Raw genomic sequence first — 55,929 nt, forward strand, 5'->3', positions numbered from 1 at the left:
AGGTCCCGACGACCAGGCCCTCCGCCGCCGTCCTCCGGGCCGTCGCGACGACACCGTTCCACGCCTGCTCGACAGCACGCTCATCCATGTCACCCATACGGGGATCCTAAGAGTCACGTGACCCATGTCTCCCCGAAGGGATGAATCGGTCGCGGTCAAGATCCCCCGCGTCGGGCGGCACGGGGCCCCGCACCGGCGGCGACGGTCCGGCCCACCCCTCGCGCACACAAGCGGAACCGGTGCACACGGTTGGGGTCACCGTGCCGCCCTGCCCAGTTCATCTTCCGTTCACCCTGGTTGCTTACGTTCCACGTGCCAATGACGTCGAACGATTGCCTGGGTAAATGGAACACATCACGCTGCTGCTCGCGATTGTGATCGTGACAGCTCTCGTGTTCGATTTCACGAACGGTTTCCACGACACCGCCAACGCGATGGCCACCACCATCTCGACCGGCGCTCTCAAGCCCAAGACAGCGGTGGCCATGTCCGCCGTTCTCAACCTCGTCGGCGCGTTCCTGTCGGTGGAGGTCGCCAAGACGATCTCCGGCGGGATCATCAACGAGAACGGCCTCAGAACCGAGGTCATCTTCGCGGCGCTCGTCGGCGCGATCCTGTGGAATCTGCTGACCTGGCTGGTCGGCCTGCCCTCCAGTTCCTCCCACGCACTCTTCGGCGGCCTCATCGGCGCCGCGGTCATGTCGGCCGGCTGGTCCTCGATCAACGGCGGCACCGTCGTCACGAAGGTCCTGCTGCCCGCGATCGCCGCCCCGGTCGTGGCCGGTCTCGCCGCGCTGCTGGCCACGAAGCTGACGTACCGCCTCAACCGGAAGATCACCGACGAGGCGCAGCTGAAGTCGACCGCCAAGGGGTACCGCGCCGGCCAGATCGCCTCGGCCGGTCTCGTCTCGCTCGCCCACGGCACCAACGACGCGCAGAAGACCATGGGCATCATCACCCTGGCCCTGGTCACCGGTGGCGTCCTGTCCCCCGGCTCCAACCCGCCGGTCTGGGTCATCGCCTCCGCGGGTATCGCCATCGCGATGGGCACCTACCTCGGCGGCTGGCGCATCATCCGCACCATGGGCAGCGGCCTCACCGACCTGCGTCCGCCGCAGGGCTTCGCGGCCCAGACCAGTGCGGCCACGGTCATCCTGGCCTCCTCGCACCTCGGCTTCTCCCTCTCCACCACGCAGTCCTGCTCCGGTGCCGTCATGGGCGCGGGTCTCGGACGCAAGGGAGGCGTGGTCCGCTGGTCCACCGCCACCCGGATGTTCGTCGCCTGGGGCCTGACCCTGCCGGCCGCCGGTCTGATGGGCGCGGGCGCCGAGTTCCTGACCAAGCAGGGGCCCTGGGGCGTCGGGGCGGTCGCCGTCCTCCTCGTCGCGGGCTCCGGAGCCATCTGGCTGCTGTCGCGCCGCAAGCCGGTCGACCACACCAACGTGAACGCGGAGGCCGAGCCCGCGGGCGTCGTCACCACCGCCATCTCCGCGGTCAGCCCGCCGCCCGCCGGTGCCCTCGTACCGGAGCTCAAGACCACCATCTCGGCCCCGGCCACGACGGCCGGAACCCCGGCCGACCCGGCCACGGTGTAAGGACGGATCCGCATGAACATCGACTGGGCAGCTCTCGCGTCCGTCTTCGGCGTCAGCCTCGTGGTCACCGTCGCGCTGGTCGGCCTCTTCACCCTCGGTATCACGGGCATGGCCCGGCAGACGTCGACCGCACAGGGCGGCGGCGGTGCCAACGGCCTGGTGCGCACCGGCGCGTACGCCTGCTTCGGGCTGTGCGCGGCGGCGGTCGCGTACGGGATCTATCTGATCGTCGCCTGACCGCTCCCCCGCGGACTTCCGCCCGGGCCGGACACACCACGTGTGTCCGGCCCGGTGTGCGTCTGAGCACATTGAAGCCTCGCAGGTCAACGGCAGGTTGACGGGCATTCACGGGGCATGGTGGACTGCCGGAGCCATTTAGGCCGACCGGCACACATGTGCCTGCCGGCCTTACGGCGACAGGAGAGGAAGCCGGTGCGAATCCGGCGCGGTCCCGCCACTGTCACCGGGGAGCAGCCTCCACACGGAAGTCACGGCCCGCCACCGCGGGCTGGAAGGCCGGAGGAACTGCGGATCCGGAAGCCAGGAGACTCTCGTCGCCGGTCACGTCGAACCAGGGCGCGGACCCTGAGTGAGGACATACGCCATGCCTGGCTGCCCTGCGTCGGTCGCTTCACCACCTGTCACGAAGGTCCTCCGAGGCGCGACGGCCGGCTGAGCGGTGCGAGCCGACCGCATCTTCGCGTACGGAGCCGCCGCCGGCCTGATCGGCGACCTGCTGTTCGGTGATCCCCGGCGTGGCCACCCCGTCGCCGCCTTCGGGCGTGCGGCGGCGGGCGCCGAGCGCCGCCTGTGGCGTGACCACCGCGGCTGGGGCGCCCTGCACACGCTCGTCTGCGCCGGGGGCGCCACGGGCGCCGCCGCCCTGGCGGCGCGTGCCGTCCGGAACCGTCCCGCCGCCGCCGTGGCGCTGACCGCCGCCGCCACCTGGTCCGTCGTCGGGGGCACCTCACTGGGCCGCGAGGCGCGTGCCGTCGGCGGGGCGCTGGCCGCCGGGGACATCGAGCTCGCCCGGGAGCGGCTGCCGCATCTGTGCGGCCGTGATCCGCAGGCACTGGACGGGCAGCAGATCGCCCGCGCCGTGGTGGAGTCCGTCGCCGAGAACACCTCGGACGCCGTCGTGGGGGCCCTCGTGTGGGGCGCGCTCGGCGGGGTGCCCGGGCTGGTCGCCTTCCGGGCGGTCAACACGCTCGACGCCATGGTCGGGCACAAGTCGCCCCGCTACCGGCGCTACGGCTGGGCGTCGGCCCGGCTCGACGACATCGCCGGCTGGCCCGGGGCCCGGCTCACCGCCGTGCTCGCCGTGGCCGCCGGGGGCCGCCCGCGCGAGGCGGTCCGGGCGTGGCGGGCGGACGCGGGCAGGCACCCCAGCCCCAACGCGGGCCCCGTGGAGGCCTCGTTCGCGGGGGCGCTCGGCGTACGCCTCGGCGGCACGCTCGCGTACGGCGGGCGGGTCGAGCACCGGCCGGTGCTCAACGGCGGGGCCGGCCGGGACGTGCGGGTCACGGACATCGAACGCGCGGTGCGGCTGTCGCGCCGGGTGAGTGTGCTGGCCCTCGTCGTGTGTGCGGCGGGGCGGTCGGCCATGGGACGGAGAGTCGGATGAGCGGCGGGCTGCTGGTCGCGGGGACCACTTCGGACGCGGGCAAGAGCGTCGTCACGGCGGGGATCTGCCGGTGGCTGGTGCGCCGGGGGGTGAAGGTCGCGCCGTTCAAGGCGCAGAACATGTCGCTGAACTCGTTCGTCACCCGGGAGGGGGCGGAGATCGGCCGCGCCCAGGCGATGCAGGCGCAGGCCGCCCGGGTGGAGCCGTCCGCGCTGATGAACCCGGTGCTGCTCAAGCCCGGCGGCGACCGGTCGAGCCAGGTCGTCCTGATGGGGAAGCCGGTGGGCGAGATGAGCGCCCGCGGCTACCACGGCGGTCGCCAGGAGGCGCTGCTGGGGACGGTCGTGGACTGTCTGGAGCAGCTGCGGGGCACGTATGACGCCGTGATCTGCGAGGGGGCGGGCAGTCCTGCCGAGATCAATCTGCGGCGCACGGACATCGTGAACATGGGCATCGCCCGGGCGGCGCGCTTTCCCGTGCTGGTGGTCGGCGACATCGACCGGGGCGGTGTGTTCGCCTCGTTCTTCGGCACGACGGCGCTGCTGAGCCCCGAGGACCAGTCGCTGGTCGCGGGATACCTCGTCAACAAGTTCCGCGGTGACGTGTCGCTGCTGGAACCCGGTCTCGACATGCTGCTCGGGCTCACGGGGCGGCGGACGTACGGGGTGCTGCCGTACGCCCACGGGCTGGGCATCGACGAGGAGGACGGGCTGCGGGTCTCGATGCGCGGCACCGTACGCGAGTCGGTCGTGGCGCCGCCGCACGGCGAGGACGTGCTGCGGGTCGCGGTGTGCGCCGTGCCGCTGATGTCGAACTTCACCGATGTGGACGCGCTGGCGGCCGAGCCGGGTGTGGTGGTGCGGTTCGTGGACCGGGCGGAGGAGCTCGTCGACGCGGACCTCGTGATCGTGCCCGGGACGCGGGGCACCGTGAAGGCGCTGGCGTGGCTGCGCGAGCGGGGGCTGGCCGACGCGCTGGCCCGGCGTGCCGCGGAGGGCCGCCCGGTGCTGGGCATCTGCGGAGGGTTCCAGGTGCTGGGCGAGCGGATCGAGGACGACGTGGAGTCGCGGGCCGGACTGGTCGAGGGACTCGGGCTGCTGCCCGTACGCGTCCGTTTCGGCCGGGAGAAGGTCCTGGGGCGGCCCGTCGGGTCGGCGCTCGGGGAGCCGGTGGAGGGTTACGAGATCCACCACGGGGTCGCCGAGGTGAGCGGCGGCGAGCCGTTCCTCGACGGGTGCCGGGTGGGCTCGGTCTGGGGGACGCACTGGCACGGTTCGCTGGAGAGCGACGCGTTCCGGCGGGCGTTCCTGGGCGAGGTCGCGCGGGCCTCGGGGCGGCGGTTCACCGCGGCGCCGGACACGAGCTTCGGGGCGTTGCGGGAGGAACAGCTGGACCGGCTGGGGGACCTGATCGAGGAACACGCGGACACGGACGCGTTGTGGCGGCTGATCGAGACCGGCCCGCCGCAGGGGCTGCCGTTCATCCCGCCGGGTGCGCCGCCCGCGCCCGGTCATGCAGGTGTGGTTGCGACAGAGGAGGCCCTATGAGTACGCCGTATCCCTTCACCGCCATCGTCGGACAGGACGACCTGCGGCTGGGTCTTCTGCTCAACGCGGTCAGTCCCGCCGTCGGCGGGGTCCTGGTCCGCGGCGAGAAGGGCACCGCCAAGTCCACCGCCGTACGCGCGCTCGCCGCGCTCATGCCCGAGGTCGAGGTCGTGGCGGGGTGCCGCTTCTCGTGCGCCCCGGGCGCGCCCGATCCGGCGTGTCCGGACGGTCCCCACGAGACGGGTACGGGCGTGTCGCGTCCGGCGCGGACCGTGGAGCTTCCGGTCGGCGCGTCGGAGGACCGGCTGGTCGGCGCCCTCGACATCGAACGGGCTCTCTCGGAGGGCGTGAAGGCCTTCGAGCCGGGGCTCCTCGCCGAGGCCCATCGCGGGATCCTGTACGTCGACGAGGTCAATCTCCTCCATGACCACCTGGTGGACCTGCTGCTCGACGCGGCGGCCATGGGTGCCTCGTACGTGGAGCGGGAGGGTGTCTCCGTGCGTCACGCGGCGCGCTTCCTGCTGGTGGGGACGATGAACCCGGAGGAGGGCGAGCTCCGGCCGCAGCTGCTGGACCGCTTCGGGCTGACCGTCGAGGTGGCGGCCTCGCGTGACACGGACCTGCGCGTCGAGGTCGTACGCCGCAGGCTCGCCCACGACGACGATCCGGCCGCCTTCGCCGCGCGGTGGGCCGACGAGGAGGCCGCGTTGCGCGAGCGGATCGTCGCCGCGCGCGCCCTGCTTCCCCGTGTGGTGCTCGGCGACGGCGTGTTGCGGCAGATCGCGGCGACGTGCGCGGCGTTCGAGGTCGACGGGATGCGCGCCGACATCGTCATGGCGCGCACCGCGACTGCGCTGGCCGCGTGGGCGGGGCGCGAGGAGGTCGTCGCCGAGGACGTACGGCAGGCCGCGCTCCTGGCGCTCCCCCACCGGCGCCGGCGCAACCCGTTCGACGCGCCCGGACTGGACGAGGACAAGCTGGACGAGGCCCTCCAGGACGCGGCGGACGGCGACGGCGGGGGCGACGAAGATCCGGACCCCGACGGGCCCGGCGGCGGGGTGCCCCCGCAGGGCGGCGGCCCCGACGACGGCGGTACGGACGCGGGTGGTCCCGACGACGGCGGTACCGACGCGCCCGGCCCTGAGCGGACCGGGAGCGGCGACGCGCCCGCGCCCGGCGGCGGTGCCGGGGAGCAGCAGCCCGTTCGGGCCGGCGAGCCGTTCCGTACGAAGATGCTCAGCGTGCCCGGACTGGGCGAGGGCGCGGCCGGGCGGCGGTCCCGGGCGCGTACCGAGCACGGCAGGACCACCGGATCCCGGCGCCCCGAGGGTGCGCTGACGAAGCTTCACCTGGCGGCGACCGTGCAGGCGGCGGCTCCGCACCAGCGGGCGCGCGGGCGTTCGGGGCGGGGTCTCGTCGTGCGGCGGGACGATCTGCGGCAGGCGACGCGGGAGGGACGCGAGGGCAATCTCGTGCTGTTCGTCGTGGACGCCTCCGGGTCGATGGCTGCCCGGCAGCGGATGAGCGCCGTGAAGGGGGCGGTGATGTCGCTGCTGCTGGACGCCTATCAGCGCCGGGACAAGGTCGGCCTGGTCACTTTCCGAGGCAAGGACGCCGAGGTGGCGCTGCCGCCCACCTCGTCGGTGGACGCGGCCGCCGCGCGGCTGGAGACGCTGCCGACCGGCGGGCGCACCCCGCTGGCCGCCGGGCTGCTCAAGGCGCACGACGTGCTGCGGGTGGAGCGGCTGCGTGATCCGTCCCGGCGGGCGCTCCTCGTCGTGGTGACGGACGGCCGGGCGACCGGAGGCGTCGACCCGGTGGCGCTGGCGGCGCGGGCCGGACGGCTGCACGCCTCGGAGGGCACCGCGTCGGTCGTCGTGGACTGCGAGTCGGGGATCGTACGCCTCGGGCTCGCCGCACAGCTCGCACGGGATCTGGGGGGCAGCGCGGTCACGCTCGACGAGCTGCGCGCCGACTCGATCGCCGGGCTGGTCAAGGACATCACTGCTGCCGGGAGGGCCGCTTAATGCCACAGGGACAGCCGGTATCGGTACCGGACGACGGACTGACGACACGTCAGCGGCGTAACCGTCCGCTGTTGTTCGTCCACACGGGCATCGGCAAGGGCAAGTCGACGGCGGCCTTCGGGCTGGCGCTGCGCGCCTGGAACCAGGGCTGGCCGATCGGGGTGTTCCAGTTCGTCAAGTCGGCGAAGTGGAAGGTCGGCGAGGAGAACGCGCTGAAGGTGCTGGGCGCGAGCGGCGAGGGCGGCACCGTCGACTGGCACAAGATGGGCGAGGGCTGGTCGTGGGTCCAGCGCGACAACCAGCTCGACAACGAGGAGAAGGCCCGCGAGGGGTGGGAGCAGGTCAAGCGTGACCTGGCGGCGGAGACGTACAAGCTGTACGTGCTCGACGAGTTCGCCTATCCGATGCACTGGGGCTGGATCGACACCGACGAGGTCGTCGAGGTGATGCGGGACCGTCCGGGCACCCAGCACGTGGTGATCACGGGCCGGAACGCGCCGCAGAAGCTGATCGATGCCGCCGACCTGGTGACCGACATGTCGAAGGTCAAGCACCCGATGGACGCCGGCCAGAAGGGCCAGAGAGGCATCGAGTGGTGAGTGTTCCTCGACTGGTCGTCGCCGCCCCCGCTTCGGGCAGCGGCAAGACCACGGTCGCCACGGGCCTGATGGCGGCCTTCGCGGGTCGTGGCCTCGCGGTCTCCCCGCACAAGGTGGGGCCGGACTACATCGACCCGGGTTACCACGCGCTGGCCACCGGCCGCCCGGGGCGCAATCTCGACGCGTACATGTGCGGACCCGGTCTGATCGCCCCGCTGTTCACGCACGGGGCGAGCGGCTGCGACCTGGCCGTCGTCGAAGGGGTCATGGGGCTGTACGACGGGGCCTCGGGGCAGGGTGAACTCGCCTCGACCGCCCAGGTGTCCAAGCTGCTGCGGGCTCCCGTCGTGCTGGTCGTCGACGCGTCCTCGCAGTCGCGGTCGGTCGCGGCCCTCGTGCACGGTTTCGCCTCCTGGGACCCGGAGGTGCGGATCGGCGGGGTGATCCTGAACAAGGTGGCCTCCGACCGCCATGAGGCGCTGCTCCGGGAGGCGCTCGACGAGTCCGGGCTGCCTGTGCTCGGGGTGCTGCGGCGGGCGCCGCAGGTGGCGACCCCGTCGCGTCATCTGGGCCTGGTCCCGGTGGCCGAGCGGCAGAACGACGCCCTCGAAGCCGTACGGGCGATGGGTGACCGCGTGCGCGAGGGGTGCGACCTGGACGCCCTGATGGCACTGGCGCGCTCGGCGCCGGCCCTGCCCGACGAGGCGTGGGAGCCGCAGGCGTACCCCCGGGAGGGGGCCCGGCCGGTGGTGGCCGTGGCGGGCGGCGCGGCGTTCACCTTCGCCTACGCGGAGCACGCCGAGCTGCTGACGGCGGCGGGCGCCGAGGTGGCCGTCTTCGACCCGCTGCACGACGAGAAGCTGCCCACGGGCACGGCGGGGCTGGTCATCGGCGGTGGCTTCCCCGAGGTGTACGGACCGGAGCTGTCCGCGAACGAGCCGCTGCGCCGGGCGGTCACGGATCTGGCTCTCTCCGGTGCTCCCGTGGCGGCGGAGTGCGCGGGGCTGCTCTATCTGGCCCGTGAGCTGGACGGGCGGCCCATGTGCGGGGTGCTGGACGCGTCGGCCCGGATGTCCGAGCGGCTGACGCTCGGCTACCGGCAGGCGGTGGCGGTGTCCGACAGCGTGCTGGCCGTGGCCGGGACCCGGCTGCGCGGGCACGAGTTCCACCGGACGGTGCTGGAGCCCGGGGCGGGCGCGACGCCCGCCTGGGGTCTGCATCAGCCGGAGCGCCGGGTGGAGGGCTTCGTGCAGCAGGGCGTGCACGCGAGTTATCTGCACACGCACTGGGCTGCGGAGCCCGGGGTGGCCCGGCGTTTCGTGGAGCGGTGCCGGGGGTGACGCCGCTCCGCGCGCGTGGGCCGGTCCCGGGGCGGGCGTCACTCGGCGATGCCGACCACCAGCCAGATGAAGCCCACTCCCGCGACCGTGCACAGCAGCGTGGAGCGGGCCGGGTGGTCGTGGTGCGCCTCGGGGAGGATCTCGGCAGCGGCGAGGTAGAGGAGCGCCCCGCCGAAGAAGCCGAGATAACAGCCGAGCAGTTCCTCCGGAAGGGTGAACAGCAGCGTGGTCGCGGCGCCGACGATCGGGGCCAGCGCGTCCGCGTACAGCATCAGGAGCGCCTTGCGGCGGGCGTTTCCGTAGAGGCTGGTGATCGTGTACGTGTTGAATCCGTCGGCGAAGTCGTGGGTGATGACGGCGAGCGCGACGGCGGCCCCCATCCCGCCGCCGATCTGGAACGCGGCGCCGAGCGCGATGCCGTCCATCAGGCTGTGGCCCACCATCGCGGCCGCCGCCGTCAGCCCGACCTGCGGCACCCTCTCCTCGCCCGCCCCGTGTGCCGCCTGGCGTACGGCCAGCGAGCGCTCGACGAGATGGGCCGTCAGGAAGCCGCCCACGAACAGCAGCAGGGCGGCGGGGACGCCGAACACCACACCGCCCGCGGCCTCCACGGCCTCGGGCAGCAGATCGAGACCGACGACGCCCAGCATCAGTCCGCCGGCGAAGCCGAGCACGAGGTGCCGGCGGTCGCTGACGCGCTGCGCGACCCAGCCGCCCGCCAGGGTCATCAGGAACGCGCCGAGCGCGACGAATACCGCCATGGGCCCTTGCTAGCGGATTGACCCCGCCTCCCGCACCTCAGGCGGCCCTTACCCGTGCCCCCCAGCCCTGCCCCCGGAAGGACCTTCTGCCATGACCCGAGCCGAGCTCGTCGTCGGCGTCGGCGCGCGCCGCGGCGTCCAGGCCGAGGAGGTGCTCGGGCTGATCCGGAGGACGCTCCAGGAGGCCGGACTCGCGGCCGGCGACGTGATCGAGCTGGCCACCCTCGACACCCGGGCGGGCGACCCGGGGATCGCAGGCGCGGCGGAGCGCCTTGGGGTGCCCGTGCGGCCGTACACGGCCGGAGCACTGGCGGAGGTCCCCGTGCCCAACCCTTCGGCGGCGCCCCGTGCGGCTGTGGCCACCGGGTCGGTCGCGGAGTCCGCGGCACTCGCGGACGGCGGTGAACTGCTGGTCCCCAAGCGGAAGTCGGCGTCGGTGACCTGCGCGGTGGCCCGACGGAGCCGCCCGGCCGACACCTCGGCATCGACGAATCGCTCCGAGCCGTTCAACATTGCTGGCATGCTGCCCCCCACTGAGCACATCGAGAGCGCCGGGCCCGATCTGCGGCACCACGGCGACGCGGAAGTACGCGGCCTGGATCTGACCGACCTCGCCGTCAACGTACGGACCGGCACACCCCCGGACTGGCTGCGTCAGCGGATAGCCGCGTCGCTGGTGTCGCTGGCCGCCTATCCGGACGGGGGGCCGGCGCGGGCGGCGGTCGCGGAGCGGCACGGGCTGCCCGAGGAGAGGGTTCTGCTCACGGCGGGCGCCGCCGAGGCGTTCGTGCTGATCGCCCGGGCGCTGCCCGCCCGGCGGCCGGTCGTCGTGCATCCGCAGTTCACGGAGCCCGAGGCGGCCCTGCGCGCGGCGGGCCACGAGGTCGGGCGGGTGCTGCTGCGCCCGGAGGACGGCTTCCGGCTGGATCCGGCGGCGGTGCCGGAGGACGCGGACCTGGTGGTCGTCGGCAACCCGACCAACCCGACGTCCGTGCTGCATCCCGCGGAGGTGCTGGAGCGGCTGGCGCGGCCCGGGCGGACACTGGTGGTCGACGAGGCGTTCATGGACGCCGTACCGGGTGAGCGTGAGGCGCTGTGCGGGCGTACCGACGTACCGGGGCTGGTGGTGCTGCGGAGCCTGACGAAGACCTGGGGGCTGGCGGGGCTGCGGATCGGCTATGTGCTTGCCGAACCGGAGACGGTCGCCCTGCTGCAGGAGGCGCAGCCGTTGTGGCCGGTGTCCTCCCCCGCGCTGGCGGCGGCCGAGGCCTGCATGGAGCCGCGTGCCCTGGTCGAGGCGGCGGACGCGGCGGACCGGATCGCGGTGGACCGGGCGCATCTGCTGGCCGGTCTCGCGGAGTTCAGCGAGGTGCGGGTGGTGGAGCCTGCCGCCGGCCCGTTCGTGCTGCTGCGGCTGGAGCGGGCGGGCGAGGTGCGGGATCTGCTGCGCTCGCGCGGATTCGCGGCGCGGCGGGGGGACACGTTTCCCGGGCTGGGCGGTGAGTACCTGCGGCTCGCCGTACGCGACCGTGTGACGACCAACAGGTTCCTCCAGGCACTCGACCTGGCGCTTCAGGGGCTTCCCCGGAGAACCGTCGGCTGACGGTTCTCCGGGGCGAGTGGGAGCGGTGCTCCGCTGTGCGGGCACCGCTCCCACCGGCAGGTGGTCAGCCCCGGGCGCGCTTACGGGCGAGGACCGTGGCGCCCGCTCCGACCGCCAGCAGGACGGCGGCTCCACCCGCGATGTACGGGGTCGAGGAGCTGGATCCGGTCTCGGCGAGGTCTCCGGAGCCGGTGGCGGCCTGGACCGGGTCGGATCCGGTCTGGGGCTTCACGTCGACGGGCTCTTCCTTGCCGCCGGTGCCGCCCGTGCCGTCCGTGTCACTGGAACCGCTGTCACCGGAGCCGCTGTCGCCGGAACCGCTGTCGCCGCCCGTCGATCCGCCGTTACCGGAGGAACCCCCGTCGTCCGGACCGCCGCCCTCGGGCGTCTCGCACGTCGCCTCGGCCAGCGTGATCTCGCCCTCCACCTCGGCGACGTTCAGCTTGAGCGGGTTCACGGAGACCCGCAGCTGGAGCGCCGTCGCGGCCGCCGTCCGCTTGGTCGTCACCGTCTTCGACAGGTCGAGCGTCACCTCGCCGACGCCCGGCACCTCGACCTTCGTCGTGCCTCCCGACGTGAGCGTGGTCTTCTTGCCGAGCACCGTCACATGCCCCAGCACGTTCGACTCCGCGACCGGCTCGTGGCCCACCTCGCACACGGCCTTGGACGTGACCTTCTGGATCTCGATCAGCGAGAGAGCCCGCAGTCCCGGCACATGCACCCGCGCCGCGGCGAGGTTGCTGTACCCCTCCGCCTTGTGCGCGTCCACCGTGGCGTTCGCCGTGGCGACGTCGGCCTTGAGCATGTGGAAGGAGCGGCCCTTGTCGACGCCGTCGAGTTCGACGGCGAGCGCGGTCTTCTCCGCGCTCGCCGGCGCGTGGACCTCGTTGAGCGAGGTCGTGAGCGGCACCTGGACCGACTTGTTCAGGAGCGAGACGTCGAGCCCGGCGCGGAGCACGGCCGCGCTCGCCTTTCCGTGGCCTCCGCCCGGAGTGGCCGGGGCCGTCGCGGTGGCTGCGTGCGCGGGGACGGCGACGAGCAGTGCGACGGGAGCTGCGGCGACCGCCAGGGCAGCCGAACGGAAGGTGTTGCTGTTCAAGGTGGTGGAACCCCCACAAGAGACATGGAGCCACCGGAGCCGTCAATGGGGGACATCGCGGGCACCGGGGGCCTCGACTCCGTGAATCTTTACGCACAGAGGGTGAACTGGCGGATACCTGGCGCCAGTTCACTCCAAAGAGGGGTTTCCGTGTGCACATTCGAATCCAACGGCACAGGAGTTCCTCGGAATCTCCCGTTTCACACCTTCGGGGCGCGCTCGGCTGATGTCCCGGGCGGCACACCGAGTGGGTTCAACGAGAGCCGGGGCCCGGGGTCACCGCCGGTCAACACGGCGCCCCTTGGGGGCCGCCCGGCGGGTCAGCCCATCACCCGCCCGTTGAGCACGACCGCGCGCGGGGAGGCCAGCACCCGTACGTCCGCCCTCGGGTCCTCGTCGTACATCACCAGGTCCGCCGGGGCCCCCTCTTCCAGCACCGGCCGGCCGAGCCACCGCCGCGCGCCCCAGGCCGTGGCGGAGAGCGCGTCGAGGGGCGGGATGCCGGCCTTCACCAGTTCGGCCACCTCGTCCGCGATCAGGCCGTGGGCCAGCGACCCTCCCGCGTCCGTGCCCGTGAAGACCGGGATCCCCGCGTCGTACGCCGCGCGCACGGTGTCGTACCGGTCCGCGTGAAGCCGCCGCATATGGGCGGACCAGCGGGGGAACCGGGCCTCGCCCCCTGCCGCCAGGCCGGGGAAGGTGGCGATGTTGACCAGGGTCGGCACGATCGCCACGCCACGCTCCGCGAAGAGCGGAATCGTGTCCTCGGTCAGCCCCGTCGCGTGCTCGATGCAGTCGATCCCGGCCTCCACCAGGTCCCGCAGCGCGTCCTCGGCGAAGCAGTGCGCGGTGACCCGGGCGCCGAGCCGGTGCGCCTCGGCGATCGCGGCCTCGACCTCGCCGCGCGGCCAGCAGGCGGTCAGGTCCCCGGCGTCCCGGTCGATCCAGTCGCCCACGAGCTTCACCCAGCCGTCACCCCGCCGCGCCTCCTGGGCGACGTAGGCGACGAGGTCGCCGGGCTCGATCTCATGGGCGAAGTTGCGGATGTAACGACGCGTCCTGGCGATGTGCCGCCCCGCTCTGATGATCTTCGGCAGATCCTCGCGGTCGTCCACCCACCGGGTGTCGGAGGGTGATCCCGCGTCGCGGATGAGCAGCGTGCCGGCCTCCCGGTCGGTCAGTGCCTGCTTCTCGCTGGTCGCCGCGTCGACCGGCCCCTGGTGCCCGAGCCCCACATGGCAGTGCGCGTCCACGAGGCCGGGCAGGACCCATCCGGTGAGCGTCGCGGCGTCGTCGGCGCCCGGCGGCCTCTCGTAGGTGATCCGCCCGTCGACCGCCCAGAGCCCGTCCCTCACCTCGTCGGGTCCGACGAGCACCCGCCCCTTGATCCGCAGCACCGGCGCCACCTCGTGATCACTCATGACAGCACTGTACGAGGCCGTCCGGCCGGGGAGCAGGGGGGCGCTTAGTACCCTCGACGCAGGCGCTGAGAGCGCACCGGCCGACCCGAAGAGAGCACCACCGTGACACACCCGTTCCTCGACCTCGCCCCGCTCACCGCCGCGCGCTTCGCAGCGATCGAGCGGCGGGTGGCCGCCCTCCTCGGCACCGGGCAGGACGTCGTCATCATGCAGGGCGAGGCGCTGCTGCCCCTCGAAGGCTGCATCCGGGGCGGCGCCCGTCCCGGTTCGACCGCGCTGAACATCGTCACGGGACCGTACGGCCAGACCTTCGGCGACTGGCTGCGCGACTGCGGCGCCGAGGTCGTCGACCTGGCGGTGCCGTTCCACACGGCGGTCACCGCCGAGCAGGTCGAGCGCGCGCTGGCCGAGCATCCCGCGATCGACTTCGTCTCGCTCGTGCACGCGGAGGCGGCGACCGGCAACACCAACCCGGTCGCGGAGATCGGCGAGGTCGTGCGGGCGCACGGCGCCCTGTTCATGGTGGACGCCGTCGCGTCGGTGGGCGCGGAGCCGCTGCTGGTCGACGCCTGGGGCGTGGACCTGTGCGTCATCGGCGCGCAGAAGGCCATGGGCGGCCCGGCGGGGGTGTCCGCGGTGTCGGTGAGCGCGCGGGCGTGGGAGCGGATGGCCGCCAACCCGCAGGCCCCGCGGCAATCGTACCTCTCACTGCTGGACTGGAAGGCCCGCTGGATCGACGGCGGCCGCAAGGCGCTGCCGCACGCGCCCGCGCAGCTGGAGATGCTGGCGCTCGACGCGTGTCTGGAGCGGATCGAGGCGGACGGCGCGGACACGGTCATGGCGCGGCACGCCTCGGCGGCAGCGGCGACCCGGGCGGGCGCCACGGCGCTCGGCGGCGGGCTGGAGCCGTACGTCCATGACGCGCGTGACGCGGCTCCGGTCGCGACGACACTGCGCGTGCCGGCGGATCTCGACGCCTCGGCACTGGTCGGCCGGGCGCTCGCCGCCGACTCCTCGCTGCCGCTGATCGCGGGCGGTGGGGCTCTGTCCAAGGAGATGATCCGGGTCAATCACTACGGTGTGCACGCGACGCGGGACACGGTGCTGTCCTCGCTGGCCGCCTTGGGCGCCGCGCTCGGCGAGGCGGGCCGGAAGACCGATATCGAGGCTTCCCGCGAAGCCGTCGCGGAAACCTGGCAGAACGACTGAATTAATTGAAGCCTGCAAGTTCGGCAATTCAATCGACGTAAAAGGGGAGCTGCTTTATCGGGAGCAGCTCCCCGCATTCTTCTTCCCCCGTTCCCCGAGGCTAAACGCCACAGTTTTCACTCGATCGGCCTACGCAATGCGAACGGATCTCAGGAGAGTTACAACGATGTGACCGACCCCACACCGAGTCCGTTATGGCCGTTAAATTCCGGACAAGACTAGCGAAATCGCCCCCCGGTCGGACCCAGCCCGCGCCCGCGTGATAGCACAACGAGGCCGCTGACCCAACCCCCTGCGACGATGCAATTTTGATTTTTGCTGGGTAAATTCAATTCGCATGACCGCCGCACCAGCAGATTTTGCAAGTGCCCGAAGCGAATTCCTCAGAATCGACACCCCGCGAGTGGAGGACGGAGCCGCGATCTGGCGCATTGCCCGCGACTCCGAGGTACTGGACCTCAACTCCTCGTACAGTTACCTGCTGTGGTGTCGTGACTTCGCGGCGACCTCCGTGGTCGCCCGCGACGAGAACGGCGACCCGATCGCCTTCGTGACCGGATACATCCGCCCCGACCGCCCCGAGACGCTCGTCGTCTGGCAGGTGGCCGTCGACCAGGCCCACCGCGGCAAGGGACTGGCGGCCACGCTGCTGGACGCGCTGACCTCCCGTGTCGCCTCCGACCAGGGCCTGGCCTCGGTCGAGACGACCGTCACCCCGGACAACACCGCCTCCGACCGGCTGTTCACGTCCTTCGCGCAGCGGCACGACGTGCCACTGGAGCGCGAGGTGCTCTTCGAGGGGGCGCTGTTCCCCGAGGGGTCGCACCTGCCGGAGGTGCTCTACCGCATCGGTCCGTTCTAGAGCCTCTCAGCGCCCCTCCGCGCCCCGCCCGGGCGCGGATTCCCCGGGCTTGCCTGACCCGCCGCCCGTCACACCCCCCTCGAGCAGGAGATCCGCTGTGACCATCACCCCGCCCGCACTGAGCGTCTTCGAGACCCTGGAATCGGAAGTACGGAGCTACTGCCGCGGTTGGCCCGCAGTCTTCGACCGCGCGCAGGGCGCCCGGCTCACCGACGAGGACGGACACTCGTACCTCGACTTCTTCGCCGGTGCCGGTTCACTGAACTACGGCCACAACAACCCGGTGCTGAAACGCGCGCTGATCGACTACATCGAGCGCGACGGCATCACCCACGGCCTGGACATGGCCACGACGGCCAAGCGGGCGTTCCTCGAGACCTTCGAGAACGTGATCCTGCGCCCGCGTGACCTGCCCTACAAGGTGATGTTCCCCGGCCCGACCGGCACCAACGCCGTCGAGGCGGCGCTGAAGCTCGCCCGCAAGGTCAAGGGCCGCGAGTCCGTCGTCTCGTTCACCAACGCCTTCCACGGCATGTCGCTCGGTTCGCTCGCCGTGACCGGCAACGCCTTCAAGCGCGCCGGAGCCGGCATCCCGCTGGTGCACGGCACCCCGATGCCGTTCGACAACTACTTCGACGGCACCGTTCCCGACTTCATCTGGTTCGAGCGGCTCCTGGAGGACCAGGGTTCCGGGCTGAACAAGCCCGCCGCCGTGATCGTGGAGACCGTCCAGGGTGAGGGCGGCATCAACGTCGCCCGCGCCGAGTGGCTCCGCGCCCTCCAGGAGCTCTGCCACCGCCAGGACATGCTCCTGATCGTCGACGACATCCAGATGGGCTGTGGCCGTACCGGCGGCTTCTTCTCCTTCGAGGAGGCCGGCATCGTCCCGGACATCGTCACGCTGTCGAAGTCCATCAGCGGCTACGGCATGCCGATGTCGCTCTGCCTCTTCAAGGGCGAGCTGGACATCTGGGAGCCGGGTGAGCACAACGGCACCTTCCGTGGCAACAACCCGGCCTTCGTCACCGCCGCCGCCACGCTCGACGCCTACTGGGCCGACGGCCAGATGGAGAAGCAGACCCTGGCCCGCGGCGAGCAGGTCGAGCAGACGATGCTGGCGATCTGCGGCGAGGAGCCGACCGCGCAGTTCCGTGGCCGCGGCCTCGTCTGGGGCCTGGAGTTCACCGACCCCGCGCGCGCCTCCGCCGTCTGCGCACGTGCCTTCGAGCTGGGGCTGCTGCTGGAGACCTCCGGCCCGCAGTCCGAGGTCGTCAAGCTGCTGCCGCCGCTGACCATCACCCCCGAAGAGCTGGACGAGGGCCTGCGCACGCTGGCCCGGTCCGTCCGCGAGACCGCCTGAGCAGGGGTACGCACCCGCGCAGGCACCACAGAGCAGGACAGAAGAGAAAGGCACCACCCCACCGTGATCGTCCGATCTTTCAGTGACATCGAGAACACCGACCGGCACATCAAGTCCGCTTCAGGTACCTGGGAGAGCAAGCGCATCGTGCTCGCCAAGGAGAAGGTGGGCTTCTCGCTCCACGAGACCGTGCTGTACGCGGGCACGGAGACGTCGATGTGGTACGCGAACCACATCGAGGCCGTTCTGTGCACCGAGGGCGAGGCCGAGCTCACCAACGACGAGACCGGCGAGAAGCACTGGATCTCCCCCGGGACGATGTACCTGCTGAACGGGCACGAGCACCACACCCTGCGGCCGAAGACCGACTTCCGCTGCGTGTGCGTCTTCAACCCCCCCGTCACCGGACGGGAGGACCATGACGAGAACGGTGTATACCCGCTGCTGACAGAGGAGGGCTGAACCATGACCACCGATGTACGCGCCGACCTGTACCCCTCGCGCGGCGCCGCCGAGATGACCACTCCCCGCCAGGACCCGGTCATCTGGTCCGCGCCGGGCGCGCCGGGACCGATCGCCGCGAAGGACCTCCAGTCCTTCGAGCACGACGGCTTTCTCGCCATCGACCAGCTCATCTCGCCCGACGAGGTGGCCGGCTACCACGCGGAGCTGGACCGGCTGATCGCCGACCCGCGGGTCCGCGCCGACGAGCGCTCGATCATCGAGCCGAAGTCGCAGAGCGTGCGGTCCGTCTTCGAGGTCCACAAGCTCAGCGAGGTCTTCGCGAACCTGGTCCGCGACGAGCGTGTGGTGGGCCGGGCCCGCCAGATCCTGGGCTCCGACGTGTACGTCCACCAGTCGAGGATCAACGTCAAGCCGGGCTTCGGCGCCTCGGGCTTCTACTGGCACTCGGACTTCGAGACCTGGCACGCCGAGGACGGTCTGCCGAACATGCGGACCGTGTCGGTCTCGATCGCGCTGACCGAGAACTACGACACCAACGGCGGGCTGATGATCATGCCCGGCTCGCACAAGTCGTTCGTCGGCTGCGCGGGCGAGACGCCGAAGGACAACTACAAGAAGTCCCTGCAGATGCAGGACGCCGGCATCCCGTCCGACGAAGTGCTGACCAAGATGGCCGACCGCCACGGCATCAAGCTCTTCACCGGCAAGGCGGGCTCGGCGACCTGGTTCGACTGCAACGCGATGCACGGCTCCGGGGACAACATCACCCCCTACGCGCGCAGCAACGTCTTCATCGTCTTCAACAGCGTGGAGAACACGGCGCAGGAGCCCTACGCGGCTCCGATCCGCCGGCCCGAGTTCATCGGGGCGCGTGACTTCACCCCGGTGAAGTAGGCACGTACGACGGTCGGAAGGGGCGGGACGCATCACGCGTCCCGCCCCTTCGGCGTGCCCGGGCCCGTGGCTCCCCGCTGGCTTCCGCCAGGGAGCTCTGTGTCCATACGGTTGTCACCGCCCCGGGTGCGCCTCGGACGCCGGGCCCGTGGAACGCGACACCGGTGGTCTTCGGGTTCACAGCCTGTCTGTCAGCGGCTGACCGACCGTGGGCGGGCACGGAACCGCCGGGCGGGCCTGGTGCATCTCTCCTGGCGACGAGGGACGAGAAGGGGGGCGAGGCCGTGGCGGGGAGTGCCGTGGACACCGGCCGTGGCAGGCGGCCGAGGGGCGGCCTCTGGGCACCTGGCCTGGTGAACCTCGCTCTCGGCGTACCGGCGATGGTCCCGCTCGACCTCGCGTGGTGGCTGCTGACCGAGTACCTGCCGATGAGCTGCCGGAGCATGAAGGACGTGGGCCGCCCCGGGCATGCCGACTGCGAGTACACCACTCTTGATTACGCGGGCCCTGCGATGTTCATGCTGTCGGTGACCGGGCTGCTCATGCTGGTTCTGATCCTGACGGTGGACGTGGTCGTGCCACTGCGGCGTGGTGACCGTCTCGGCAGGTGGCTCGGCTCGGCCGCACTGATCCTGGCACCGTTCACGGTGTGCGCGGCGCTGGACTAGGCAGTCCCGCCCGGCGCCACGAGAAGACCCGGCCATCCACCTGGCCGAACTGGTTCGCGACGCCGTGTTCCGCCTCCAGATGGATACGGAGCCTGACGCGCTCATCCGTCGCCCTGGACGGGTCGGCCTCCTTGTCGGCCAGCTTCTCCGCGCACACGAGACGGTCGCAGCCAGGACACCCGGGCACGGGCTCCGGAGCCTTCAGAGGGAACGAGACGAACAGGTCGTCATTTCGGCAGCTCACAGAAATCGCCCTTCGCTCCGGGCATTGCATCGCGCGTTCTCCGCGCGGAGCCGCTCTATGGGCGTCGCGAGCCGTACGTACGCCGGATCCGCCTCCCATTCGGCGCCGCCCTGGGCCGGGCGCAGTGACCAGTAGGGGCCGGCGACTCCTCGGAACTCCCCCACACGGTCATCGCGGGTGGTGTCCACGACGAGGGCGCCGGGGGGCGGGGGTTGTGGGGGTTCCTGCTCGCTTACGGGAACGTATGTCCCAGCCATCGCGACTCCACTCCGTAGTCATTCCACTACCAAGGCGGCTCAGCGTGGCCTAGAGTCGATATCCGTTCAACCTGTTGGATACGAACGGAAAGAAGGCAACAGGTCAGTGAACCGCAAGGAGTTGGTCCCCGAGAGCAGCCCAGAAGCCGCATTCGGAGCACGTGTCCGCAGCTCACGGGAATCCCATGGTTGGAAGCAGGAAGATCTTGCCGCGCGAACGGGCTACTCCGGCACGCATATTTCGGCCGTGGAAACTGGACGCAAGGTTCCAACTCTTCGCTTCTCGCGCAGTCTCGACCTCGCCTTCGGCACTGGTGGCAGTGCTGACACGTTCGAGCGTCAGTGGCGCGAGATCCGGCACGGCTCGCTGTTGGAGGGCTTCCCTCAGTACGTGGGACATGAGGGGCGAGCAGCAGAGATCCGGCTGTACGAGATCGGGATCATTCCCGGGCTGCTTCAGACACCGGAGTACGCCCGGTGTCTCGCGGACAGCGCTGTGCGACGAGGAGCCATCACGTCGGAGCAAGCAACCGAGCGGGTCACATTTCTGGCAGAACGGCAGGCGGCACTGGTCCGGCCCCGCCCACCCATGATGTTGGTGGTCATGGACGAGAGCTGCATCCGCAGGCGGGTCGGCGGACACAAGGTCATGGACGCCCAACTCGACCGGTTGCTGGAGTTCGCCGAGCTGCCGAACATCGTGCTTCAGGTGGCGCCGTACGACATAGGGGAGCGTCGCCCGTTCAACCTCCCGATGAACCTGTTGACCTTGTCGGACCTGTCCGTGATCGCGTACGCGGAATCCCAGATTCGCGGACATCTGGAACGTGATGTGCCCTCCGTACTCCCTCTCTTGACGGCCTACCATCAACTACAGGCCGAAGCGCTGTCCCAGACGGCATCGGTGGCCATGATCAAAGAGGTACGAAAGGGCACACAATGACGACCGAGACCCCCCGTTGGATCAAGTCCTCCTACAGCGACAACGGCGGCAACTGCGTCGAGGTCGCCGCCAACCTCGCCGCCCCCCACGGCGTCGTCCCCGTCCGCGACTCCAAGAACCCGGCCGGCCCCGTCCTGGCCCTGCCCGCCGCCTCCTTCGCCTCCTTCGTGGTCGGCGTCAAGGCAGGGGCGTTCGGCACCGCCTGAGCGGCGAGCAGCCACAGGGCCATTGCTAGGCTGCCACTGCCGATCATGGTCGTGATCGTGTGCACGGTGGAGAGGTGGGGGGCCCTATGCGAACGATCCACAGGACGACTGCGGTGACACTGACGGCCGTGCTGGCCGGGGTCGCGCTCGCAGGGTGCGGGGGTGGTGACGACGGCCCCGCGCAGAAGTCGGCGGCGGAACTGCTCGACGAGGCCAACACCCGGATGAGCGAGCTGAGTTCCCTCAGCATCGAGATCACCAACACGGTCGGTGACGACCATGTGACGTGGCGGATGACCACCGATCTGAAGAACCGGTGCCAGGTGAAGAACACCTTCTCCAGGAGCGGCACCCTGGAGCAGATCCGGATCGGCGAGACGGACTACGTCCGCCCGGACAAGGCGTACCTGGAGACGTGGAGCGGCACCGATCTCGGCACCGCCCGGCCGGGCAAATGGGCGAAGGTACCCGTCGCCGAGTCGAAGCCGGGCGGCGGGCTGTCCCAGTGCACCCGGCCGTTCGAGTCCTTCGGTACGGCGACGAAGGGTGAGGCCACCCGCATCGGCGGCCGGGAGGCGCTCGGGCTGAACGTGACCGATCCCTCGGACAAAGAAGGCACGTACACCTTCTATGTCGCCACCGAGGGCGAGCCGCATCTGCTGAAGGCCGTGTACAAGAGCGGGAAGCAGGTCACCACCACGTCGTTCGGTGACTTCGACAAGCCGCTGGACATCCGGCCGCCCGCGTCGGCCGAGGTGCTGGACATGAGTGACGCCACCGGCTAGTGCTCACCGGTCAGGCTTGAGGTTCCTGCGGCTTGACCTCGACCTCGCGCAGGCTCTGGTCCGTGCGCTCGGTGCGCGCCTCGGTGCGGTGCCCCCGGGCGATGTAGTCGCGCACGACCGCTTCGACGGCGTCCTGAGGTGTACCGACCCCTGCCAGGACCATCACTTCCACCAGACGAGGCCGACTCGGTCCAGGACGGGAAGCTGCCCGGCTACCACCGGATTCGGATGCAGGGCACGGCCTACAGGGGGCTCTCGGCACCGAGCGCGGACTGGAAGTAAGGGTCGTTGGGAGAATACGGACGGCTAAATCGGTCAAATCGACCGGCTTTCCGTCCTCAACTTCCCAATGACCTGAGGCGGGTCAATTCGCTGGACCTCGGCAGGGGTCAGCGGCGACAGTGACGGCCATGACTTCGCTCGTACAGCACATCACCATCGACTGCGCCGACGCCTACAAGCTGGCCGGATTCTGGGCCGAGGTACTCAGCTCGCCCGTCTCCGACGACGACTCGCCCGGTGATCCCGAGGCGCTCGTGGAGGCGCCGGGGGCGGCGCTGCTCTTCGTCACGGTGCCGGAGCCCAAGGGCGTCAAGAACCGGGTCCATCTCGACGTCCGGCCCGAGGACCGCACCCGTGACGAGGAGGTCGAGCGGCTGCTTGCTCTCGGCGCCACCCTGGTCGCCGACCACCGCAAGCCGAACGGGCGGGGCTGGGCGACCCTGGCGGATCCGGAGGGCAACGAGTTCTGCGTGGAGTGCGGTGCGGCCGAGCGTGCGGCACTGAGCGGGACGCGGATGCCCGTCACCGCCGACGACGTGACGCTCGCGGTGCGGCTCGCGGTCGACACCCTCGCGGAGTCCCCGGCGGACGACTGGCGCGTCCCGGCGGGGACGTTGGCGTGGGACTGCTGGGAGACCGTGGAGCATCTGAGCGACGACCTCTTCGCGTACGCCGTCCAGCTCGGCCCGCGCACGCCCTCGCTGGAGAGCGAGGTTCCCTACCGCTGGGCCCCGGACCGCGAGGGCGGCCCCTGGAACTCGATCTTCGCGAATCCGGAGGCGGGGACCGCCGGCCTGCTCCAGACGCTGGAGGCCAGTGGCGCCCTCCTGACCGCGATGGTGCGCACGGCGTCTCCAAGTCTCCGTTCCTACCACTCGCACGGCGTCTCCGACCCGGAGGGCTTCGCCGCGATGGGCGTCGTGGAGACCCTGGTGCACACCCACGACGTCGCCGCGGGGCTGTCGCTCTCCTGGGCCCCGCCCCGGGACCTCTGCGACCGGGTGCTGGCGCGGCTCTTCCCCGACGCCCCGGACGACGACGACCGGTGGACCGTGCTGCTGTGGTCCACCGGCCGTGCGGATCTGCCGGGCCGCGACCGCGTCACCTCGTGGAAGTGGCACGGTGCGCCGCTGTAGCCGTCAGCGGTGGGAGTACCATTTCGCCGCCGGGAGCAGCCTGCCGTCGTAGTCGAACACCGCCTGGTTCTCCCAGGCGTTGCCCGACGCCGGGTCGGCCGGGTCCCAGCCGCTGCCGGTGACGGCGGTCCACGCCGGCTCCCAGTAGACGGCGCCGAGTCCCCGGCCGTTCGGGACGGCCTCGACGACGTTCATGACGTCCCGGAGGTTCGCCGCCTGGCCGGCCGGGGTCGCCGGGTAGCCGGTGACCAGCTGGTCGGCGGTGGCGACGTTGTTCTCCAGGCCGTCGTCGTCGGCGAGCGTATGGGCGTAGGCGGTCTCGGCGACCAGCACCGGCTTCCCGTAGCGGGAGGCGGCGTCGTCCAGGTTGGTCTGGAGTTCGGCCGGCGAGCCGTGCCAGTAGGCGTAGTACGAGAGGGCGATGACGTCGAACGGCACCTTCTGCGCCACGGCGTTGTCGAACCACCGGCGGGTGCCCGCGTTGTCGCCGCCCTTGGCGAGGTGCAGCGCCACCTTCGTGGTGGCGGAGACCGCCTTCGCGGCGTCCGCCCCGGAGGTGAGGAGGCCGGCGAGCTGGGACCAGTTGTCGGTGGAGCCCTCCGGCCAGAGCATGCCGCCGTTGATCTCGTTGCCGATCTGCACCATGTCGGCCGTGGTGCCCTGGGCCTTGAGCGCGTTCAGCACGTCGTAGGTGTGGTGGTAGACGTCGGTGCGCAGCTGGCTGTAGCCGTGTCCGACCCAGGCGGCGGGCTTGTTCTGTTTGCCGGGGTCGGCCCAGGCGTCGGAGTAGTGGAAGTCGATGAGCGTCTTCATGCCGAGGGCCTTGGCACGCTTGGCCATGGCGAGCACGTGGGCCTTGTCGTTGTAGCCGTCGGCCGGGTTCACCCAGACCTTGAGGCGTACATAGTTCATCCCGGAGCTCTTGAGGATGCTCATGGCGTCCCCGGCCCTGCCGTTCGCGTCGCTGTACGTCGCGCCGTGCGCCTCGTTCTTCGGGAGGGTGGAGAGGTCACCGCCCCGGACGCTCAGTCCGGTGGATCCGGGGGTGAAGGTGATGTCGTCGAAGTTGGCCCACTCCCCCGCATGGGCGTCGGAGTTGAGGCTGATCGTGCAGGCCCCGCCGGTGACCTTGACGGAGGTGACCAGCCGGACCCAGTCGCCGTTCGCGGTCGGCGGCAGGTCGGTGCGCTGCTCGGTGGCGCCGCAGTTGCGCAGGGCGATGTAGGCGGAGTTCTGGCCGCCGCCGGAGCGGACCCAGGCGCTCAGGGTGTACGTGCCGTCGGTGAGGCCGCTCAGGTACTGGTAGGTCTCGACCTTGTACGCCGAGGCCGACCAGTGGCTGAGCCGGGTGCTGCCGCCGTGGCCGCCCGCCTCGGTGAACGAGGCGGCATTGTGTCCGCCGGCCGAGTACGTCGACCAGCCCGTCGCACCCGATTCGAAGCCGGTGTTGACGGGGGCGGTGGCCGCGTGGGCGGCCTGGGCGGGGAGCGCGGCGAACACGAGACCGGAGAGTGCGGCCACCGTCCCGGCCGCTTTCGCGCGGGTGTGCGTCGTTCCGTACATCGTCGATGTCCCTTCGACAGTTGTGCGGGGTAACGGGGGTGTGACAGGGGGGTGCGCCTCAGCCGTCGAGGCGTACGACGCGGACCGCGCCCGCCGGAACGGCGAGTTTGTCCACGGCGGGCTCGCCGGTGAGGAGTTCGGTGCCGGGGGCGTCCAGCGCCACGCCGGCGTCGGAGTCGGAGTGGTTGATCACGAAGAGGTAGCTGCCGGTGTCGCCGGTGCGGCGCACGACCTCGACGTCGTACGGCAGGTTCGTGCGCGGTTCGATGCCGGCGTCGGCGGCGGCACGGGCCAGGACGGTGTCCAGGCCGGCGCCGGAGAGCCGGGTGGAGAGGTACCAGGCGGTGCCCTCACCGAGCCGGTTGCGGGTGACGGCGGGCCGGCCGGCCGGGATGCCGTCGGCGTACGACCAGACGGTCTCGGCGCCGCGCGGGATCACCACGTCCGACCAGACGTCGCCGGTCAGCTCCGGGCCTTCGGGGGCTCCCTCGGGGGTGATGAGGCGGACGGTGCCGCCCTCGCCGAGCGGGGAGAACTCCTCGACGGTCAGGCCGAGGACGTCCCGGAGCGCGCCCGGGTACGGGCCGGGGTGCACCGCGTCGTCGGTGTCGACGATGCCGGAGAAGTACGAGACGACGAGGGTGCCGCCGTTCTCGACGTACCGGCGCAGGTTGCGGCCGGTCTCCTCGGTGGCGAGGTAGAGGGCGGGGACGACGACCAGGGGGTACGCGGACAGGTCGGCACCGGGGTGGGCGAAGTCGACCGTGAGGTGCTGGTCGTAGAGCGAGGCGTAGAAGGTGTCGGCGCGCTCGCGGGCGTCGTGCTCCTCGCTCGGGCGCCACTCCAGGCGCTGCGCCCACCAGGACTCCCAGTCCCAGAGCATCGCCACGTCGGCGACGGTCCGGGTCGACCGGACGCCCTCCAGCAGGCCGAGTCCGGCGCCGAGCGCGCTCACCTCGCGCCAGATCCGTGAGTCGGTGCCGGCGTGCGGGACCATCGCGGAGTGGAACTTCTCGGCGCCGCGCCGGGACTGCCGCCACTGGAAGAACATCGCGCCCTCGGATCCCCGGGCGACGTGGGCGAGGCTGTTGCGGGCCATCTCGCCGGGGCGCTTGGCGGGGTTGCGGGGCTGCCAGTTGACGCCGCTGGTGGAGTGCTCCAGGAGCAGCCAGGGCGCGCCGCCCGCGACCGAGCGGGTGAGGTCGGCGGCCATGGCGAGGTTGACGTGGGTGCGGCGGCCGTCGGTGATCAGGTAGTGGTCGTTGGTGACGAGGTCGACCTCGCGGCCCCAGGCCCAGTAGTCGATGGAGTCGCACTGGCTGAGTGCGGTCATGAAGTTGGTGGTGACCGGGATGCCGGGGGCGAGGCGGTGCAGGATGTCGCGTTCGGCGGTGAAGTTCTCCCGCATGGTGGCGTCGGCGAAGCGGGCGTAGTCCAGCTGCTGGGCCGGGTTGCCGACGGTCGGGGTGGTGCGGGGCGGGTCGATGTCGTCGAGGCTGCGGTAGCGCTGGCCCCAGAAGGCGGTGCCCCAGGCCTCGTTGACCGCCTCGACGGAGCCGTGCCGGGCGGTGAGCCAGCGGCGGAAGTGGGCGGCGCAGTTGTCGCAGTAGCAGGCGCTGACGGGGACGCCGTACTCGTTGTGGACGTGCCACATCGCGAGGGCCGGGTGGTTCGCGTAGCGGCGGGCGAGCTGCTCGGTGATGTTCGCAGCCGCCGCGCGGTAGGGGGCCGAGCTGTGGCAGATCGCGCCGCGCGATCCGAAGGCGAGGCGCACCCCGTCGCGGCTGAGCGGGAGAGCCTCGGGGTGGGCGCGGTAGAACCAGGCGGGCGGTGCGACGGTGGGGGTGCCGAGGTCGGCGCGGACGCCGTTGACGTGCAGCAGGTCCAGGAGACGGTCGAGCCAGCCGAAGTCGTAGGTGCCCGGTTCGGGCTCCAGCAGCGCCCAGGAGAAGATCCCGACGCTGACCATGGTCACGCCGGCTTCCCGCATCAGGCGTACGTCCTCGTGCCAGACCTCCTCGGGCCACTGCTCGGGGTTGTAGTCGCCGCCGAAGGCCAGCTTGTGCAGACCGACCGGGTACGGCGTGGGTTCTGAGTGCGGCATGGACAGCTCCTGGCTCTTTTGGACAACTTCTGGGAACGTGCACACACACTCTCGGCGGCGCAGGGCCAACATAACCGCACAGCAACAACCATTGACAAGTGTCGGTTTCGTTTCTCTACTGTGAACGCTCACAGCGCCGTTCCGGCCGGTCCGCCAAGGGCCTTTCGTTTGGATCAGGCCGGATCAGGGAGCGGGGTCCGGTGCGTGCAGCTGCAAGGCGGAGGAGGGAGTCGACGCGGAGCGTTGGCGACCGACGACAACGCGGCAGATGCGCGTGCCAGACCCCGCGAGCCCGGCATGATCCAAACGAAAGGCCCTCAGTGCCTGTTCATCTCGTCAGGGGAGAAACCATGAAATACCGCACCGTCGCGGTGTCCACAGCCGCCGCACTCACCGCCACCGCCCTGCTCTCCGGGTGCGGCTCGGACGGCGGCGACGAGCCGGCCTCCTCCGGGCCCGCCTCGCTGACCTACTGGGCGTGGGCGCCCGGCATGGACAAGGTCGCGGACATCTGGAACAAGGGCCCGGGCAAGGAGGCCGGCATCACCGTCACGGTGAAGAAGCAGGCGTCCGGAGACGACCTGGTCACCAAGATCATCACGGCGGCGAAGGCCCACAAGGCCCCCGACCTGGTCCAGGCCGAGTACCAGGCACTTCCCACCCTGGTCTCCAACGACGTCCTCGCCGACATATCCGAGGAGGCGGGCGACGCGAAGGACGAGTTCGCCGACGGTATCTGGCAGCAGACGACACTCGGCTCGGAGGCCCTGTACGCCCTGCCGCAGGACTCCGGCCCGCTGATGTTCTACTACCGCAAGGACCTCTTCGAGCAGTACGGCCTGACCGTGCCCACCACCTGGGACGAGTTCGCCGAGACCGCCCGCGCGCTGAAGAAGAAGGCGCCGGACAAGGACCTCACCACCTTCTCGTCCAACGACTCGGGCCTCTTCGCCGGCCTCGCCCAGCAGGCGGGCGCGAAGTGGTGGACGACGGGCGGCGACAAGTGGAAGGTCGCCATCGACGACCCGGCCACCCAGAAGGTCGCCGACTTCTGGGGCGGCCTGGTCGAGGAGGGAGCCATCGACAACCAGCCGATGTACACCCCGGCCTGGAACAAGGCGCTCAACACCGGCAAGCAGGTCGCCTGGGTCAGCGCCGTCTGGGCGCCGGGCACCCTGACCACGGCCGCGCCCGAGACGAAGGGCAAGTGGGCCATGGCCCCGCTCCCCCAGTGGAAGGCGGGCGAGAACGTCACCGGCAGCTGGGGCGGCTCCTCCACGGCGGTCACCAACGACTCGAAGGACAAGAAGGCCGCCGCGGCCTTCGCGAAGTGGCTGAACACGGACCCGACGGCACTCGCCGCACTGGTGAAGGAGGGCGGGATCTACCCCGCCGCCACGGCCGCCCAGACCGGCGGCGCGCTCTCGAAGGCGCCGGACTACTTCTCCGGCCAGCCCGGCTTCTACACCGAGGCCGCCGAGATCGCCCAGGGCACCGCCCCGGCCGCCTGGGGCCCGAACGTCAACGTCGCGTACAGCGCCTTCAAGGACAACTTCGCCGCGGCGGCCAAGAACAGGTCGGACTTCGGCACCGCGCTGACCGCCATGCAGGACGCCACCGTCGCGGACCTGAAGAAGCAGGGCTTCGGAGTCTCGGAGTGACTCGCACACCCCGCGGGAAGGTGTACGGGGTCAAGGGCGCCCCGTACGCCTTCCTGGTCCCCGCCACCCTCCTGTTCCTGCTCTTCTTCGCCCTCCCCATCGGCTACGCCGTGTACCTCAGCTTCCGCCGGACCGAGGTCAAGGGGCTCGGCCTCGGCAAGGGCGCGCGGGAGGAGATCTGGGCCGGGCTCTCGAACTACACCGACGCGCTCTCCGACTCAGAGCTGCTGCACGGGGCGCTGCGCATCCTCGGCTACGGCGCGATCGTCGTACCGGTGATGCTCGGTCTCGCCCTGCTCTTCGCCCTGCTGCTGGACACCGACGGGCTCCGGCTGCGCGGCTTCACCCGGCTGGCGATCTTCCTGCCGTACGCGATCCCGGGTGTCATCGCCGCGCTGATGTGGGGCTTCCTCTATCTGCCCGACGTGAGCCCCTTCCTGTACATGCTCGACGCGGTGGGGCTCCCGCAGCCCGATCTGCTGGACGGCGGGCCGCTGTACCTCTCGCTGGCCAACATCGCGGTGTGGGGCGGCACCGGCTTCAACATGATCGTGATCTACACCTCGCTGCGGGCGATCCCCGCAGAGATCTTCGAGGCCGCACGGCTCGACGGCTGCTCGCAGCTCCAGATCGCGCTGCGGATCAAGATCCCCATGGTGGCGCCCTCGCTGATCCTGACCTTCTTCTTCTCGATCATCGCGACGCTCCAGGTCTTCAGCGAGCCCACCACGCTGAAGCCGCTCACCAACTCGCTGTCCACCACCTGGAGTCCGCTGATGAAGGTCTATCAGGACGCCTTCGTCAACAACGACATCCACGCGGCGGCGGCCCAGGCGGTCATCATCGCCCTCGCCACCCTCGCCCTGTCCTTCGGCTTCCTCAGGGCGGCCAACTCCCGTACGAAGCAGGGAGACTCCCGATGAGCAACCCGTCCCTCGCCGTCCCCGGCCGCCGGCGTCCCCCGCTCGTCCCCACGGCCGCGCTGCTCCTCGGCGCCGTGTACTGCCTGCTGCCCGTCGTCTGGGTCCTGGTCGCCTCGACGAAGTCCGGCGGCGAGCTGTTCTCCACCTTCACCTTCCTGCCCGGCTCCGGGTTCGCCGATAACGTCGCCGACCTCACGGAGTACCGCGACGGGGTCTACTGGAAGTGGATGGCCAACTCGGCCTTCTACGCCGGGGTGGGCGCTCTGCTGTCCACAGCGGTGTCCGCGGTCTCCGGGTACGCCCTGGCGGTGTACCGCTTCCGCGGCAGGGAGACGGTCTTCAACATCCTGCTCGCCGGGGTGCTGATGCCCCCGGTGATCCTGGCCGTGCCGCAGTACCTGCTGCTGGCCGAGGCCGACATGACCGACTCGTACCTCTCGGTCCTGCTGCCGCTGATCCTCTCCCCGTACGGCGTCTACCTCGCCCGGATCTACGCGGCCGCCGCCGTGCCGGCCGATGTCATCGAGGCCGGGCGCATGGACGGCGGAGGCGAGTGGCGCATCTTCCGGACCATCGCGCTGCCGATGATGCTGCCGGGGCTGGTGACGGTGTTCCTGTTCCAGTTCGTGGCGGTCTGGAACAACTTCCTGCTGCCCTACATCATGCTCGGCGACGACGAGAAGTTCCCGGTGACCCTGGGGTTGTACACGCTGCTCCAGCAGGGCGCCAACACCCCGGCGCTCTACACGCTGGTCATCACGGGCGCGCTGCTGGCGATCATCCCGCTGATCGCCCTGTTCCTGGTGATCCAGCGGTTCTGGAGCCTGGACCTGCTCTCCGGCGCCGTAAAGTCCTGACTGCTCCTCAACAGGGCGACCTTTGATGAAAGATCATGCAACATGAGCCGCACAGAACAGAACGGCGCGGGACGCCGCAGGCCGCCGACGATCCACGACGTCGCCCGGGAGGCCGGTGTCTCCCGGGGCACGGTCTCCCGGGTGCTCAACGGCGGTCACAACGTCAGCCCGGCCGCGCTCGACGCGGTTCAGTCCGCCATCCGGCGGACCGGCTACACCGTGAACCGGCACGCCCGGTCCCTGATCACCGGACGCTCCGACTCGGTGGCGTTCCTGCTGACCGAGCCCCAGGAGCGCTTCTTCGAGGACCCGAACTTCAACGTGCTGCTGCGCGGCTGCACGACCGCGCTCGCCGCGCACGACATCCCGCTGCTCCTGATGATCGCGGGTACGGAGGCGGAGCGGCGCCGCAACATGCGCTACATCGCCGGGCACGTGGACGGGGTCCTTCTGGTCTCCAGCCACTCCGGAGACCCGGTCGCCGCGCAGCTGCACGAGGCCGGGGTGCCGCTGGTGGCCTGCGGGAAGCCGCTCGGACAGGGGTCGCGGGTCAGCTACGTGGCCGCGGACGACCGGCACGGCGCCCGGGACATGGTGCGCTTCCTGTACGAGTCGGGGCGCCGCCGGATCGCCACGGTCACCGGGCCCCTGGACACCCCGGGCGGTGTGGACCGGCTGGCGGGGTACCGGGAGACGCTCGTGGAGTGCGGGCTGCCGGTCGACGAGGCACTGATCGTGCCGGGCGACTACAGCCGGGCGGGCGGAGAAGCGGCGGCCGCGCTGCTGCTGGAGCAGGCGTCCGACGTGGACGCGGTGTTCGTCGCGTCGGACCTGATGGCGCAGGGGGTGCTGAGCACGCTGGAGCGGGCCGGCCGGCGTGTGCCGCAGGACATCGCGGTCGGCGGGTTCGACGACTCGCCCGCGGCGCTCGCGGCGCGCCCGGAGCTGACGACGGTCCGCCAGCCGTGGGACCGGATCAGCGCCGAGATGGTGCGGGTGCTGCTGGCACAGATCGGCGGGGAGGACCCGGCCGCGGTCATCCTCCCCACCGAACTGGTGCGCCGGGACTCGGCGTAGGGGCTCTCCGGCTCAGGCGCCGAGCGCCGGGTAGTCGGTGTAGCCCTTCGCGTCGCCGCCGAAGAAGGTCGACGGGTCCGGGGTGTTGAAGGGGCCGCCGGCCTTCAGCCGGGCCGGCAGGTCCGGGTTGGCGAGGAACAGGGCACCGTAGGAGATGATGTCCGCGATTCCGTCGTCGACGACCGTGTGGTGCTCGGGGCCGGTCGGCCCGTCGGAGAACACGTTGAGGACGAGGGTCCCGGTGAACTGCTTGCGCAGCGCGAGCGTCAGTTCACGGCCGTCCGCCTGCTCCAGCACGTGCAGGTACGCCAGTCCGAGCGGCTCCAGCTCCGCGACGAGCGCGGTGTAGACGGCGTCCGGCTCGGGCTCCTCGATGCCGTTGTAGGGGTTTCCCGGCGAGACGCGGATCGCGGTCCGCTCGGCGCCGATCTCGGCGACGACCGCCTTGACCACCTCGACGGCGAAGCGGATGCGGGCCGCGTCGGAGCCGCCCCACTCGTCGGTGCGCAGGTTGGTGTTGGGGGCCAGGAACTGCTGGATCAGGTATCCGTTGGCTCCGTGCAGCTCGACGCCGTCGAAGCCGGCCTCGATCGCGTTGCGGGAGGCCGTGACGAAGTCGCCGATGGTCGCGCGGATCTCCGCGTCGGTGAGCTCGTGCGGCTCGACGAAGTCCTTGGGGCCCGCCTGGGTGTAGACCTGGCCGGGTGCGGCGACCGGGGAGGGTGCCACCGGGATCAGCCCGTCCGGCAGCAGGACGGGGTGGCCTATCCGGCCGGCGTGCATGATCTGGGCGAAGATCCGGCCGCCCGCCGCGTGGACGGAGTCGGTGACCTTGCGCCAGGAGGTGACCTGCTCGGCGCTGTGCAGGCCCGGGGTGGAGGGGTATCCCTGGCCCACCACGGAGGGCTGGATGCCCTCGGTGATGATCAGTCCGGCCGAGGCGCGCTGGGTGTAGTAGTCGACGGTGAGGTCGGTGGCGGTACCCCCGTCCCCGGCCCTGCTGCGGGTCATCGGCGCGAGGGCGATGCGGTTGGCCAGCTGGGTGCCGGAGAGGTCGACGGGGTCGAAAACGGTGGTCATGTAAGCCTCCGAGACATTTACATGGTCGGCCAAGTAACTGGGCGCCCGGCCACTGTAACCCAATAATTGGCCGACCAAGGTAAAGTTCATGAGGACGTCATGAACCCCGGCACCGACCGGGCCGCACCACCGCCCCGAGGAGCCCCGATGAAGGACGACAGCACCGCCCCCGCCGATGCCGGCTGCGTCGGCGGGCTGCCGAGCGCGGCCCTCGGCGGACCCGTCAGCCATGCCGTGTCACGGGTCGCCCGGCTGCACAGGATCACGGCGGGCCGCATGCTCAAGGGGCTCGGGATCTATCCGGGCCAGGAGTTCCTGATGATGCACCTGTGGGACACCGGGGCGGTCCGCCAGTCCGAGCTGATCAAGGCCATGGACCTCGACCCGTCCACCGTCACCAAGATGCTCCAGCGCCTCGAGCAGGCCGGGCACGTGCGCCGCCGCCCCGACCCGGACGACCGGCGGGCCGTCCTGGTCGAGGCGACCGACGAGAGCTGCGCCCTGCACGACGAGGTGCGCAGCGCCTGGACGGGCCTGGAGGAGCACACCCTCGCGGGGCTGGGCACGGCCGAGCGCACGGAGCTGACCCGGCTGCTCGCCAAGGTGGAGGAGAACCTCTGCACCGGGACCGGGGACTGCCCCGCGTCGTAGCCGAGGACTGTCCCGGGACTGCCCTCAGGCGGCCAGAACGGCCAGGGCGCGGTCGACGTCGGCCTCGGTGTTGTAGAGATGGAAGGCCGCCCTCAGATTCCCCGCGCGCGCCGAGACCATCACCCCCGCCGCGGCCAGGTCGGGCTCACGGGCGCCCAGGCCGGGCACCGCGACGACGGCCGAGGTGCCGGGCACCGCCTCGTGGCCGATCGACGCGAGGCCCTCCCGGAAGCGGGCGGCGAGCCCGGTGGCATGCGCGTACACGGGCTCCACCCCGACCTCGGCCAGCAGGTCCAGCGACTGCTCGGCCCCGTGGTACGCGAGGAACGCGACCGGTTCGTCGAAGCGCCGGGCGTCGGCGGCGAGCTTCTCGACCGGCCCGTAGGTGCTGTTCCAGCGGTCCTCGGCCGCGACCCAGCCCGCGTAGAGCGCCGGCAGGGTCGGCTGCGCCTCCTCGGTCACGGTCAGGAACGACGTGCCCCGGGGAGACATCAGGAACTTGTATCCGCCGGTGACCGTGTAGTCGTACGCTCCGGCGTCCAGGGGCAGCCAGCCGGCCGACTGGCTGGCGTCGAGCATCGTGCGGGCCCCGTGCGCGGCCGCGGCCGCGCGGACCGCGTCCAGGTCGGCGACCCGGCCGTCGGAGGACTGGACCGCAGAGAAGGCGACGACCGCGGTGCCGGGCCGCACCGCGCCGGCCAGTTCGTCCAGGGGGACGTAACGCATCTTCAGATCACCGCGTACGGCGAAGGGGCTGACGACGGAGCTGAACTCCCCCGTCGGCGCGAGGACTTCGGCCCCCGCCGGGAGCGAGGCCGCGACGAGTCCCACATGCGCGGCGACGGAGCCGCCGACGGCCACCCGCGCGGGCGCGACACCGGCGAGCCGGGCGAACCCGGCGCGGGCGGCGTCCACGGATTCGAAGCTGCCCACGCCGCCCCGGACGCCCACCGCGCTGTCGGCCGCCAGCGCCTTGACGGCCTCGACGGCGCGACGGGGCAGCAGGCCGCAGGTGGAGGTGTTGAGATAGGTGGTCTCGGATGCGAATTCGGTGGCCCTGGCCCGGTCGATCGCAGAAGTCTCCATGCGGGACAGCCTGACGGCCGCTCAACCCCACGTCAATCACGCGAGTTCGGGCGGCGCGCCAAAGAAGTCCTTATACGTGCTGGTCGGACGGTGCGGCGCTGGGCACTTCGCAGGCACCGTCCGCGTCGCAGGCGGCGGCGTCCCCGCCGACCTGGGTGAGGCCGGTGACCTGACGGTCCTTCCACGCCTGCTCCAGGGCCTGGACGAAGACCTCCGCGGGCTGGCCGCCGGAGATGCCGTAGCGGCGGTCGAACACGAAGAACGGCACGGCGTTGGCGCCGAGCTCGGCCGCCTCCCGCTCATCGGCGCGTACGTCGTCGGCGTACGCCTCGGGGTCGGCCAGCACCGTACGCGCCTCGTCGGCGTCGAGCCCCGCCTCGACGGCGAGGTCGGCGAGCACCGCGTCGTCGAAGACCGAGCGCTCCTCGGCGAAGTTCGCCCGGTAGACGAGGGTCAGCAGCTCGTCCTGGCGTCCGCGGGCCTTGGCGAGGTGGAGCAGCCGGTGGATGTCGAAGGTGTTGCCGTGGTCACGCCCCTCGGTGCGGTAGCCCAGCCCCTCGGCCTGCGCGTTCGCCGCGACGTTGCCCTCCATGGCCCGGGCCTCCTCGGGGCTGCGCCCGTACTTCTGGGCCAGCATGTCGATCACCAGCTCGGTGTCGCCCTTGGCCCTCCCCGGGTCGAGTTCGAAGGAGCGGTGGACCACCTCGACCTCGTCCCGGTGGTCGAACCCGGCCAGCCCCTTCTCGAAGCGTGCCTTTCCGACGTAGCACCACGGGCAGGCGATGTCGCTCCATATCTCGACGCGCATGACTCTTCCGCTCTCCAGTTCTGCAGTACCGGTACGGAGGGGGCCTCCGCCGCCGGTTCAACATGCGGACGGGGCGGCTGATTCCCGGAAGGGAGCCGCGCCCGGCGCGCGGCCCCCGTCCTGCGGGGATGCCTCAGTGGTCCGCGCAGCACGGAGTGGGGTCGGGCACCTCGAACGGGACCAGGGTGCCGCCCACCGCGGGCATCGCGGCGAGGACCAGCTCACCGTCCCGCCACTGCGGCCGGACGAAGTCCCGGGTGACCAGTGGGGTCGCGGGGTCCGGCCGGTCCGCCGTACCGAGGACCTGGACCCGCTCGATCGCCGAACGGCTCACCAGCTCGGCGACCGTGAGGGTGCCCGTCAGGGTGGCGGCGCCGGGATACAGCACCGCGCGGCCCGACCGGTCCCAGACGCCGTCCGTCACCCGGTGCCCCTGGCCCGCGAGCCGCGCCCGGGCGGCCTCGATGACGGCCTCCGACCCGGCGGCCAGGGACAGCGCCACACGCGGCCGGCCGCCGTCACCGTCCCGCACCAGGTGGGTGCAGCCGAACGCGTCCTGGGGGAGGCCGAGCCCGGCGGCGAGGTCCCGGAGCAGGTCGTCGGCCTCGTGCAGACCGGTCAGGGAGGTGTCGATGCCGAGGGCGTACGGCGGCGGGGTCACGACGGCAGGACCCAGACCGGGTTGGAGTAGAACCACAGGTCACGCCACGGGTCGGCGTCACCGACGACGTCGATGGCGGGTCCGGCCGGGTCGACGGCGGCACCCATCGCGCCGACGGCGGAACGGTTGCCGTCGGTGCCGCGCAGGCGGAGGTAGACGGGATGGTCGACGCGGCCCAGGTCGTAGGTGAGGCGGACCGTGCCGGTGGACTTGTTCACGTCGTACGACTTCACGACCCTGGCGCTCGGAGCGGTGAAGGTGTCCTTGTCCTTCACCTCGCCGGTGACATCGCCCTGGATGACGTCGACGCGGGCCAGGGTGGGCTGGAATCCGGCCCAGTTGGGGCCGCCCGCCGGTGTCACGTCCACGGTGAGGGTGGCACGGGTGCCCTTCTTGACCTGGAGGGCACCGCCCAGGGTCGCCCAGCGGCTGCCGCCGGACACCCGGACGTCGAGTCCGCTCAGCAGCTGACCGTGGTCGACCCAGACGCGGCCGGCGCGGATGCCGTCCATGACGGCGGCGTAGGAGAAGCCGTCGGCGCCGACGTGGGTGCGGCTGTAGTAGCCGGGCCAGTAGTCGTTCTCCGTGATGTCGATCTGTCCGCCGTAGACCGGGTCGTCGTAGCGGCCATTGGCGTTGAAGTCGCCGCCACCGCGGACGGCGGTGTCACCGTAGACCTGGTGCGAGTCGGAGTTGGCCGTGATCCACCACGGCTTGCCCTCGGCGAGCAGGCTGTCCCAGAGGCCGCCGACGGTGGCGGTCATCCAGTCGAAGCCGCCCCAGGTCCGGTAGCTCTCCAGCGGGTAGCCGGGGAAGGAGTCGCTGCCGGGGCTGTTGTTGTAGATGCCACGCGCGCCGCCGGGGCCGAGCGGCTTGGGCAGGCCGCCCGCCTGGTGGCCGGGGGCACCCTCGAAGCCGACCGCGATGCGGTGACTGTCGGGGGTGGCGTCCCGCCAGGCGCGGATCTCGTGCGGGGAGTCGATGCCCTTGCGCGCCGGGTGGTTGGCGAGCATCAGGGCGTCCTTCACCTTGCGGCGCTCGACCTGCTCGGAGAGGAAGGTCAGGCCGGCGACGGCGAGCGCCTCGTTGGCGGGCGTCGAACCGGTGGCGGCCTTGACCGCGCCGTCGTAGCCGGTCTCGAACTGCTTGAGGACGGAGACCTCGTTCCTGCCCGGGTGCACGAAGACGGTGCCGTGCTCGGCGGCCGGGATGTTCCACTCCAGGCCCTGGAAGACGAGGGTGTCCTCGTACGCGGAACGGGCCGCCCGGATGTCGGGATTGACTTTCTCCACACCGATCCTGGCGTGCGTGCCGCTGCCGTGGTCGGTGATGACCAGCCAGTCCATGCCGTGCCGCGCGCCCTGGCGGACCTGGTCGGCGACGCGGTACTTGCCGTCGCTGCTGTACCGCGTGTGGATGTGGTGGTCACCCGCCAGCCACAGGAAGCCCTTGCCGCCGCGGGAGCCCGGGCGGGTGCCGGCGTAGGCGGGGACGGTCGCCGCACCCGCCAGCACGCTGCTCGCGGCCACACCGGCGCCGAGCAGACCGGCCCGGCGAAGGAGGCTGCGGCGGGACTGCTGGTCGGGGCTGAGCGCCTCGTCCGGGACGGAGGTGTCGAACGCCGCGGGCAGGGGCGCAGCCTCGTGCTGGTGGTCGTGGTCGTGAGCATGGTCGTGCTCATGGTGATGGCCGTGCCCGTGTCCCATGACGCTCCTCGTGACTGGTGGCCGCGCGTGTGTCGCGTGGGCCGCATGAGGAGACTTGCTGTAGAAGATGAACCTTGAACGACATTCGGGTGGGCGTCGGCGGTATCCGGCGCGGCCACTCACCTCCCCCGCATCGCCCCGCCCTGCGCACGCCCCGGAGAGTCAGACCACCACCACCTCCTCGGTGACCATGACCGCCACCGAGTCCATATCGATGAACCTGCTCTCGTCCGGATTCACCAATTCCTTGTAATTGCCGGACGCGAAGAAGGCATCGTGGTCCCCCCAGCTTTCGAACCAGATCTCGGTGAGTCCGTCGTAGGCGGGGCTCGGATACCCGGCAGCGGGCACCGGGTGGGAGACGGTGTACTTCTTCACGTACCGCCGCGCCTCCGGAATGGAGGTGAACAGCGGGGCATGACGCTCCCGGTGATACTCGACGAATTCCTCGGAGCTCATTCCTTCAATACGGTTGATCATGAAGGCGAACTTGATCACGGGATTCTCCTTCTGTGCTCGCGGATACGCGATGCCGACGGACCGGCGCCTGAAGGCGGGCCGCCGACCATGGGGTTAACCTAAACGCTCACATCGATGTCAAGGGCAAGTCGCTGGGACCGGATGCACGGGAGGGGTTCGGATGCGGATCGGCGAACTGTCCGCCAGGACAGGAGCGAGCCGTCGCTCACTGCGCTACTACGAGCAGCAGGGCTTGCTGGTCAGCACGAGGTCCCCCAGCGGCCAGCGGTACTACGACGAGGACCACGTCCAGCGGGTGGCCCTGGTCCAGGTGTTCCTGGCCGCCGGAATGTCCAGCAGGGCTATCGCTCAGATGGTCCCCTGCATGACGGAGCCCACCCCGGACAAGGCACGAACAGCCTTGACCGCGATGAATCAGGAACGAACGCGCCTTTCCTCCACGATCGACAGCTTGACCACCGCCAGAGAGGCTCTCGACCAACTGATCGACGTGAACCGGGAGTTCCTGGCAGCCGGAGCGGACTCCTGAGCAAGTAGGACGATTTCCGTCCGGAGACCCCGAAGAGCAGGCCGAGCCGGCGCAGTGACGGCCTGCGTGAGGCCAGCCTCTATTCCTACGACGTAGCAGAAGCCGCAGCCGTCGCCGGTACTACTCGATGAGGGGGTGACGCAGCAGGCCCGCTGATCAAGCTACATCCGAAAGCATGAACGGAGGATCTGCTTCCGTTTCTATTCCTACCTGGGTCGTTGAGCACATGAGTGGCGTCCGCACCGGGTTCTCCTTGGGCGACTCGCCGTGCACGTCATGCCGAACCACAGGAAGGAGAACCCGCATGCATCTGACGCCACATGAGCAGGAACGGCTCATGATCCGTGTCGCGGCGGATCTGGCCGAACGACGACTCAGGCGCCAGCCTGATCTCGCACTGAACTACCCGGAAGTCATGGCGCTGTTGGCGGCCTATGTGCTGGAGGAGGCCCGCCACGACACGAAGACGGTCGCCGAGCTCATGGACACCAAGCTGAGCGATGTGGCGAAGACGCTCAAGATCCCCAGCAAGACCGCCGGCGTCGACTTGACGGACTTCGAGGTCATGGACGGCGTGAGGGAGATGATCCGCGACGTACAGGTCGAGGCGACGTTCAAGGACGGCACGAAGCTGGTGACCATCCCGGACCCGCTCGGCAAGGCGGACCCTGACGCGGAGGTCTACCCGGGCAAGTACGAACTTCTCGCGGACGACGGTCAGCACGCGGTGACGTTCAACCCGGACGATCACGACGACTCCCTGAGGGAGGGGCCGCTGTGGGCGAAGAACACGGCGAAGCGGCCTATCCAGGTCGGCTCCCACTTCCACCTGGGCGACGTCAACGCGTGCCTCAAGTTCTTCAAGGACGAAAAGTGCTCCATCCCGGCCGACGGTGACGTGAAGGGGAAGCGGCTGCACATTGCGGCCGGTACGTCGGAGCGGATCGAGCCCGAGCACGTACGCAGAGTGTGGGTGGTGCCCATCAAGGGAGCCCAGTTGGTCAAGGGCCTTCGAGTCAAGGATTCGAGTGAGTGGACGGTGGCCCCATGAGTGGTAGCTCCGGTCAGGCACGTGGTGTTGTGCAGTCGACGCCGCGCGAGCTCAGCTTCACCGTGCGCCCTCCGGTACCGCTGTGGCGGCAGGACTACGCCACGCTGTACGGCCCGACGAAGGGCGACCGGGTCAGGCTCGCCGACACGAATCTCATCGTCGAGATCGAGGAGGACTGGTGCGGGGGGCCGGGCCGTAGCGGCAACGAGATGCTCTTCGGCGGCGGCAAGGTCATCCGGGAGTCGATGGGCCAGTCGCATTTCCCCAGGAGCGACAGAGCACACAATCCGGTGGACACAGTGATCACCGGTGCGCTGATCATCGACTACTGGGGTGTGGTGAAGGCCGACGTCGGCCTTCGAGACGGCGAGATCCAGGCGATCGGGCAGGCGTACAACCCGGAAACGATGACACCGAAGCCCTACACGGCCGAGGAGAACCGGGGCGGGCGCGCCTCGCACTTCGTGGTGGGGCCGGAGACCGAGGTGATCTCCGGGAACGGGCGGATCCTGACCGCGGGGGGCATCGACACCCATGTGCACTTCATCGGCCCCGGCCAGATCCACGAGGCACTCGCGTCAGGAGTGACCACGCTCATCGGTGGCGGTACCGGCCCCGCGGAAGGCAGCCGGGCCACCACTGTGACGCCTGGCGAGTGGCACCTTCAGCGGACGTTCGAGGCCCTGGACGCCTACCCGGTCAACATCGGCCTGTTCGGCAAGGGCGGCACGATCTCCTACGATTCGCTGAAGGACCAGATCCTTGCCGGTGCCATCGGCCTCAAGGTCCACGAGGACTGGGGGGCCACCCCCGCGGCCATCGACAAGGCGCTGGAGATCTGTGACACCTACCACGCCCAAGTGGCCCTGCACGCCGACTCGATGAACGAGTCCGGGTTCGTCGAGGACACCTTCGACGCCACCAAGAATCCCAAGACCGGCAAGCCCCGGGGCATTCACGTCTTCCACGTCGAAGGCGCCGGCGGGGGCCACGCACCGGACATCATGAAACTGGTGGGCAAGGGCTACGAAAGCGTCCTGCCCGCGTCGACCAACCCGACCCGCCCCCTCACGGTCAACACCGTCGCCGAGCACATGTACATGATGGTCATCTGCCATCACCTCAACCTCGAGGTCCCCGCGGACAAGGCGTACGCCGACTCGCGTATCCGGCCCTCCACCATGGCGGCCGAGGACTGGCTGCACGACACCGGCGCCATCTCGATGATGTCCTCCGACTCGCAGGCCATGGGGCGTATCGGCGAGATGATCATGCGGACCTGGCAGACCGCCCACGTCATGAAGAAGCGCCGCGACCACCTGCCGGAGGACACCGACAGGCACGACAATTTCCGCATCAGGCGCTACATCGCCAAGTACACGATCAACCCGGCCATCGCCCATGGCATCGACCATCATGTCGGCTCCGTCGAGGTCCACTCGCCTGACGAGCTCAAGACCGCGGCCCCCCATGAGCGCAAGATCGCGGACCTGGTGCTGTGGGAGCCGAAGTTCTTCGGTGTCAAGCCGCACATGATCATCAAGGGCGGGCAGATCGCCTACGCGCAGGTCGGTGACGCCAACGCGTCGATCCCGACACCGCAGCCGTACTTGCCCCGCCCGGTGTGGGGGGCATGCGGCCGGGCTCCGGGAGGTAACTCCTTCAACTTCGTGGTGCCCGAGGCGGTCGGCATCAAGGCGAAGTACAACCTGACCAAGGGGGTGAAAAAGACCAAATCCACTCGCGGCGTGACCAAGCAGAGCATGCAGCTCAACGATGAGTCGCCGGAGATCGAGATCGGTCCCGAGACCTTCAAGGTCACCATCGGCGAGGGCGAGGGCACGGGCACGGGTACGGAGCCCGGCACAGGGGAACCGGGAGCGAACAGGGGCACGACCACTGATGCCCGCACCGTGCTGAAGAAGGCCCTTGCGGACGGTGACGACGACGGTGACGAGCCCGACGACAAGCTGATGTTCGACAAGGATCATCCGCAGAAGGATCCGGAGCTCTACGAGACCGAACTGCCCATGGCGCAGCGGTACTTCCTCTTCTGAACGCGAGTCGGTCCGGCGGCGCCCCGCCGTCGGACCGCCTGCTCAGGAAGTATCCCTTTTCCTTGGTTCGTCCCTGTGAAAGGCAGGCCACCGTTCCCATGAGCCATGCTGCTCTGCTCGTTCTGGCCGACGGCCGTTTCCCCGCCGGTGGGCACGCCCATTCCGGCGGTGTGGAGGCCGCGGTCGCCTCGCACGGTGTCCACGATGCCTCAAGCCTGGAGGCGTTCTGCCGGGGCCGCCTGCACACCGCCGGGCTGACAGCGGCCGGCCTGGCTGCCGGGGCCGCCACCGGGTACGACCCGATGGTGCTGGACGAGGCCGCCGACGCCCGCACCCCCGTACCGGCACTGCGGCAGGTCGCCCGCAAGCTCGGCCGGCAGATGCTGCGCGCGGCCCGGGCCGCCTGGCCCTGCCCCGAGCTCGACCAGATCGCCCACCGCCTGCCGCAGGGCGCACACCAGCCCGTGGTCCTCGGCGTCGCAGCCCGCGCCGCCGGCCTGACGCCGTTGGACGCCGCCCAGTGCGCCGCGTACGAGAGCATCGGCGGCCCCGCGACGGCGGCGGTGCGGCTGCTGAGCCTCGACCCGTTCGACGCGACCGCCCTCCTTGCCCGGCTCGCCGGCGAACTCGACGACGTCGCCCACGCCGCCGCCGAAGCGGCAGCGCAGCTCGCCACCGACGGTGTCGCAGTCCTGCCCGCCGCCTCCTCGCCGCTCCTTGACATCACCGGCGAACAGCACGCCGCCTGGCCCATGCGGCTCTTCGCCTCCTGACGCCCCACACCGTTCGGAGAACGCCATGCACCTCGACCACGACACGACCCTGCCGCACCACCACACCCCCAGCGCCGACGCCCTGCGCCCCAACGGCAGCCGCCGCGCCCTGCGCATCGGACTCGGCGGGCCCGTCGGATCCGGCAAGACCGCCACCGTCGCCGCACTGTGCCGCGCCATGCGCGACCGGCTGTCCATCGCGGTCGTCACCAACGACATCTACACCCGCGAGGACGCCGAGTTCCTGCTTCGCGAAGCCGTGCTGCCGCCGGAGCGCATCACCGCCGTCGAGACCGGCGCCTGTCCGCACACCGCGATCCGCGACGACATCTCCGCCAACCTCGAAGCCGTCGAACAGCTGGAGGAGACACTGTTCCCGCTGGATCTGATCCTCATCGAGTCCGGCGGCGACAACCTCACCGCCACTTTTTCCAAGGGCCTCGTCGACCACCAGGTTTTCGTCATCGACGTCTCCAGCGGTGACGACATCCCCCGCAAGGGCGGCCCCGGCATCACCACCGCCGATCTCCTCGTCATCAACAAGACCGACCTCGCTCCGTACGTCGGCGCGGACCTGGACGCCATGGCCGCCGACGCGAACAAGCAGCGCGGCGACCTCCCCGTCGTCTTCACCAGCCTGGCCTCGGACGACGGCATCCAGCCGGTCGCCGACTGGGTCAACGCATGCCTGTCCGCCTGGCATGCCAAGGCCGCCGTATGACAGCCACCGCACCACACCCGAGCCCGCCGCCCGCCACGGCACCCCCCGCACCGACCGTCGCAGCAAGGGAGACAGACAGCGCTCAGACACACGAGAAGCGCGTGGCCGGACGAGTGCACCCAACGGACCCCGAACATTCCGGGGTCCGGGCCACCGCCGTCATCAGGGCCACCCGCGACGGCTCCACCACGACCGTGCCGCTCATGCGTAACAGCGGCCCCTTCCACCTGCACCAGACGCAACCCCACAACGGGTGGGCCAGGGTCAGCGTGATCAGCTCCATGTGCGCACCGCTCGGCGGGGACCGGCTCGCCCTCGACATCACCGCCGAGGAACATGCCAAGTTGGAGGTGACCACGCCGACCGCCACCATCGCGCTGCCCGGCGCCACCACCACACCCGCCACCTACGACGTCCGCCTCACCGTAGCCGACCACGCCATGCTGACCTGGCTGCCCCAACCCCTGATCAGCGCCTCGGACAGCACGCTCCACCAGACCTGCACGGTCCACCTCGCACCCACCGCCGCCCTCCTGCTGCGCGAGGAGCAACTCCTCGGCCGCACGGCCGAACCCCCAGGCCACCTCACCACCCGCCTCACCGTGTACCGCGGCGGCCGCCCCGTCCTGGACCAGCACACCGCCTACGGAGGCACGGCACCAGCCTGGGACGGCCCCGCCGTGCTGGGCGAACACCGCGCCGCCGGCCAGCTCCTCGTCGTGGACCCCCGTCTCTCCACCGACCACCCCACACTTCTCATCGGCGACGACCCCGAGAAGGGCCACGCCGTTCTCGCCCCGCTCGCCCAGCACCCCGCCTACCTGGCCACCGCCACCGCCACCACCCTCCACCAGGTGAGCAGGCTCCTCGACACCGCGCTCGAACACATCCGGAACACGTAGCCGGAACCAGCCAGAGGCGCGGGCCCGGAGGGGCATCCGACAGACCGCGCTCGGCGGCTCGGCACAGGAGATCGGCCGGGTGCCGAAGACACCCGGCCGCCAGCTCGCATGGACTCCCGGCAAGGCGATCGGAGTCAGTTCCACTGCCCGCATGACTTCAGGGACCGAAGGCATCCTGCACGCGCTCCGCGAAGCGCCTCCTCCTCGTCCTCCTCCTCGTCACCGAACAGCACTGCGCAGCGGATCCGAAGCCGCGTAGCCTCCGGGGATGGATCTGCGACTGGCGGCGTACGCCGTGTGCATCGAGGACGGGCGGGTGCTGCTCGTACGTCACATACCGCCGGAGGGCGAACCCAACTGGACCCTTCCGGGCGGCAGGGTCGAGCACGCGGAGGACCCGTTCGACGCGGTGATCCGGGAGGTCGCCGAGGAAACCGGCCTGGAGACGGTCGTCGAGCGCCTGCTGGGCGTGGACTCACGGGTGGTCCCCGCGGCGGAGCGCCGCCTGCCCAGCCGGCCGGAACTCCAGAACGTCGGGGTCTTCTACCGCGTCCGCGTCACGGGCGGCCGGCTCCGCCGGCTCCGCCCCGAGCCGAACGGTGAGACCGCCGAGCCGGTCTTCGCTCCGACCCCCGGGGTCGCCCGCATCGGCCGGTCCTCGCTGGTCGACATCGGCCTCGCGCTGGCGGAGACCCTCCCGGCGACCGGTCATGTCGCGCCGGTCCCGGTCGGGGGCCTTGTCCGCCACTGAGGTCGGCCCCGGGGCGATCTCCGCCCAGACAGTCTTCCCGGACGGTGGGTACGGACATACGCCCCAGTCCACGGCGAGCGCCTCCACGACGACCATCCCGAGACCGCCCGCACGCCGGGCGGGGAAGCGTTCCCCGCGCGGGTCTGTGACCTCGACCCTGAGCCCTCCACCCGGCAGCCGCGCGAGCGTGAGCCGGAAACCCCGCCCCTCCAGCCGCCCGTGCCGGAACGCGTTCGAGGCCAGCTCGGCCACCACGAGCGCGGCGGTGTGGGTGGCCTCACCGCCACGGGGCCAGCCCCACGCGACGAGCTGCTCCACGGCCAGCAACCGTCCCAGCCTGGCGCCTCGCCGGGTCGCACTGAACAACTGGGTGAACTGCTGTGCGGCCATGGGGATCTGTACGGATTCGCTCTTCACAGCACTCAGCGTGGCCGCGTAACCGTACGCTTACCAGGGGTGATGGCGGTACGTGACGAGCATGTACCGGTACGCACGGCGACGGGTACCGGAGGTACCGGTGGTTCTGGAAGACACGATCGACGACGACGGCTCGGAGGGCGCGACGGACCTGCTGCGTGTCATCGGCCGCCAGCTCCGGCTGCTCAGGGAACGCGCGGGCCTCACTCAGCGGGAGCTCGGTGAACAGCTCGGCTACAGCGAGGATCTGATCCGCTCCCTGGAGCGGGGCCGCCGCACGCCCCAGCCGGAATTCCTGGACGCGGCGGACGAGTTGCTGGGGGCGGGGGGACTACTCCGGGCCGCGAAGGAGGACGTGGCCCGCGCGAAGGCACGGGCGCGGGTGAGGCATCCGGCGTGGTTCCGGGACTACGCGCGGCTGGAGGCGGATGCGGTGGAGCTCTGCTATTACAGCAACCACACCATTCCCGGCCTGTTCCAGACCGAGGCACACGCCCGCGCTCTCTACGCCATGCGCAAGCCGTTGCTCGACGACGAGACGATCGAGCAGCGCGTGGCGGCCAGGCTGGCCAGGCAGACGCTGCTGACGAGCCGGCCGGGCCCCATGGTGAGCTGCGTGATCGAGGAGGCTGCCCTCCGCCGGCCGATCGGAGAATGGGATCTGCACACGTCTCAGCTGGAGGAGCTGATCCGGCTCGGTCGGCTGCGTAACGTGGAACTCCAGGTCATGCCGTTGGACCGGCCGGAACACGCAGGCATGGGAGGCCCGTTCATCCTGCTCACACCGGAGGGGAGACCTCAGGTCGGTTACCTTGAGGTGCAGAACATCAGCCGGTTGATCACCGACTTGGCGGAAGTCCGCGTCCTGGCCGCCCGGTACGGATGCGTTCGGGCCCAGGCACTCTCGCCGCGTGAGTCCTTGATCCGGATCGAGAGGTTGCTGGAACAGCGATGAATCCCGAAGCGCGCACGCAGAATCCTGCCGCTCACTCGTGGTCGAAGAGCAGCTACAGCTCCAATGAGGGAGGCGAGTGCGTCGAGGTGGCCGCCACGGATCACGCCGTCCTCGTCCGCGACTCGAAGGACGTCACGCGCCCCCACCTGGCCGTGTCCGACCTCACGTGGGCGCACTTCGTGCGGTACGCCGCCGGGTCCTGACGCCCGCGTGGTGCGCGGTAGGCGACCTGGTTCAGGAGTGGCCCGCCGGGAGCAGCAGTCGGAAGGTGCAGCCCTCGCCGGGGCCGGTGTCGAGTTCCAGGCGGCCTCCGTGGGCCTCGGCGATCGTCGAGGCGATGGCGAGGCCGAGGCCGGAGCCGCTGTCGCGGGGGGCGCCGGAGGCCGATGGTGCCCGGTAGAAGCGGTCGAAGACCTGCCGGGCTTCCTGGGGTGGGAGACCGGGCCCGTCGTCGGCGACCTCGATGACGTGGGCCGGGGTGCCGGACGGCAGGGGCGGATTGGCGCTCGTACGGCCGGGCCGGTCGGTGCCTCCCGTACGGGGGCCGGCGCGCAGGCTCCCGACGCGTACCTGGAGCCGGGTGCCCGGCGGGGTGTGGGTGCAGGCGTTGTCCAGGAGGTTGGACAGCACCTGGGCGAGCTGATGGGGATCGCCGGAGCCTTCCACGACGTCGAGCTCCCCCGGGCCGTCGCCGTCCCCCGCCCCGAGCGGGGCGAGGGCGATGCGCCGGCCCGGGTGGCGTACGGCCGATGCGGCGATGCCGTCCGCGGCCAGCGAGAGCAGGTCGACGGGACCGTGCTCGGTGGTGGGGGCGTCACCGAGCTTGGCCAGCAGGAAGAGGCTGTCGACCAGTCGGCTCATCCGCTCGGCGTTCTGCGCGATGAGCTCATGGGCCTCGCGCCTGCGGCGCGGGGACATCTGCGGGTCGTCCAGCAGGAGTTCGGCGAAGCCCTGGAGGGAGGTCAGGGGGGTGCGGAGTTCGTGCCCGGCGTCCGCCATGAAGCGGCGCAGCCTGCGCTCGGTCCTGTCCTTGCGGTGCAGGGCCGCGCGCAGCTGGTCCAGCATGGTGTTGAAGGCGATGCCGAGGCGGCCGACCTCCGTGTCCGGGCTGGTGTCGGTGGCGTTCTGTTCGAGTTCACCGCTGGTGATGCGCCGGGCGGTGTGCTCGACGCGGGTCAGCGGCCGGAGGCCGAGGCGGACGGCGGCGCCGCCCAGCAGCGTCACTCCGGTCGCGGTGACCGCTCCGACGGCCACACTGAACCAGAGCAGTCTGGACGTGGCTTCCCGCACGCTGTCCAGCGGCAGGGCGACGACGGCGCGCATGCCCCGGGGCCCGGAGTCGGCGACCACGCGCCAGTCGCCGTCGCCGTCCCGGGCGGGCACCGTGGTGGGGCGTCCGTCCACGGGTTCACGCGCGGTGATGTCCTCGGCCAGGCGTGGTTCGCCCCGGCCGCTGCCGAGCGAGTCGGGCAGCAGGCGGCCCTCGCCGTCGTAGAAGTAGACACGGAAGTCCGAGGGCAGGATCTCGTGCGGGGGCGGCCGGTGGGAGGGCCCGGTGCCGTCGGCGATGTCCCGGTAGACGGGCGAGGGCGGACGGAAGTCGGTGAGCCGGTCATCGACCTGCCCGATGAGCCAGGAGCGCATGAGGGTCAGCCCGGTGGCCTGGCACACGAGCACCGCCGCCGTGGCCAGGACCATGGCGATCAGCACCAGCCGGGTGCGCAGGGAGCGGGGGCGCAGGCGCCTCGGTACCCGTCTCACGCCGCGCTGTCCCGGGGCAGGCGCAGGCAGTATCCGACGCCCCGCACGGTGTGGATGAGCGGGGGTTCGGTGCGGTCGATCTTGCGGCGCAGGTTCTTGATGTAGGTGTCGACGATGCGGGTGTCGCCGGCGAAGTCGTGGTTCCAGACCTTCTGGAGGATCTGCTGCTTCTCGAGCACCTTCTCGGGCTGCGCGATGAGACAGGCCAGCAGCCGGAACTCCGTGGGCGACAGCGGCACCCGCTGCCCCGCCCGGTGCACGTCGTGTGCCTCTTCGTCGAGGGTGAGGTCGGCGTAGCGCAGGGGCGGCCGCTCGGCGGGCGGTGCCGCGCGCGGCCCGGCGCTTCGGCGGAGGATGGCGCGCACCCGCAGCAGGACCTCCTGGACGTGGAAGGGCTTGGTGACGTAGTCGTCCCCGCCCGAGCTGAGGCCGATGATGCGGTCCTCGACGTCGGTGCGTGCGGTGAGGAAGAGGACCGGGGTGTAGATGCCCCGCGCGCGCAGTTCACGCGTGACCGTGAAGCCGTCGGTGTCGGGCAGCATCACGTCCAGCACGATCAGGTCCGGCCCGCTGCGGCCCGTCGCGGCCAGTGCCTCCTGCCCGGTTCCCGCGGAGACGACGGCGTAACCGGCCGCGTGCAGGGCGGAGGTGAGCAGGGTGCGGATGCTCGGGTCGTCCTCGACGACCAGAACGGTGTGCCGGGCTGAGGCCACAGGGTTCACCTCGGGTGGTGCGGGATTCATGCCGGCCCGGGGGGACCGGGGCTCGGGGGGTCTCCACCGTACGGAACGGGCGGGAGGACGCGGCTACGCGGGTGTACCGGCGCCCCGGACCGGATCGGGGGAATCCGGGTCCGGGGCGCCGGTGGTCAGCCGGTCACCTCCGTGTCCTTCGCCAGCGCCTCCGTGCGTGCGGTGACGGTCGTGCGCAGTGTGGCCACGGCCTTCTTCAGGTCCGCCGCGTCGACACCGGCCTTCTCGGCCTGGCCGGAGATGTCGTCCAGCGCGTCGAGCGCCGCGCCGGAGCCGAAGAACTTCTCGTACAGCTCGCTGTACGCCTTCTTGTAGACGCTGTCGAAGGCGTCGAGCTCCAGGAAGCGTTCCTTGAGGGTGTGGCCCCCCATGGAGCCGCCTGCCCCACCGGGGCCGCCTTCTCCGCCGCCGGGCACCCCGCCGCCCTCCGGCATCTCCATGCCCTCCGGCGGATCCATGCCCTCCGGCGGCTCCATGCCTTCCGGCAGTTCGGGCATGCCTTGCGGTTGCCCGTCCTCCTGGCCGCCCGTTCCCTGGCCGCCGGTGGCCTGCCCCTCGGCGCCCTGGCCGGTCTCCTCGCCGCCCGCGCCGCCGGGGCGGCCGCCGCCCATGCTCATCGAGTCGTCCGGTCCGGCCTCGGCGTCCCCGCTGAAGGTGAGGTTGTAGTCCCAGCCGAGGACGGAGAACTTCTTGGTGTCCAGGTCGTACCAGAGCAGGTAGTTCTTGCCCGGGCCGGCCATGTCGTCGAAGTTCATCAGCAGGTTCTGCGTGGCGACGTACTCGGCGAACGACTCGACGTCGACGTGCTCGTCGAGGTCTGCGGCGAACTCCTCGTCCGACGCCTCGTCCACCCATTTGATGAACTTCATGACGGGTGAGAGGTCCTGGCTTCCGACCTTGTTGAGCTGCCGGAACGACGTCTCGTAGTCGGAGGGGTCGTCGCCCTTGTAGGCGAAGGTGCCGCCCGCCCGCGCCTTGTACAGCACGCCGTTGCCGTCGACGGCCTCGGCGTACTCGGTGTCGGGGTTCTCCACCATGAGCCGGGTGACCTCCGGACCGTTGTTCACCGACACCGTGGTGAAGCCGTAACGCTCGGCCGTCTGCCCGCTCCCGTCCGTCAGCGACAGCGCCAGGGCTTCGTTCAGCGGCACCTGCTCGTCGGTTCCCGGACGCAGCGAGATCTCCCGCTCGCCCTGGTAGGCGCGGCCCTCGACGTACTCGTCGATCTCGATGAGCAGGGGGAGTTCCTCGGGTCTGTCGGCGGAGAGGTCGTACTGCGTCATCCCTCCCCCGCCGCCGCCCGCACGCTCTTCGGCTCCGGCACCGCCTGCGGCACCCGCGGCGCCAGGACCGCCGCCGTTCGCAGCCTGGCCGCGGTCCTGGCCCCCGCCGCCCTGTTGCTGCTGCGGGGCGCCCTGCCCGGCTCCGGCGGGCATCCGGCCGCCACCGGCTCCGCCCTGGTTGCCGCGCAGGGACATCAGGGTGGAGTTCCCTTTCAGGCGGATCCCCACGTCCTGGAGGAAGACCCCGTCGATGGTGAGGTCGGCCTTGATGGAGTCCTTGGTCCCGTCGTCCTCGAACTCCTTGATCATCTTCTCGAAGTCGGTCTGCTTGTACTGCAGCTGGATCGCGTGCTCGACCGTGGTGTCGTAGAGGCCGACCGTGCCCTTGACGTTCTCGGTGATCGTGTCGGCCTCGACGCGGGACGAGGAGGTGACGTACGGGGAGACGCGGGCGTCCCCGAAGGCGTACACCATGACGGCGAGTCCCAGGCACAGCGCCCCGGCCGGCTTCCAGTGGTGCCGCAGCCGCACCGGCAGGCGGTCCTTGAGCCGCCGCCGGCGGACCGGCTCCGTGCCGCCGCTCATCACAGGTCGGTGGTGTCGTAACCGGTCAGCACCGTCACCCGCTGCCCGGAGGTGCGCTCCTGCAAGGCCGTGACGAGGTCGCCGGGCTCCGTGCCCTTCTTCATCCGCACGGTGTAGAACACCTCGTTCAGGGCTCCCCCGCGGATCGTCTCCGTGCTCACCAGCTCGAACTCACTGGTGTACTTGATCAGCACGTCGCGGATGGCGGGCGTGTAGTCCTCGCCGGCCGGGACCTGGACCTTGACGACCTGGCGCTGGACGTTCAGGGCGAACCAGTTGAACTTGAACATCACGAGGATCACGACGCAGATCACGACGGCGCCGACGGCGGCCAGCGTGTAGAAGCGGGCGCCGCAGGCCATGCCGATGGCCATCGCCAGGAAGATGAAGCCGACGTCCCTCGTCTCCTTCACCGCGTTCCTGAACCGGACCACGGACAACGCGCCGACCAGGGAGAACGCCCGTGCCAGGTTCGAGCCGACCACCAGCATGATCAGGGCGACGATCATGCCGACGATGACCAGCGTCTGGACGTACGACTGGCTGTAGGAGACGTTGCGGTGGGTGTACCGGTAGGTGTAGCCGATCACCGTGCTCAGGACGAACGACAGCGCCATGGCGGCGACCACGTCGGCGACGCTGAACGTCCCGCTGAGTTCCTGCAGATCGAAGTTCACTGTGCTCCTGCTTTCACCGGCGCGTGCGGCGCCGCCGGCTGCCCCAGTGGCAGCCGGGTGTGGGGGGTGGGAGGCGGACAGTCCGCCTCGTCGACGTGGAAGACCGACCTGGGCGCCAGGCCGAACGCCTCGATGGACTGCACGTACTTGCTGATCCGCACCAGGTTCAGATTCCGGCGCGCGGCCAGGTCGGTGATCCAGTGCGGTGTGCGCTCGTTGACCTTGATCTCCATCACCGTCATGTGGGGCGGGATGGTGAATCGGTTCTCCGGCGTGGCGGTCCCGAAGTGGAAGTCGCGGTCCCGGCCCCGGACCCGCCGGTCGAAGGTGACCCGCAGCCCCGTGTCGGAGGCGCGGCCGACCAGCGCCTCGCGTTGGTATCCGGTGATCGCCGTCGGCCGGAGGTTCAGCCGGATGACGAGGTCGAGCACCTCCTGGATGAAGGGGCTCTCCCCGGTCGAGTGCTCCACCATCTCCCGGGCGTCGCACAGCCTCCTGGCGGCGGCGTACGGGAGGGTGATGCGCCGCTTCTGCGTCACCCGGTTCACGCGCTGCTTGATCTCCACGCACACCGGCGACTCCTCGGTGACCCCGTCGAGGTCGCCGTAGTGCCGGATCCGCAGCTTGCGGCGGAACTTCAGGCCTTCGATCTTCTCCCAGTAGAACCGCAGCTCGGGGCTGTCGTAGTACAGGCTCCAGACCCCGTAGCCGCCCACCGGACTGTTGAGGTCCCGGTCCATCCGCTCGCCGAGCTCCTCCCGGATCTCGACGGCCTCTTCGACGGGGACGAGGTACTTCAGCTCGAACCGGTTGAACGCGTGCAGTCTGCTCGCCACGTGCAGCGGCTGGTCACCCTCGGGGGCCGGGGCATCGCCGTCCCGGGACCCACGGGGTGCGGCCATGTCGGGTCGCGACACCATGCGCCTCCTTGCGTCTACGTGCCGGACCGGGCCGGCACGGACACGCAATCAAGGCCGCATGAGGAAGCCGTGAGAAACGCGGGTTGATTGCAGGAGGATTCCGGGTGACGCGCAGGTGAACACCAGGCGCCGCCCGGAGGGCCCGGCTCCACGCACGGAGGGCCCGGAATCCTCTCGGATCCGGGCCCCCGGTGGGTGTACGTGTGCGCGGTCAGCTGCCGTCGCGCAGGTCGCCGGGGCCGGTGGGCCGGAAGGCGATGCGGTCGAACGTCACCGTGCAGCCGTCGCCGGTGGGTGACTGGGCGAGGAAGCCGATACGGGCGGCGGCCCGCTCCTCCTCCGTTCCGAGGGTGAACACCCGGACGAAGGTCCACCGTTCACCGTCCGCCGAGGCGTGGAAGGCGAAGGCGTCGCCGATACGGCTGATCCGCAGCCAGCAGCTGTCCCCCTCCACGACCGCGGAGTTCACGTCGTCCGAGTGACCGCGGGTGACCACCGTGCAGATCGTCGGGCGCTCCGGGGAGAGCTCCAGGCAGAGCTTGGCCCACTCCCGCTCCCCGACGTGGAGGTAGAGCACCCCCGCGTCGAAGGCGGCGGCGAAGCCGACCCGCACCCGGGCGATCAGCTGGAAGTCACCCTCCGGCGCCGGGCCCAGCAGGCGCGGCGCGTCGGAGGCGGGCTCCAGGGAGTCGCCGCCGGGCGGGACGAAACAGTCCTGCTTCGCCCCGGCCGAACCGGTCAGCACGCCTTCCTCGTACGTCCATCCGCCGTCGGGCCCGGAGGGCTCCAGGACGAAGGGGAGCTCGGGGAGCTGTACGGCCGTCATGCGCGGCGCCCGTCGACCCGGCGCGGCAGGTTCTGCGGGTTGTCCTCGCGGAGCTCCGGCGGCAGGAGCGCCTCGGGCGTGGACTGGTAGCTGACCGGGCGCAGCCAGCGCTCGATCGCGGTGGCGCCGACCGAGGTGGAGGTGGAGGTGGTGGCCGGGTAGGGCCCGCCGTGGTGCTGGGCGGGGGCGACGGCGACACCGGTCGGCCAGCCGTTGACCAGGACACGTCCGGCCACCGGGGTGAGCTCCGCCAGCAGTCCGGCGGCACTGCCGTCGGCCTCCTCCGTGGCGATCTGGAGGGTGGCGGTGAGGTTGCCCGGGAGGCGCGACAGCACGGCGGTGATCTCGTCCGTGGAGTCGTAGCGCGCCACGACGGTGACCGGGCCGAAGCACTCCTCCAGGAGCGCGTCGTGCGGCCCCTCCTGGGTCAGCCGCCGCGCCGGCACGGTGAGGAAGCCGGCGGAGACCGTGTGCTCGCCGCCCGCGCCCGGGGTGACCGGGGCGTCCACGTCCGGCAGCGCGGCCCGCTCGGCCACTCCGTGGACGAAGGCGTCGCGCATCCGGTGGTCGAGCATGACCCCGGCGCCCGTACCGCTCACCGTCTCGGTCAGCGACTTCAGCAGCTGGTCGCCCGCCTCCCCGGACGGGGCGAACACGAAACCGGGCTTGGTGCAGAACTGTCCGGCGCCCATGGTCATCGAGCCGCCGAGGCCGGCACCGATCTGCTCCCCGCGCTCGGCGGCGGCCGCCTCGGTGACGACGACGGGGTTGAGCGAACCGAGCTCACCGTGGAAGGGGATCGGGGCGGGGCGGGCGGCCGCCGCGTCGAACAGGGCGCGGCCGCCGCGGATCGAGCCGGTGAACCCGGCGGCGGAGACGAGCGGGTGCTTCACCAGCTCGACACCCGCCTCGAAGCCGTGGACCACGGTCAGGACGTCTTCGGGCAGCCCGTGCTGCGCCGCGGCCCTGCGCAGGAGCGAGGCGCAGATCTCGGAGGTGGCGGGGTGGTCGGGGTGCGCCTTGACGACGACCGGGCAGCCCGCGGCGAGCGCGCTCGCGGTGTCGCCGCCGGGGACGGAGAAGGCGAGCGGGAAGTTGCTGGCCGCGTAGACGGCGACGACGCCGAGCGGGATCTTGTAGCGGCGCAGGTCCGGCCACGGCGGGGTGCGGCTGCCGTCCTCGTGGTCGATGTGGATGTCGAGGTACGCCCCCTCGTCGACGACCTCCGCGAAGGCCCGCAGCTGGGCCGCCGTGCGGGCCAGCTCGCCGGTCAGCCGGGCGGGGCCGAGCGCGGTCTCCGCGTCGGCCGCCTCGATGACGTGTTCCTGGGCCTCGGCGAGGAGGTCGGCCGCGGTGCGGAGGAACGCGGCGCGCACGGTGCGGTCCGCCAGCGCTCCGCGAACGGCGTGCGCCGCCCGGACCGCGCGGTCGACCTCCTCCGCTGTAGCCTCCACCGCAACCTGCTCGCGCGGGTTCCCCGTTCGGGGGTCGACGCTCCAGACTGGTGCTGCTGCCACCGTATTTCCTTCCGTTCCACTGCCACACAGGAGAGGTTGTTCGGTATTCTGAACAGCGTTCCTGAACGTGAATACACAGGAACTCTATTTCCGGGCGTTCCGTGTTGGCAAGAAGTCGCAGGGTCGTACAAGAAGGCTGGAAGGGACATAAGGCATGTCGGTTGGCGAGTCCGGTGGGGCACAGGTCAAGTCCGCTGTACGGACGGTGGAACTCCTCGAATACTTCGCGGGGCGCCCCGGTATGCACTCGCTGGCCGCGGTGCAGGAAGCGGTCGGCTACCCCAAGTCCAGCCTCTACATGCTGCTGCGGACACTGGTGGAGCTCGGCTGGGTGGAGACCGACGCCACGGGCACGCGGTACGGGATCGGCGTGCGCGCCCTGCTCGTCGGCACCTCGTACATCGACGGCGACGAGGTCGTCGCGGCCGCCCGCCCCACGCTGGACCGGCTCTCCGACGACACCACGGAGACCATCCACCTGGCCCGGCTGGACGGGACGAACGTGGTGTACCTCGCCACCCGGCAGTCGCAGCACTACCTGCGGCCCTTCACCCGGGTCGGCCGCCGGCTGCCCGCGCACTCCACCTCGCTGGGCAAGGCGCTGCTGGCGACCCACAGCGACGAGCAGGTCCGCAAGATGCTGCCCGAGACGCTGCCGGCGCTGACGGAGCACACCCTCACCGACCGCGAGAAGCTGATCGAGGAGCTGCACCTCATCCGCGAGCAGGGTTACGCGGTGGACCGCGAGGAGAACACCCTGGGGCTGCGCTGCTTCGGCGTCGCGATCCCGTACCGCACTCCGGCGCGCGACGCGATCAGCTGCTCGGTGCCGGTCGCCCGGCTCACGCCGGCGCACGAGCAGATGGTGAAGGACGCCCTGTTCGACGCCCGCGACCGGCTCACCCTCGCGACCCGCAGGCTCTGACGGAACGGCGAAGACGCCAACCTGGCCATGCTCGACGGAGCCGAGCTCGGCAAGGCCCTCGCCGCACACCCCGACGACGTCGAGGCAGCGCTCACCACATACGAACAGGCCATGTTCCCCCGCGGCGCCGCGGCCGCCGCCGATGGGGACCACCTCCACGAGCTCCTCTTCGGCGACGCCGCACCACACACTCTGATCAGCATGTTCGCCGGAGCCGAGTAGCGCCCGGCCGATCCGGTCCGGCGCCTGAGAAACCGGTGAGAAGGAACACGAACGGGAACGCCCCCGGTGCCCCCGTTCGTCCCTCCAGCGGGATGAACAAGACGATCAGGCGCGCTTCGGTCTTCTGTCTGCTCATGGTCCTCGCCCTGCTGGTGCGGGCGACCTGGGTGCAGGCGTACGAGGCACGGGCGCTCGCAGACGACGAACACAACCGGCGGAACACCATCGCGCAGTACGCGCAGCCGCTCGGCGACATCATCGTGGCCGGATCCCCGGTCACCGGTTCGAAGGAGACGGACGGCGACGACCTCCGCTACAAACGCACCTACACCCAGGGCGAGCTGTACGCGGCGGTCACCGGCTACAGCTCGCAGGCCTACGGCGCCACCCAGCTGGAAGGCATCTACAGCGATGTCCTCGACGGCACGGACGACCGGCTGAAGAATCCCACCGATCTGCTCACCGGTGAGCAGACGTCCCCGGGCGACGTGGTCACGACCATCGATCCGGACGTGCAGAAGGCCGCCTTCGAGGCGCTCGGCGACGACCGGGGCGCGGCGGTCGCGATGGACCCCGCGACCGGGCGGATCCTGGGGATGGTCTCCTCCCCGTCGTACGACCCCTCCGACATCAGCGGGACGAACGACGGCGACGCCTGGCAGCAGCTGCTCGACGACAAGACCAAGCCGCTGGTCAACCGGGCGCTGCGGCAGCCTCTGCC

General features: G+C 70.8%; 55 protein-coding genes, 2 pseudogenes and 1 riboswitch (2 of these 58 only partly in view). Of the genes and pseudogenes, 36 read left to right on the forward strand and 21 right to left on the reverse strand.

Annotation, left to right across the window (positions count from 1 at the left end):
* Window positions 1–97: the beginning of a class II aldolase/adducin family protein gene (locus ACIP63_RS00285; protein ID WP_401510005.1), read on the reverse strand. The gene continues 563 nt to the left of window position 1, outside the view; only the first 97 of its 660 coding nucleotides appear in the window; the start codon lies at window positions 95–97; the stop codon falls past the left edge of the window.
* Window positions 98–344: 247 nt separating this feature from the next.
* Here ACIP63_RS00285 and ACIP63_RS00290 point away from each other — a divergent pair, with 247 nt between their 5' ends.
* The 7 genes from ACIP63_RS00290 (at window position 345) to ACIP63_RS00320 (ending at window position 8,732) form a co-directional block, all read left to right on the forward strand.
* A complete protein-coding gene (locus ACIP63_RS00290; RefSeq protein WP_401510006.1) occupies window positions 345–1,595 on the forward strand; it encodes an anion permease in 1,251 nt (416 codons plus the stop codon).
* Between the two features lie 12 nt (window positions 1,596–1,607).
* Entirely contained in the window at window positions 1,608–1,832 is a 225-nt protein-coding gene (locus ACIP63_RS00295; protein WP_401510008.1) for a hypothetical protein, read from the forward strand.
* A 184-nt stretch (window positions 1,833–2,016) separates the two neighbouring features.
* A riboswitch (cobalamin riboswitch) is annotated at window positions 2,017–2,146 on the forward strand.
* 128 nt (window positions 2,147–2,274) lie between these two features.
* Window positions 2,275–3,219: a cobalamin biosynthesis protein gene (locus tag ACIP63_RS00300; RefSeq protein WP_401510010.1), complete on the forward strand. Its 945-nt coding sequence runs from the start codon at window positions 2,275–2,277 to the stop codon at window positions 3,217–3,219.
* Window positions 3,216–4,766, forward strand: coding sequence for a cobyric acid synthase (locus ACIP63_RS00305; protein ID WP_401510012.1), 1,551 nt, complete (start codon window positions 3,216–3,218; stop codon window positions 4,764–4,766). The genes ACIP63_RS00300 and ACIP63_RS00305 overlap by 4 nt, the downstream gene beginning before the upstream one ends.
* Window positions 4,763–6,793: a putative cobaltochelatase gene (locus ACIP63_RS00310; RefSeq protein WP_401510014.1), complete on the forward strand. Its 2,031-nt coding sequence runs from the start codon at window positions 4,763–4,765 to the stop codon at window positions 6,791–6,793. The genes ACIP63_RS00305 and ACIP63_RS00310 overlap by 4 nt, the downstream gene beginning before the upstream one ends.
* A complete protein-coding gene (cobO, locus tag ACIP63_RS00315) occupies window positions 6,793–7,392 on the forward strand; it encodes a cob(I)yrinic acid a,c-diamide adenosyltransferase (RefSeq protein WP_383572475.1) in 600 nt (199 codons plus the stop codon). The genes ACIP63_RS00310 and cobO overlap by 1 nt, the downstream gene beginning before the upstream one ends.
* A complete protein-coding gene (locus tag ACIP63_RS00320) occupies window positions 7,386–8,732 on the forward strand; it encodes a cobyrinate a,c-diamide synthase (protein WP_401510016.1) in 1,347 nt (448 codons plus the stop codon). Before cobO ends, ACIP63_RS00320 begins: the two co-directional genes overlap by 7 nt.
* 38 nt (window positions 8,733–8,770) lie before the next feature.
* Here ACIP63_RS00320 and ACIP63_RS00325 read toward each other — a convergent pair whose 3' ends face one another.
* Entirely contained in the window at window positions 8,771–9,493 is a 723-nt protein-coding gene (locus ACIP63_RS00325; RefSeq protein WP_103513725.1) for a ZIP family metal transporter, read from the reverse strand.
* Window positions 9,494–9,584: 91 nt separating this feature from the next.
* Between ACIP63_RS00325 and cobC the strand changes: the two genes are divergently transcribed.
* Window positions 9,585–11,096, forward strand: coding sequence for an Rv2231c family pyridoxal phosphate-dependent protein CobC (cobC, locus tag ACIP63_RS00330; RefSeq protein ID WP_401510018.1), 1,512 nt, complete (start codon window positions 9,585–9,587; stop codon window positions 11,094–11,096).
* A gap of 64 nt (window positions 11,097–11,160) precedes the next feature.
* Here the strand turns inward: cobC and ACIP63_RS00335 are convergent, their stop codons facing one another.
* Window positions 11,161–12,195, reverse strand: coding sequence for an SCO1860 family LAETG-anchored protein (locus ACIP63_RS00335; protein ID WP_401510020.1), 1,035 nt, complete (start codon window positions 12,193–12,195; stop codon window positions 11,161–11,163).
* Between the two features lie 320 nt (window positions 12,196–12,515).
* A complete protein-coding gene (locus ACIP63_RS00340) occupies window positions 12,516–13,616 on the reverse strand; it encodes an amidohydrolase family protein (RefSeq protein WP_401510022.1) in 1,101 nt (366 codons plus the stop codon).
* A gap of 102 nt (window positions 13,617–13,718) precedes the next feature.
* Here ACIP63_RS00340 and ACIP63_RS00345 point away from each other — a divergent pair, with 102 nt between their 5' ends.
* The 6 genes from ACIP63_RS00345 to ACIP63_RS00370 all read left to right on the forward strand — a co-directional run bounded on the left by ACIP63_RS00345 (window position 13,719) and on the right by ACIP63_RS00370 (window position 19,074).
* On the forward strand, window positions 13,719–14,825 hold the full coding sequence (locus ACIP63_RS00345) for a pyridoxal-phosphate-dependent aminotransferase family protein (RefSeq protein WP_401510023.1): 1,107 nt from the start codon (window positions 13,719–13,721) through the stop codon (window positions 14,823–14,825).
* Window positions 14,826–15,162: 337 nt separating this feature from the next.
* Window positions 15,163–15,687, forward strand: a complete 525-nt coding sequence (ectA, locus tag ACIP63_RS00350) for a diaminobutyrate acetyltransferase (RefSeq protein WP_401510025.1) — start codon at window positions 15,163–15,165, stop codon at window positions 15,685–15,687.
* Window positions 15,688–15,784: 97 nt separating this feature from the next.
* Window positions 15,785–17,047 (forward strand): diaminobutyrate--2-oxoglutarate transaminase, encoded by a 1,263-nt coding sequence (ectB, locus tag ACIP63_RS00355; RefSeq protein ID WP_401510027.1) that lies wholly within the window; start codon window positions 15,785–15,787, stop codon window positions 17,045–17,047.
* 63 nt (window positions 17,048–17,110) lie between these two features.
* Window positions 17,111–17,509, forward strand: a complete 399-nt coding sequence (locus tag ACIP63_RS00360; RefSeq protein ID WP_099176037.1) for an ectoine synthase — start codon at window positions 17,111–17,113, stop codon at window positions 17,507–17,509.
* 3 nt (window positions 17,510–17,512) lie between these two features.
* On the forward strand, window positions 17,513–18,406 hold the full coding sequence (gene thpD / locus ACIP63_RS00365) for an ectoine hydroxylase (protein WP_401510028.1): 894 nt from the start codon (window positions 17,513–17,515) through the stop codon (window positions 18,404–18,406).
* Window positions 18,407–18,759: 353 nt separating this feature from the next.
* Window positions 18,760–19,074 carry a hypothetical protein gene (locus ACIP63_RS00370; RefSeq protein WP_401510029.1) on the forward strand — a complete coding sequence of 105 codons (315 nt, stop codon included), beginning with the start codon at window positions 18,760–18,762 and terminating at the stop codon, window positions 19,072–19,074.
* Window positions 19,075–19,314: 240 nt separating this feature from the next.
* On the opposite strand, the gene ACIP63_RS00375 is transcribed toward ACIP63_RS00370, so the two are convergent.
* Window positions 19,315–19,575, reverse strand: coding sequence for a hypothetical protein (locus tag ACIP63_RS00375; protein ID WP_401510031.1), 261 nt, complete (start codon window positions 19,573–19,575; stop codon window positions 19,315–19,317).
* 106 nt (window positions 19,576–19,681) lie between these two features.
* Between ACIP63_RS00375 and ACIP63_RS00380 the strand changes: the two genes are divergently transcribed.
* From ACIP63_RS00380 to ACIP63_RS00390, 3 genes are all read left to right on the forward strand, one after another.
* Window positions 19,682–20,518 carry a Scr1 family TA system antitoxin-like transcriptional regulator gene (locus ACIP63_RS00380; protein WP_401510032.1) on the forward strand — a complete coding sequence of 279 codons (837 nt, stop codon included), beginning with the start codon at window positions 19,682–19,684 and terminating at the stop codon, window positions 20,516–20,518.
* Window positions 20,515–20,724: a DUF397 domain-containing protein gene (locus ACIP63_RS00385; RefSeq protein WP_401510034.1), complete on the forward strand. Its 210-nt coding sequence runs from the start codon at window positions 20,515–20,517 to the stop codon at window positions 20,722–20,724. Before ACIP63_RS00380 ends, ACIP63_RS00385 begins: the two co-directional genes overlap by 4 nt.
* 113 nt (window positions 20,725–20,837) lie before the next feature.
* Window positions 20,838–21,509, forward strand: coding sequence for a hypothetical protein (locus ACIP63_RS00390; protein WP_401510036.1), 672 nt, complete (start codon window positions 20,838–20,840; stop codon window positions 21,507–21,509).
* A gap of 10 nt (window positions 21,510–21,519) precedes the next feature.
* On the opposite strand, the gene ACIP63_RS00395 is transcribed toward ACIP63_RS00390, so the two are convergent.
* Window positions 21,520–21,672 (reverse strand): DUF2191 domain-containing protein, encoded by a 153-nt coding sequence (locus ACIP63_RS00395; RefSeq protein ID WP_401510038.1) that lies wholly within the window; start codon window positions 21,670–21,672, stop codon window positions 21,520–21,522.
* Window positions 21,673–21,919: 247 nt separating this feature from the next.
* Between ACIP63_RS00395 and ACIP63_RS00400 the strand changes: the two genes are divergently transcribed.
* The gene (locus tag ACIP63_RS00400; protein ID WP_401510040.1) at window positions 21,920–22,927 is read left to right on the forward strand and encodes a VOC family protein; all 1,008 of its coding nucleotides are present in this window, start codon (window positions 21,920–21,922) and stop codon (window positions 22,925–22,927) included.
* Window positions 22,928–22,930: 3 nt separating this feature from the next.
* Here ACIP63_RS00400 and ACIP63_RS00405 read toward each other — a convergent pair whose 3' ends face one another.
* Window positions 22,931–24,490: an arabinogalactan endo-beta-1,4-galactanase gene (locus tag ACIP63_RS00405; protein ID WP_401510041.1), complete on the reverse strand. Its 1,560-nt coding sequence runs from the start codon at window positions 24,488–24,490 to the stop codon at window positions 22,931–22,933.
* A 58-nt stretch (window positions 24,491–24,548) separates the two neighbouring features.
* A complete protein-coding gene (locus tag ACIP63_RS00410; protein ID WP_401510043.1) occupies window positions 24,549–26,594 on the reverse strand; it encodes a beta-galactosidase in 2,046 nt (681 codons plus the stop codon).
* A gap of 350 nt (window positions 26,595–26,944) precedes the next feature.
* On the opposite strand from ACIP63_RS00410, the gene ACIP63_RS00415 reads away from it, so the two are divergent.
* The 4 genes from ACIP63_RS00415 to ACIP63_RS00430 are packed head-to-tail and all read left to right on the forward strand — an operon-like array spanning window position 26,945 to window position 31,112.
* The gene (locus tag ACIP63_RS00415) at window positions 26,945–28,255 is read left to right on the forward strand and encodes an ABC transporter substrate-binding protein (RefSeq protein WP_401510044.1); all 1,311 of its coding nucleotides are present in this window, start codon (window positions 26,945–26,947) and stop codon (window positions 28,253–28,255) included.
* Window positions 28,252–29,178: a carbohydrate ABC transporter permease gene (locus ACIP63_RS00420; protein WP_401510046.1), complete on the forward strand. Its 927-nt coding sequence runs from the start codon at window positions 28,252–28,254 to the stop codon at window positions 29,176–29,178. Before ACIP63_RS00415 ends, ACIP63_RS00420 begins: the two co-directional genes overlap by 4 nt.
* On the forward strand, window positions 29,175–30,035 hold the full coding sequence (locus ACIP63_RS00425; RefSeq protein WP_401510049.1) for a carbohydrate ABC transporter permease: 861 nt from the start codon (window positions 29,175–29,177) through the stop codon (window positions 30,033–30,035). The genes ACIP63_RS00420 and ACIP63_RS00425 overlap by 4 nt, the downstream gene beginning before the upstream one ends.
* A 42-nt stretch (window positions 30,036–30,077) precedes the next feature.
* Window positions 30,078–31,112 carry a LacI family DNA-binding transcriptional regulator gene (locus ACIP63_RS00430; protein WP_401510050.1) on the forward strand — a complete coding sequence of 345 codons (1,035 nt, stop codon included), beginning with the start codon at window positions 30,078–30,080 and terminating at the stop codon, window positions 31,110–31,112.
* Window positions 31,113–31,124: 12 nt separating this feature from the next.
* Here the strand turns inward: ACIP63_RS00430 and ACIP63_RS00435 are convergent, their stop codons facing one another.
* Window positions 31,125–32,192 carry an alkene reductase gene (locus tag ACIP63_RS00435; RefSeq protein ID WP_401510052.1) on the reverse strand — a complete coding sequence of 356 codons (1,068 nt, stop codon included), beginning with the start codon at window positions 32,190–32,192 and terminating at the stop codon, window positions 31,125–31,127.
* 147 nt (window positions 32,193–32,339) lie between these two features.
* Here ACIP63_RS00435 and ACIP63_RS00440 point away from each other — a divergent pair, with 147 nt between their 5' ends.
* Window positions 32,340–32,843: a MarR family winged helix-turn-helix transcriptional regulator gene (locus ACIP63_RS00440; protein ID WP_401510054.1), complete on the forward strand. Its 504-nt coding sequence runs from the start codon at window positions 32,340–32,342 to the stop codon at window positions 32,841–32,843.
* 24 nt (window positions 32,844–32,867) lie between these two features.
* Here ACIP63_RS00440 and ACIP63_RS00445 read toward each other — a convergent pair whose 3' ends face one another.
* The 5 genes from ACIP63_RS00445 to ACIP63_RS00465 form a co-directional block, all read right to left on the reverse strand.
* Entirely contained in the window at window positions 32,868–33,929 is a 1,062-nt protein-coding gene (locus ACIP63_RS00445) for an aminotransferase class V-fold PLP-dependent enzyme (protein ID WP_401510056.1), read from the reverse strand.
* A 70-nt stretch (window positions 33,930–33,999) separates the two neighbouring features.
* Window positions 34,000–34,737, reverse strand: coding sequence for a DsbA family oxidoreductase (locus tag ACIP63_RS00450; protein WP_401510058.1), 738 nt, complete (start codon window positions 34,735–34,737; stop codon window positions 34,000–34,002).
* A gap of 133 nt (window positions 34,738–34,870) precedes the next feature.
* A complete protein-coding gene (locus tag ACIP63_RS00455) occupies window positions 34,871–35,398 on the reverse strand; it encodes a hypothetical protein (RefSeq protein ID WP_401510060.1) in 528 nt (175 codons plus the stop codon).
* Window positions 35,395–37,104 (reverse strand): PHP domain-containing protein, encoded by a 1,710-nt coding sequence (locus ACIP63_RS00460; protein WP_401510062.1) that lies wholly within the window; start codon window positions 37,102–37,104, stop codon window positions 35,395–35,397. Before ACIP63_RS00460 ends, ACIP63_RS00455 begins: the two co-directional genes overlap by 4 nt.
* Window positions 37,105–37,266: 162 nt before the next feature.
* A complete protein-coding gene (locus tag ACIP63_RS00465; RefSeq protein WP_401510065.1) occupies window positions 37,267–37,602 on the reverse strand; it encodes an EthD domain-containing protein in 336 nt (111 codons plus the stop codon).
* Window positions 37,603–37,744: 142 nt separating this feature from the next.
* On the opposite strand from ACIP63_RS00465, the gene ACIP63_RS00470 reads away from it, so the two are divergent.
* From ACIP63_RS00470 to ACIP63_RS00515, 10 genes and pseudogenes are all read left to right on the forward strand, one after another.
* Entirely contained in the window at window positions 37,745–38,113 is a 369-nt protein-coding gene (locus tag ACIP63_RS00470; protein WP_401510067.1) for a MerR family transcriptional regulator, read from the forward strand.
* A 304-nt stretch (window positions 38,114–38,417) separates the two neighbouring features.
* Window positions 38,418–38,768, forward strand: a pseudogene (gene ureA, locus ACIP63_RS00475) (urease subunit gamma); the annotation flags it as partial.
* Between the two features lie 72 nt (window positions 38,769–38,840).
* Window positions 38,841–39,164, forward strand: coding sequence for an urease subunit beta (locus ACIP63_RS00480; RefSeq protein ID WP_401512210.1), 324 nt, complete (start codon window positions 38,841–38,843; stop codon window positions 39,162–39,164).
* A complete protein-coding gene (gene ureC / locus ACIP63_RS00485; protein ID WP_401510069.1) occupies window positions 39,161–41,221 on the forward strand; it encodes an urease subunit alpha in 2,061 nt (686 codons plus the stop codon). The genes ACIP63_RS00480 and ureC overlap by 4 nt, the downstream gene beginning before the upstream one ends.
* 98 nt (window positions 41,222–41,319) lie before the next feature.
* Window positions 41,320–41,994, forward strand: a complete 675-nt coding sequence (locus ACIP63_RS00490) for an urease accessory protein UreF (protein ID WP_401510070.1) — start codon at window positions 41,320–41,322, stop codon at window positions 41,992–41,994.
* Window positions 41,995–42,019: 25 nt separating this feature from the next.
* Window positions 42,020–42,715 (forward strand): urease accessory protein UreG, encoded by a 696-nt coding sequence (ureG, locus tag ACIP63_RS00495; RefSeq protein ID WP_401510071.1) that lies wholly within the window; start codon window positions 42,020–42,022, stop codon window positions 42,713–42,715.
* 101 nt (window positions 42,716–42,816) lie between these two features.
* Complete coding sequence (locus tag ACIP63_RS00500) at window positions 42,817–43,617, forward strand: urease accessory protein UreD (protein ID WP_401510073.1); 801 nt, start codon at window positions 42,817–42,819, stop codon at window positions 43,615–43,617.
* Window positions 43,618–43,885: 268 nt separating this feature from the next.
* Window positions 43,886–44,368: an NUDIX hydrolase gene (locus tag ACIP63_RS00505; protein WP_401510075.1), complete on the forward strand. Its 483-nt coding sequence runs from the start codon at window positions 43,886–43,888 to the stop codon at window positions 44,366–44,368.
* 517 nt (window positions 44,369–44,885) lie between these two features.
* Window positions 44,886–45,740: a helix-turn-helix domain-containing protein gene (locus ACIP63_RS00510; protein ID WP_401510077.1), complete on the forward strand. Its 855-nt coding sequence runs from the start codon at window positions 44,886–44,888 to the stop codon at window positions 45,738–45,740.
* Entirely contained in the window at window positions 45,737–45,943 is a 207-nt protein-coding gene (locus ACIP63_RS00515) for a DUF397 domain-containing protein (RefSeq protein WP_401510079.1), read from the forward strand. The genes ACIP63_RS00510 and ACIP63_RS00515 overlap by 4 nt, the downstream gene beginning before the upstream one ends.
* 31 nt (window positions 45,944–45,974) lie before the next feature.
* On the opposite strand, the gene ACIP63_RS00520 is transcribed toward ACIP63_RS00515, so the two are convergent.
* The 7 genes from ACIP63_RS00520 to ACIP63_RS00550 form a co-directional block, all read right to left on the reverse strand.
* Complete coding sequence (locus ACIP63_RS00520) at window positions 45,975–47,501, reverse strand: sensor histidine kinase (RefSeq protein ID WP_401510080.1); 1,527 nt, start codon at window positions 47,499–47,501, stop codon at window positions 45,975–45,977.
* The gene (locus ACIP63_RS00525; protein WP_401510082.1) at window positions 47,498–48,244 is read right to left on the reverse strand and encodes a response regulator transcription factor; all 747 of its coding nucleotides are present in this window, start codon (window positions 48,242–48,244) and stop codon (window positions 47,498–47,500) included. Before ACIP63_RS00525 ends, ACIP63_RS00520 begins: the two co-directional genes overlap by 4 nt.
* A 125-nt stretch (window positions 48,245–48,369) precedes the next feature.
* A complete protein-coding gene (locus tag ACIP63_RS00530; protein ID WP_401510084.1) occupies window positions 48,370–50,121 on the reverse strand; it encodes a CotH kinase family protein in 1,752 nt (583 codons plus the stop codon).
* The gene (locus ACIP63_RS00535; protein ID WP_104790017.1) at window positions 50,121–50,798 is read right to left on the reverse strand and encodes a DUF4956 domain-containing protein; all 678 of its coding nucleotides are present in this window, start codon (window positions 50,796–50,798) and stop codon (window positions 50,121–50,123) included. The genes ACIP63_RS00530 and ACIP63_RS00535 overlap by 1 nt, the downstream gene beginning before the upstream one ends.
* Entirely contained in the window at window positions 50,795–51,634 is an 840-nt protein-coding gene (locus tag ACIP63_RS00540; protein ID WP_401512212.1) for a polyphosphate polymerase domain-containing protein, read from the reverse strand. The genes ACIP63_RS00535 and ACIP63_RS00540 overlap by 4 nt, the downstream gene beginning before the upstream one ends.
* 295 nt (window positions 51,635–51,929) lie before the next feature.
* Window positions 51,930–52,544, reverse strand: coding sequence for a DUF1349 domain-containing protein (locus ACIP63_RS00545; protein WP_401510086.1), 615 nt, complete (start codon window positions 52,542–52,544; stop codon window positions 51,930–51,932).
* Window positions 52,541–54,061, reverse strand: a complete 1,521-nt coding sequence (locus tag ACIP63_RS00550) for an aldehyde dehydrogenase (NADP(+)) (protein WP_401510088.1) — start codon at window positions 54,059–54,061, stop codon at window positions 52,541–52,543. Before ACIP63_RS00550 ends, ACIP63_RS00545 begins: the two co-directional genes overlap by 4 nt.
* Window positions 54,062–54,215: 154 nt before the next feature.
* Between ACIP63_RS00550 and ACIP63_RS00555 the strand changes: the two genes are divergently transcribed.
* The 3 genes and pseudogenes from ACIP63_RS00555 to ACIP63_RS00565 all read left to right on the forward strand — a co-directional run.
* Window positions 54,216–54,986 carry an IclR family transcriptional regulator gene (locus ACIP63_RS00555; RefSeq protein WP_033305764.1) on the forward strand — a complete coding sequence of 257 codons (771 nt, stop codon included), beginning with the start codon at window positions 54,216–54,218 and terminating at the stop codon, window positions 54,984–54,986.
* A gap of 3 nt (window positions 54,987–54,989) precedes the next feature.
* Window positions 54,990–55,208 (forward strand): annotated as a pseudogene (locus ACIP63_RS00560) (FAD-dependent monooxygenase); the annotation flags it as partial.
* Between the two features lie 92 nt (window positions 55,209–55,300).
* Window positions 55,301–55,929, forward strand: partial view of a peptidoglycan D,D-transpeptidase FtsI family protein gene (locus tag ACIP63_RS00565; RefSeq protein WP_401510090.1) — the start only. It continues 823 nt past the right edge of the window; 629 of the gene's 1,452 nt are visible here — the first part of the coding sequence; it begins with the start codon at window positions 55,301–55,303; the stop codon falls past the right edge of the window.

This window comes from Streptomyces sp. NPDC088746, assembly GCF_044751065.1.
Lineage (GTDB): Bacteria > Actinomycetota > Actinomycetes > Streptomycetales > Streptomycetaceae > Streptomyces.

What these genes read in the sequence shown, in the direction of transcription:
- ACIP63_RS00290 (WP_401510006.1), top strand. Translation starts at nt 345, where the DNA reads ATGGAACACATCACGCTGCTGCTCGCGATTGTGATCGTGACAGCTCTC.
- ACIP63_RS00295 (WP_401510008.1), top strand. Translation starts at nt 1,608, where the DNA reads ATGAACATCGACTGGGCAGCTCTCGCGTCCGTCTTCGGCGTCAGCCTC.
- ACIP63_RS00305 (WP_401510012.1), top strand. Translation starts at nt 3,216, where the DNA reads ATGAGCGGCGGGCTGCTGGTCGCGGGGACCACTTCGGACGCGGGCAAG.
- ACIP63_RS00310 (WP_401510014.1), top strand. Translation starts at nt 4,763, where the DNA reads ATGAGTACGCCGTATCCCTTCACCGCCATCGTCGGACAGGACGACCTG.
- cobO (WP_383572475.1), top strand. Translation starts at nt 6,793, where the DNA reads ATGCCACAGGGACAGCCGGTATCGGTACCGGACGACGGACTGACGACA.
- ACIP63_RS00325 (WP_103513725.1), bottom strand. Translation starts at nt 9,493, where the DNA reads ATGGCGGTATTCGTCGCGCTCGGCGCGTTCCTGATGACCCTGGCGGGC.
- cobC (WP_401510018.1), top strand. Translation starts at nt 9,585, where the DNA reads ATGACCCGAGCCGAGCTCGTCGTCGGCGTCGGCGCGCGCCGCGGCGTC.
- ACIP63_RS00340 (WP_401510022.1), bottom strand. Translation starts at nt 13,616, where the DNA reads ATGAGTGATCACGAGGTGGCGCCGGTGCTGCGGATCAAGGGGCGGGTG.
- ectA (WP_401510025.1), top strand. Translation starts at nt 15,163, where the DNA reads ATGACCGCCGCACCAGCAGATTTTGCAAGTGCCCGAAGCGAATTCCTC.
- thpD (WP_401510028.1), top strand. Translation starts at nt 17,513, where the DNA reads ATGACCACCGATGTACGCGCCGACCTGTACCCCTCGCGCGGCGCCGCC.
- ACIP63_RS00375 (WP_401510031.1), bottom strand. Translation starts at nt 19,575, where the DNA reads ATGGCTGGGACATACGTTCCCGTAAGCGAGCAGGAACCCCCACAACCC.
- ACIP63_RS00385 (WP_401510034.1), top strand. Translation starts at nt 20,515, where the DNA reads ATGACGACCGAGACCCCCCGTTGGATCAAGTCCTCCTACAGCGACAAC.
- ACIP63_RS00395 (WP_401510038.1), bottom strand. Translation starts at nt 21,672, where the DNA reads ATGGTCCTGGCAGGGGTCGGTACACCTCAGGACGCCGTCGAAGCGGTC.
- ACIP63_RS00400 (WP_401510040.1), top strand. Translation starts at nt 21,920, where the DNA reads ATGACTTCGCTCGTACAGCACATCACCATCGACTGCGCCGACGCCTAC.
- ACIP63_RS00405 (WP_401510041.1), bottom strand. Translation starts at nt 24,490, where the DNA reads ATGTACGGAACGACGCACACCCGCGCGAAAGCGGCCGGGACGGTGGCC.
- ACIP63_RS00410 (WP_401510043.1), bottom strand. Translation starts at nt 26,594, where the DNA reads ATGCCGCACTCAGAACCCACGCCGTACCCGGTCGGTCTGCACAAGCTG.
- ACIP63_RS00415 (WP_401510044.1), top strand. Translation starts at nt 26,945, where the DNA reads ATGAAATACCGCACCGTCGCGGTGTCCACAGCCGCCGCACTCACCGCC.
- ACIP63_RS00425 (WP_401510049.1), top strand. Translation starts at nt 29,175, where the DNA reads ATGAGCAACCCGTCCCTCGCCGTCCCCGGCCGCCGGCGTCCCCCGCTC.
- ACIP63_RS00430 (WP_401510050.1), top strand. Translation starts at nt 30,078, where the DNA reads ATGAGCCGCACAGAACAGAACGGCGCGGGACGCCGCAGGCCGCCGACG.
- ACIP63_RS00435 (WP_401510052.1), bottom strand. Translation starts at nt 32,192, where the DNA reads ATGACCACCGTTTTCGACCCCGTCGACCTCTCCGGCACCCAGCTGGCC.
- ACIP63_RS00440 (WP_401510054.1), top strand. Translation starts at nt 32,340, where the DNA reads ATGAAGGACGACAGCACCGCCCCCGCCGATGCCGGCTGCGTCGGCGGG.
- ACIP63_RS00445 (WP_401510056.1), bottom strand. Translation starts at nt 33,929, where the DNA reads ATGGAGACTTCTGCGATCGACCGGGCCAGGGCCACCGAATTCGCATCC.
- ACIP63_RS00450 (WP_401510058.1), bottom strand. Translation starts at nt 34,737, where the DNA reads ATGCGCGTCGAGATATGGAGCGACATCGCCTGCCCGTGGTGCTACGTC.
- ACIP63_RS00460 (WP_401510062.1), bottom strand. Translation starts at nt 37,104, where the DNA reads ATGGGACACGGGCACGGCCATCACCATGAGCACGACCATGCTCACGAC.
- ACIP63_RS00470 (WP_401510067.1), top strand. Translation starts at nt 37,745, where the DNA reads ATGCGGATCGGCGAACTGTCCGCCAGGACAGGAGCGAGCCGTCGCTCA.
- ureC (WP_401510069.1), top strand. Translation starts at nt 39,161, where the DNA reads ATGAGTGGTAGCTCCGGTCAGGCACGTGGTGTTGTGCAGTCGACGCCG.
- ACIP63_RS00490 (WP_401510070.1), top strand. Translation starts at nt 41,320, where the DNA reads ATGAGCCATGCTGCTCTGCTCGTTCTGGCCGACGGCCGTTTCCCCGCC.
- ureG (WP_401510071.1), top strand. Translation starts at nt 42,020, where the DNA reads ATGCACCTCGACCACGACACGACCCTGCCGCACCACCACACCCCCAGC.
- ACIP63_RS00505 (WP_401510075.1), top strand. Translation starts at nt 43,886, where the DNA reads ATGGATCTGCGACTGGCGGCGTACGCCGTGTGCATCGAGGACGGGCGG.
- ACIP63_RS00515 (WP_401510079.1), top strand. Translation starts at nt 45,737, where the DNA reads ATGAATCCCGAAGCGCGCACGCAGAATCCTGCCGCTCACTCGTGGTCG.
- ACIP63_RS00525 (WP_401510082.1), bottom strand. Translation starts at nt 48,244, where the DNA reads ATGAATCCCGCACCACCCGAGGTGAACCCTGTGGCCTCAGCCCGGCAC.
- ACIP63_RS00530 (WP_401510084.1), bottom strand. Translation starts at nt 50,121, where the DNA reads ATGAGCGGCGGCACGGAGCCGGTCCGCCGGCGGCGGCTCAAGGACCGC.
- ACIP63_RS00545 (WP_401510086.1), bottom strand. Translation starts at nt 52,544, where the DNA reads ATGACGGCCGTACAGCTCCCCGAGCTCCCCTTCGTCCTGGAGCCCTCC.
- ACIP63_RS00555 (WP_033305764.1), top strand. Translation starts at nt 54,216, where the DNA reads ATGTCGGTTGGCGAGTCCGGTGGGGCACAGGTCAAGTCCGCTGTACGG.